We start from the raw sequence: 55,580 nt of genomic DNA, 5'->3' as shown, positions 1-55,580 counted from the left end.
GCGGCCCTCTTGAGGAGACGACGACGCTCTGGCGCAACGGCCTCCTCGTCTTCGCCCTGTGTGACAGGTGCTCGGCCAGCCACGACGTCGTCTTCTCCCCCACTCCGGCTGGCGTCGAGGTGCACGCCAGGCGCCGCAACCCCGTGGAGCTGGTGACGCAGGAGGCGCCCCGTGTGCACGGCCCCCGCTGACAGCCTCCTCCTCCTGCACGAGGCACGGGCGGTGGCAGACACTCTCCTAGGAGACGTCCTGCGACTGCCAGTGACCAAGGCCCTGGACGTCGGCACCGCCGCGGGCATGGAGCGTGCCGTGGCCCTGCTTGCCGCGCGCCTGCGCCGCGCGGTCGGGCGCGCGGACGTGGACGCCATGCGAGAGGCGGTGGCCGTCCTCGACGTGGACTGGAGGACGACGACGGCAGTCCAGCGCGGGCGCCTCGTCGCCCAGGCCCTGGAGGCCGCCGGCCGGCAGACAGCCGTCATCCCCTCTCGCATCCAGGCGCCCCTCGGCGACGCGGCCCAGGAGGTGGTTGCGTCCACTCGCAGCCATGCCCGACGCGAGCAAGGCCTCGCCCTCGCCGCCAGCTTCAACGCCGTCGACAGACGCGTGGCCCAACACATCGTCCGGACCCAGGGCAACTTCGTCAGGGACGAGTACGGGCGCCGGCTGGACGCCTTCGGTCAGGAGGCTCGACGGCTCGTGGCCGAGGGGCTGGAGGCCGGCCTCGGGCGAAGCGACATTGCCGAGTCCTTGGAGCGGGCTGCACGCGGCGCGCTCATCGAGCGGGCACCCTTCTACTGGGAGGTGGTGGCGGCCAGCTTCGTTGGTCAGGGGCGCTCCTTCGCCCAGGTGAGCAGCTACGCCGAGGCCGGCATTCGCCGCTATCGCATCGAGGCCGTCCTTGACGAAGCCACTACCCAGGTGTGTCGCTTCCTCCACGGCAAGGCGTTCTCTGTGAGCGAGGCCCTCCAGCGCTTCGAACGCGTCGAGTCGCTCGAGCGGCCGGAGGACGTGAAGCAGGAGCTGCCCTGGGTCAGGGAGCGCCTCGACGCGGACACCGGTCGCGCGTTCCTCTACGTCAACCGAGGGAGCCAGGAGACGCGCCTGGCCGAAGTGCTCCGCTCCGCCGCTGGCACCCGTGACGACGTCGGCGAGTTCCGCGCCCTCGCTTCGGACAGGCAGCTCGCGGACGCGGGCGTGGGCTTCCCGCCGTACCACAGCCTCTGCCGCACAACGACGCTCGCCGTCACTTAGTGATGTCCCCGATTTCGCGTCGCAGGCCTTTGTCTCTCCCGGAGGCGAAACGCCATGCAGTCAACCTCGACACCTACCCCCACCTCACCTCCGACGCCGGAGGGCAACACGACGACGCAGGAGTCGACCTCCACGGCCAAGGCCGAGGCGACACCCATCGTCTGGCCGCGCGACCTCAATCTCCCCACCTCGGGAGAGCTGACGTGGGGCTTCGACCCTGAGGGCCTCCAGGATGGGTGACGCCCTCACGAAGGCCCTCGCTCGGGCCCGGCACGTCCTGGAGTCCCTCCAGGGTGAGCTGGTGGAGAAGACCATCTGGGGCTCCCCGGCGGGTAAGAAGCGCCTGGCGAAGCGCCTGGTGGCCATGCTGCCCGCGCACAAGACGTACGTGGAGCCCTTCGCGGGTAGCGCCGCCGTTCTCTTCGAGAAGGCCCCCTCGGACGTCGAGGCCATCAACGACGCGGACCCCGAAATCGCCGACGCGTACCGGCTCATCCAGAAGCTGACGCCAGCGGGCCTCGCCAAGCTGAAGAAGCTGCCGTGGGTGGGCGACGAGAAGACGTTCAAGAGCCTCTTCGACTCCAAGCCGAAGGGGGACGTGGAGCGCCTGCACCGCTTCCTCTACCTGACGCACTTCTCCTACGGAAAGCTGCGCGGGCGCAGCGTCAGCCCCAACGGCATGGGCGTCGAGGCGAAGACGCTCGCCCGCATCGAGCAGTTCGCCCCGCGCCTCAAGCACGTGAAGGTGTACGGCGGGGACTACGAGCGCGTGGTGCGCAAGTACGACGGGAAGGACACCGTCCTCTTCTTGGACCCACCCTACCCTGGCTACAACGTCGACGTCGGCGAGGGCGACTTCGACGAGGAGCGCTTCTACAACACCCTCAAATCGCTGAAGGGCCGCTGGCTCATGACGTACGGCATCCGGGGCAAGCTGCCCGGGCTGCTGAAGGGCTCCGACTTCTTCGTGAAACGCATCCGCACCCCTCGCACCATCGCCGCTATGCGCGGCGTGGGCGGATCCTCCGTGCTGACACAGCTCCTCGTCTCCAACTACCAGCCCGCCGCGAAGGCGTTGGAGGGCGGCCCGGACTTCACGGTGGACGACTGGCGGCCGGAGGCGTTGCCCGACACCACCTCTTTCCGCGCGACGAAGCCACTCCTCAAGGGCGTCGAGCCTGACGACGAGCGATACGTCCTGGGTGTTGTCCTGGAGCCAGAGACGGTGGACGCCCAAGGAGACATCTACTCCGCCGTGGAGATTCGTCAGGCCGCGCACCGCTTCATGGAGGAATTCGGAGGCCTGGGCCTCATGCACCAGATGCGCGTCAACTCGCATGTCAAGGTGCTGGAGAGCTACCTGGCCCCCGTCGACTTCTCCTTGGGCGAGGTGCAGGTGCGCAAGGGCACGTGGCTTCTCGCCGTGCGCGTCCTCTCCGACGAGCTCTGGGGCCGGGTGAAGGACGGGCAACTGACGGGCTTCTCGATTGGCGGCACCGCGCGCCGTCTCCCCGAGGCCGCCCCCGCCACCGAGCCGCCCCCTTCCGACACACCTGCCGCTGACTCCCAACCGGAGGCCGCATGACGAGCACCAACCAAGGCCCCGCTTCCGTCCACCGCCTCGTCGACATGGTGGTGGAGGAGGTGTCCCTCGTGGACAGGGCCGCCAACAAGCACCGCTTCCTCCTCGTGAAGCGAGACGGAGACACCATGGACGACGCTCCCCAGGACACCTCGCAGGCCGAGGGCGCAAGCACCACCTCGGACACCGCCAAGGCCGGCGACGCAGTCCTCGCCGCCGCCCAACAGGCCCTCGAAGCGGTGACGACTCTCGTTGAGGCGCTCGCCTCCACGGACGGCATCGACGGCGTGCGCGTGGTGGAGGTGGCCCAGCACCTGCGCACGCTGGCTGACGCACTGGAGAATGAGGACGAGGACGACGAGGAGGACGTCGAGGCGCGCGCCAAGGCCGCCAATCCCGCGCCGCCTCCGCAGCCGGCTGCGGCTGCGCCTGCGCCGAGTCTCGACGCCTCCGGCGTCATGGAGGGGCTGACGAAGCTCACCGACGCCGTCCGCGCACTGGAGGGCTCCGTGAAGGAGCAGCACCAGCGGCTGGGCCGCGTGGAGAAGCAGTTCGGCCTGCCCAACAGCAGCGCCCCCGCGGAGCGCCTGCAAAAGCCCGCCGTCGAGGACGTCGGCTGGCCCCTCGACATGAACAAGCCCCTCAACCGGGAGAGCGTCGACAAGGCCCTCTCCTTCCATGACGTCTGACGTCCCCACCCGCCACCAGGAAGCCTCAACGCCGAAGGAATCCCCATGAGCCGTCTCGACAACAGCACCCTCTTGGCCAAGGCGGACCTGGCCCTCGCCGACCTCACGGCCGGCGGCGGCATCCTCCAGCCCGCCCAGGCGCAGAAGTTCATGCGCCTCCTCATCAAGCAGTCCGTCCTGCTGCAGCAGTGCACCGTCGTCCCCATGGCGGCGCCCAAGCAGCAGTTCTCCAAGCTGAAGTTCGGCAGCCGCATCCTCCGTCCCGGTCAGGAGGCCACCGCCGTCCCCGCTGCCCAGCGCGTGAAGCCGGACCTCTCCCAGGTGGAGCTGGACGCCAAGCTCTTCAAGGGCGAAGTCAGGCTCAGCGACGAAGTGCTCGAAGACAGCATCGAGCGCGGCGAGCTGCGCCAGACGCTCATGGAGATGATGGCGGACGCCATCAGCCGCGACATGGAGGAAATCCTCGTCAACGGGGACACCGCCTCCGCCGACCCCTTCTTGGCCACGTTGGACGGAGTCCTGAAGCAGGCCACCAGCAACGTCGTGGACGCGGCCGGAGCGCCCATCTCCAAGGACGTCCTCGGCGACTTGCTCAAGTCGCTGCCCTCGGAGCACCTGCGCGACAAGAGCAGCATGGGGTTCCTCTTACCAGCGTCGACGCGGACCTGGACTACCGCAGCACGCTGGCGGAGAGGGCCACGGCTGTCGGCGACAAGTTCCTCGAGGGCGACGCGCCGGTCCTCTACTCGGGCGTCCCGCTGCGCCCCATCCCTCTCTGGCCGGAGAACCTCGGCGCGACGAATGACCGCACGGCCATCCTCCTGTGCAACCCGAAGAACATCCACGTCGGCATCTGGCGGCAAATCCGCATCGAGTCGGCGCGCGACATCTCCGAGGGCACGCTGAAGGTGGTGGCCACGCTGCGCTTCGACGCGAAGTTCGCGGAGGAAGCGGGCACGGCCAAGGCCATCAACGTGCAGTTGTGAGGCCCACCATGGACAACACCTATCTCGTCCGACTCAAGGCCTACGACGCGCGCCGGGGCCACGTGCTTCGGCGCTACACGTATGCCGGCATCAAGTTTCAAGAGGAACGCGGGTGGTACCGAGTCGAGAAGCCGGTGGCGGACTACCTGCGCACGGTGCGCCAGTTGCCCGGTGACGCCTACTCGCCGCTCGCCTTCGACGTGAGCACGGAGGCCGAGGCAAAGGCCCTCGACGCGGCCGAGGCCGACGAGGCCCGCGTGAAGCGCAGCGCCAGCGATGAGCTGAAGCTGAGCGCGGCGCGGCCCGCCGGCACGCTGACGACGGAAGACTTGCCGAAGGCCAGCGAGGAGAAGGACACGCGCCGCGCCAAGCGGGAGAAGGACTGACGTGTACGCCACGGTGGCCAACATGCGCGCCGAGGGCGTCACCCCGGCCATGGCGGGCGACACCCGCCTGGCCATCCTCCTGGAAGAGGCCACGCACACCATCGACAAGGTGACGGGGTGGTACTTCGAGCCGCGCTCGGCGACGTTGCACCTCGACGGGCGCGGCGCCCCGTCCCTCTGGCTGCCGGTACCACCCATCCGCCTCTACCGCCTGGCGCTCTACGGGGAGGACGTGTCCTTCTCCAAGGAGCGCCTGGTGGTGGTGGGCGCTCCGGTAGGCCCGGGCTTCGACGGGCCTCGCCTCACCTTCCGCCACGGGCGCGTCTTCCCGCGCGGAGAGGGGAACGTCATCGTCGGCGCCCGGTGGGGCTACACCGAGGCGGACGGGACGCCGGAGGGGCGCACGCCGCCCGCCATCCGCCGCGCCTGCATGCTGCTCGTCCTGCGCAGCCTCTCGCCGCTGGCGGACGAGGCTTCCCTGGAGGAGCGCACGCGCTGGCGGGTGGTGGAGGAGCGCACGCGCGAGCAGAGCTACCGCCTCGACACTGTCCGCCCCGCGGTGCGGCCTCTCACCGGAGAGCCGGAGGTGGACACCCTCCTCGCCCCCTACGTGAAGCCCTCCTTGCCCGGAGCCGCCTGATGAGGGGCAAGCTCATCTTCCCCTTCCTCGCGGAGCTGCACCGCCTGGACACCGCCGCCATGGCGGGCCCCGGCCCGGGCCCCCATGCCAGCGGGTACGACGCGGACTTCCACGAGCCGGTGCTGGTGGACACCGACGACGACGGCCTGGCCGAAACCTTCCGTCGCGAATTTCCGCCCGTGCGTGTCCCCTGCCAGGTGGAGCCGGATGCCTTTGAGTCATTGCGCATGACTCCTTCCGGCAACAGCCCCCGGACGAGCTTCGAACTCGTCTTCCACTTCCGCGACTTGGAGCGCCTCGGACTCGTCGACGCGGCCACGGGCGACGCCCTCATCCGCCCCAGCGACAGGCTGGGCGCGCTCTACGACGTCACGGGCGCCCTCGTGCAGGCCGTGAGGACGCCTCCCGGGCTGTACGTCACCGAGGCGCGCCCCACGGGCTTCGGACTCCACCGCCGGAGGCCTCGCCGGAATCTCTTGCTCGTCACCTTCAACGACAGGCCCCAAGCCCGAGGACTCACGTGAAAGCACTGCTACTCGCCCCACTTCTCGCCACCGCCCTCCTCACCCGCTGCCGCGCGCCGGACGGCTGCGCGCCGGTGTCCACGCGCTGCGCCGGCAACGTCGCCGAAATCTGCAACGGCGACGGCAACTGGCAGGTGCTGGCCGACTGCGACGCCGTCAGCGAGCACAGCAACGCTGGCTTCACCTGCGCCTACGTCAACGAGGAGGGCGTCACCGGCCACACCTGCCTGCCCGCCACCGTGGACGCCGGCACCATGGAAGGCGGTGTCCTGTGAAAGGCTACCTCCAGTCCCTGCCTGGCGTGGGCGGCCTCTTCCAGCGCGGCGAGATTCAGCCCGCGGAGGTGTGGGCCTTCTACCAGCACATGCAGTCGCGCCTGCGCACCAAGACGGCCAACAAGGCCGACTCGCTCGAAATGCAGCTCGCTGCCGAGGCCCTGCAGCGCATGGGCATCCTCGACAGGCAGCGCTTCCTCGAGCGCTACGCCACCACTGTGGGCCGCACCCTCTACCTGCCCTTCGAGGTGGGCGTGCCCAAGTCGGGCTGGGACTTGTGGGCCCAGGTGGTGGTGTGCGTCCACGAGCACCAGCACGTCGTCCAGCATGACGAGGAGGGCCCCAGCTACGAGCTAGCCTACCTCACCAGCGCTTCCGCGCGCGCCCGCTACGAGGCCGAGGCGTACACCTGCAACCTGGAGCTGCACTTCTGGCGCTACGGCAGCGTGCCCGCCGTGCGCCCCATCGCCGAGGGCCTCAAGCACTACGGCTGCCGGCCGGAGGACGTGGAGGTCGCCGCGCACTCCCTGGCCCTCACCTCCGTGTCCGTCCGCCACGGCGCGGTGATGAGTGAGGCCACCCACGTGGCCCTTGAGTGGCTCAACTCGCACGTCCCTCACCTGCGGGCGAAGCAGGGCTGAGACTCCCATGGCCATCTCTCGCACCGGAGACTGGGCACGGGCCCGCCAACTGTTGGCGGCGGGCTCGTCGCGCCTTGAGAGGGCGACGCAGGCGGCCCTGCGCCAGGAGGCGCACGCCCTGCGCAAGGAGGTGGTGCAGGGCCTCACCCAGCAGGCACCTGGTGGAGAGCCACTCCGCCCGCCCTCGCCCCTCACGCTGGCGGCGCGCCAGCTCGCGGGCTTCAACGGGACGAAGGCCCTCCTCGTCTCCGGTGCGCTGCGCAACTCCATCTCCGTCGTCGTCGAGGGCGACGAGGCCTTCATCGGCGTCTCGCGCACCGCGAAGAGTCCCGACGGCGAGTCCCTCGTCGACGTGGCGCAGCTCCAGGAGTACGGCGGGCCGCCCGTCGTCATCCCCATGACGCCGAAGATGCGACGCTTCCTCTTCGCGCTGCTGCGCCAGGCCGGCCAAGCGCGCACCGGCGGCAGTGGGCGCGGCGTCATTGTGACGCAGACGCCCGCGCGGCCCTTCCTGCGGCCGGCCTTCGCGAAGTTTCAGCAGGGCGCCAGCCGCCGCTTCCTCGCGCGCGTGGCGAAGGAGCTGGGCCTCGGAGGGCCGGGGTAGTGGCCATCCCCACGCTCACTTCCGTGACGCCCTCCTCGGGGCCCACCAGCGGCGGAGACATTCTCCGCCTCGCCGGTACGGGCTTCGCCGCGCGGGTGGCCGTGCGCCTGGGTGGACTGCGCGCGGAGGTCCTCTCGGCGCGTGAAGAGGCGGGCACCCACTTCGCGGACGTGCGGACGCCGCCCCATGAGGTGGGCACCGTCGACGTGGAGCTGCACAACCTCTCCGCTGACGGGCACCCCATTCCAGGTGAGGCCGCGCTGCTTCCGGGCACGTACCGCTACCTGCGCCCGCGCGTCGCGAAGGAGGCGGACCTCACCCGCCTCGTTCGCTCCCTGCTGCGTGAGCTCAAGCGCCAGGTGGTGGCCAACGTCAGCGCCAGCGTCTCCGTCGACTACGACGACACGGTGGCCGACGGCCTCAACGTCATCGCCATGGCCTCGCTGCCCTCCGTGGTGCTGTCAGGCCCCACGCTGCGCGAGAGTCGTCGCTACTCCACCAACGTGCTGCACGAGGACGTCGTGCAGGGCCCCTCCGGCGCGGAGCTGGTGCGCAGGCGCCCCGCGTACACGGTGGATTTGGCCTTCACCCTCACGGTGGCCTCCAACCGCACCGCCGAACTCTTCAACCTCATGGCCGCCGTGGCCACCTTCCTCAACCGCAACCGCTGGCTCTCCATGGCCCGCGACGCGGAAGACGCTTCGCGCGGCGCCGTGCGCTGGGAGCTGGACGCGGACGGCGAGGTGCGCACGCAGCTCGGCAGCCGCGACGACGTGCGCGCCTTCACGTGGGGCCTCGTGGTGCGCGGCTTCGACGTGGACGAGGGCCTGCCCCTCGACATCGGCAAGGCCGTCGCCGGCACTCACCTCGAAACGGACTCTCTCTCCGGAGGCACCTCATGAGCGTCACCCTCACCAATGCCCTGGGCAGGCTCGTCACCTTCCTCTTGCCCCACGAGTCGTACTGCCTGGCGCGCGGCGCGTGTGCATGCGGCGTGCAGCCTGGCCGTGGTGGCCGGCGCCTGCCCTCCTCCCTCACCCTGGCCACGGACGTCACGCTGGAGGGCGTCCACGAGGCGGCCCTCTGCGTGCCCGCCGTGGCCGCTGCCATCCGCCGGGGCGAAGTCACCCTAAAGCGGCAGGCCCCCTCCGCCCCACCGTCCTCTCCATCCCTCCTCCCAGCGCCGGAAGCGTCGGCGCGCGCGTCCCGCAAGAAGCGAGGTGCCTCGTGAGTCGTGAGTTGCTGTCGTCGAAAATCGTGGTTGAGGAGGAGGAGCCGCGCGTCCGTGGCATTCCCTCCGCGCCCACCTCCGTGGCCGGCGCGGTCGGCCTGGCGGAGCGCGGCCCCATCGGCCAGGCGGTGCTTTGCACCTCCTTCGAGGAGTACCAGGCCACCTTCGGCGGCTTCACACCGGACTCCGATTTGGCCCTGGCCGCCATGGGCTTCTTCGAGAATGGCGGCAGCCACTTCTGGGCGGTGCGCACCGTCCACTACGAGGACGCCTCCAACCCCGAGTCTCACACGGCCACGCGCGCGGCGGCGGCGCTCACCACGGGCGGTGGGCCCACGCCCGCGGCCGTGCGCGGCACCCTGCGGCCCCCCTTCACCCTGGCCGATGGCCAGCGCCTGGAGGTGTCCGTCAACGGCGCCGAGGCGGTGGACGTCGTCTTCTCTGGCGCGGCGGCTTCCGTCTCCGCCGGGCGCCCGGGGCCGTATGCCCTCACCGCAGGGCAGGCCCTCCGTGTGCGCGTCGACGACGGCCGGGACGTCTTCATTGCCTTCAGCGAGGAGGACTTCGAAGACGTCACCCAGGCCACCGCGCAGGAGGTGGCCGCCGTCCTCAACGCGGGACTCATTGGCGGGCGAGCCACCGTGGCGGACGGTGTGCTGAGAATCGCCAGCGACACCCAGGGCGCCTCCAGTCGTCTGGAGGTGGGCGACGAGGTGGCCGGCACCGTCTTCGGCTTCCCCGGCGGCCCGCAGGTGGGGAGTGGCAACGTCCAGAGTCTGCGCGCGGTCGAGCTGGCCGAGGTGCGCGCCCTCGTGGAGGCAGCGGTGACGGGTGTCCGCGTGGCGCCGTCCTCCCTGGGGACGCTGCAACTCCGCACCCTGTCCACGGGGCCTGGCGCCTCCTTGCGTGTGCAGGGCGATGCGGGCTCCGGCCTCGGCCTCGACGCGCTACCGCACACGGGCGACGCCTCCGGCGCCACCGACGTCCTCCACCTGGAGGCCAAGGACGCGGGCGCCTACGCCAACCGCCTCGAGGTGGAGGTGCGTCCCTCCACCAACGGTGCCCTCGACACCTTCGACGTCCTCGTCATCGAGGACGGCGCCTACCGCGAGTCCTTCCCCAACCTCTCCTCGGCCCGGGGCGACGCGCGCTACGTCGAGCGCGTCCTCAATGACGAGCGCACCGGCAGCAGCTACGTCCAGGCCTTCATGGTGCAACCGGACGCGGTTCCGGACGTGCAGACGGTGGCCCTCTCGGGCGGTACCGACGGCCTCGTCGGCCTGGACGACGCCGACTTCATCGGCTCTGAGGCGGGTAGGACGGGCCTCTACGCGCTCGACGAGGTGCAAGACGTCTCCCTCCTCTTGGTGCCCGGACGCGCCACGCCCGCCGTCCACAACGCCATGGTGCGCTACTGCGAGGTGGCGCGCGACGGCCTCGTCTTCGCCGTCCTCGACTCGCCCGCGGGCTACAGCGCCACGGACATCGTCTCCTACGTGTCGCAGGAGGCCGCCCTCGAAGGACTCTCTGAGCACGCAGCCCTCTACTGGCCGCGCGTGAAGGTGCTCAACCCCGCCCGCAGCGTCTTCGGCAACGTGGAGCAGCTCGTCGTCCCGCCCTCCGGCATCATCGCTGGCGTCTTCGCCCGCAACGACGGCGCGCGCCCCGGCGGCGTGTACGACGCGCCCGCGGGCATCGAGGCCGGGCGCATGTTCGGCGTCCTCGGCTTCGAGTCCAAGGAGACGTTGGAAGAGAAGAAGCGGGACGTCGTCTACCCCCGCCGCATCAATCCCCTCACCACCGGGCCTGGCCTGCCGCGCTTCATCGATGGCTCGCGCACGCTGAAGGCCAGCGGCAACTTCCCCTACGTCGCCGAGCGGCGCGGGGTGTCCTTCATCGAGCGCAGCCTCAAGTCCGGTTTGCAGTTCGCGAGGCACCGCAACAACACGGAGGGGCTGCGCGCCCAGGTGCGGCGCTCCATCGCCGCCTTCCTCCTCGCGCAGATGAAGAACGGGGCCTTCCGCAGCCAGGAGCCAGCCACGGCCTTCTTCGTTGACGTCTCGGACGCCCTCAACCCGCCGTCCGTCATCTTCGCCGGCAAGCTGGTGGCGCGCATCGGGCTCGCCACCAACAAGCCGGCCGAGTTCATCGTCCTGCAGGTTTCTCAGGACACCCGCGCCCTCGAAGCCGAGTTGGCTTCGGGAGAGTAGCCATGCCTAAAGGGACTCCATGGAGCGGCCTTTGGCGAGGCAGGGAGTTGATCAAGGATTGGCTCGCGAAGCAGCAGGCTCCACTCTGCGCGTGCGGATGTGGAGAACCAATTGTCCTGAAGCCTGCCCATCGACATGCAGGCATCCCCCAGTTCATCCTCGGGCACCATGCGCGCGCGAGACGGGGCAATTACAAGGGTGTCGATTTGTGGGTCGCAGCAAATACAGGCCAGCATCGCTGTCAGTGTGGTTGCGGCAAACCAATCACACTAAATCCTCGACACCACGCGACTGGAATTCCTCGTTACCTCAAGAACCACCACCCCAAGCCGCAACTGGGGTTCGGCCCTGAGCATCCGCTCTTCATCAAGGACCGCTCCAAAGCGAAACGCCCGTGGCAATTCCCTGCATGGGTAAAGAAGCTTGCAATCGAACTCTACAACTATCGCTGTGCCTGGTGTGGAGCATTCGAACTCGTCGAGTGCGACCACATCACCCCTGCGTCTCTGGGCGGAGCCCCCACGGTCGAGAACGCACAGCCTCTATGTCCCACCTGTCACAGGTGGAAATCCGGCATTGAGCCAACTTCTCGGCTTGGGAAAACGCCCCAATCTCGAAGCAGAAAGCGAAGAGGAGAACCACTGTGACCGTCATCGGAAGCCCGAGGTCGTTCCATAAGCGCTTCAAGTTTTTGGTCGAGATTGACTCGGTCGCGTCTGCCGGTTTCCAGAAGTGCAGCGAGTTGTCCGTCGAGGTCGCCAACGTCCAGTACTTCGAGGGCGGCAGCCTCATCCCCAACAAGTCCCCGGGACGCCTCACCTTCTCGGACGTCACCCTGGAGAGAGGCGCCACTCAGGACCATGAACTCTTCGACTGGTTCCAGGACGTCGTGCACACCACCAGCGGCCTGGGCCTGCCGGACAGCCTCTACAAGCGCAACCTCGACATCGTCCAGCAAGACAGGGACGGCACCACGCTGCGCCGGTGGAGCCTCTCGAGCGCCTGGCCGGTAAAGTTCGTCGCGGGTGAGTGGGACAATGAGAGTGACGAGAATGTCATCGAAAGCGTTGTCCTCACCTACGATTTCTTCGAGCTTTCCACTTCGTAATCACCCGCGCTTCTTCTTGGGCTTCGGCACCTTGAAGAAGCTCGGAAACTGCTCAGACATGAACTCGTCGAGCCCCTCATCCACGCCCTCCAAATCCATCTGCACGTCACCGCCCCGGACCTTCTTCGGGCGCAACGTCAGTGCCACTTGCGAATCCACTTCAACCAGCTCATCCGGAGCGCAGTCGGCAATCCACCCATCCAGGGTGAGGACAGCCTCCATCCTGGTGCGCGCGTAGACGAAGCTGACCGTTCGGTCAGGCCACTGGACGGCAAATAGCCGGGGAGAGTCCGCAGGTTCGGACTGTGCCGCGGGCGGCTCCGGATGCAGGTTGGAGTAGACGGCGCTGACGCCCATCTCAAGCAACTTGTCTTCTTTCTGCTGGCTGAGCCTCTTCGGCAGCACCGCTCCGAGGTCGGTGAAGACGCTGCGCAGGACGTCGAGCGCTTCCGCACGTGTCTTCGCCTTCAACTCCGGCGTCACAGGGCTATCCCTTCGGTACCCCTCTTCAACGGCCCAGTCCATCATGTCCCCAAGCGTCTTCAGCGCCCCCCATGCCTCAAGGCAGGCGATAAGACGACGGGCCTTCTCCGGGTGGTCACGAAGCCAACGAGCGAACTCCAACGGGATGATATCGGCGGGCATGAGACGGACTCTACCCTGCCCTTCCAGCCACCCGTCCTCCTTTGATGTCCCCGATTTGCCGCCCGAGGCCTTTGTCCTTTCCGGAGGAAGGACATGGCGAACATCATCTCATGCCCCTCGGGGCTGACGGGCCGCATCCGCGGCATGAAGGTGCGCGAGGAGCGCGTCCTCGCGGACCGCAAGCTGGCGAAGAGCGGCGGCCAGGTGGACGAGCTGCTCTCGTCGTGCTGGGAGGAGTTGGTGGAAGCAGGACCCTACGCCTTCCCTGATGGGAAGGTGGACTGGGGCCGGGTGCTGCAGGGGGACCGCTTCTACGCGCTCCTCCAGGTGCGCGTCCTCACCTACGGCCCCGAGTACGCCTTCGCCGTCCCCTGCCAGAATGCTGCCTGCCGGGCCCGCATCGACTGGGAGCTGGACTTGACGCAACTGCCGGTGCGCGCCCTCTCGGACACGAGCCGCGCGGCCTTCATTGCCGGCAACCGCTTCGAGACGACGCTGCCGGACTCTGGCACGCGCGTGCGCTTCAAGCTGCTGACGGGGGAGGACGAGCGGCGGCTGCCGCAGCTCCAGCGTGCGGCGCCCGAGAAACTGCTGTCCTCCGTCCTCGCCTACCGGGTGCAGGATGTCGACGGCGTGGAAGCGCGCGACAAGCGCCGCTTCCTTGAAGACTTGAGCCTGCGCGACGCCGACTTCCTCGTCGACGAGTTTGACGCCGTCGACTGCGGCGTGGACACCACCCTCGAAGTCGAGTGCCCCGAGTGCCTCATGCGCCAGGAGGTGGAGCTCCCTTTCGACCGGGGCTTCTTCCTTCCGGGGACGCAACGGACGACGAGGCGCCGGGAGCGCTCCACCTCTTCCCCGGTGTGACGCTGGAGACGTGGCGCGAGGGCCTCTTCCAACTGTGCTGGCACCAGCACGGAGGCAGCGGCCTCGCAGCCCCCCTCAGTGACGCCCTGGAGCTGCCCACCTCGGACAGGGACTGGCTGCTCGAACGCATCGGCCAGCAGCGCGCCCAGGAAGCCAAGGCGCTGGAGAAGGCCGCGAAGCGGAGGTAACGCATGCTCAACAACCTCGGCCTCGGCTTCGTCCTCACGGCACGGGACTTGGCCTCCGGAGTCTTCTCCCAGGTGGAGGTCAACTTCACGCGCATGGACAGGCGCGTGGGGTTGGGCACCGCGCGCATTGAGGGTGCCTTCCAGCGGCTCGGCGTCGCCATGTCCCTCTTCACGGCGGGCGCCGTCACCCTGGGCGCGTCGCTGTCCCTGGCCAACACCGCCGGCCAATTCGAGCAGGCCGTGGCGGGCGTGGGCGCCGTCTCTGGCGCCTCGGCTGAAGTGCTTGGGCAACTCCGTGACGCGGCCATCAAGGCAAGCCTCGCCACGCAATTCACCCCCACCGAGTCCGTGCTGGGCCTGCGCGAGCTCACCCAGGCCGGCTTCACAGCCGCGGAGGCCATGAAGCTGCTGCTGCCGGTGTTGGACCTGGCGGGTGGCTCGCTGGGAGAGCTGACGCCCCAGGGCGCAGCGGGCTTGGCCAGCCAAGCAATGAAGGCCTTCGGCATCTCCACCGACAAGGCCGCTATCTCCGTCGACCAGATGCTCCAGGCCGTCAACGTCTTCGCCTTGAGCGCGAACGAACTACCCCTGGCCCTCGGCACCGCCGCGCGTGGTGCGCAGGCCCTCAATCAGTCCCTGCCCGAGACGCTCATCGCGTTGGGGTTGGTCAAGAATGTCGTCCCCGGCGTGGAGCGCGCCTCCACCGCCGTGGCCGTGGCCATGGAGCGCATGGCGGATCCACAAGTGCAGAAGCACCTGCGTGGACTGGGCGTTGCTGTCACCGACTCCAAGGGCAACTTCCTCTCCTTCCTTGGCATCCTCGACAAGCTGTCGCCCGCCCTTGAGCGCATGACGGCGGCGCAGCGCTCCGCGTTCCTGTTGAAGGCGTTCGGCCGCGAAGCGCTCGGTGGCGTGAATGCCATCCTCACGCAGTTCTCCAACGGCATCCGCAAGGACACCGGCGAAGTCGTCCGAGGCGCCGATGCCCTCAAGTACCTGCGCGACCAGTTCGAGAATGCGGGCGGCACGGCCACGAAGTTCCGCGAGCAGATGCTGGACACCTTCGAGGGGCAGAAGACGCTGTTGTCCGGGAACCTGGAGACGCTGGCCATCGTTCTCGGAGAGCCCTTCAGCCAGGTGCTGAAGCCCCTCGTCACCCTTTTCGCCAGCGCGGTGCAGCAGGTGCTGGGTGTCTTCCAGGCGTTGCCCGGACCGGTGAAGCGCGCCTTCGCAGCCTTCGCGCTCGGAGCTGGTGCCCTGGCTACCCTCGTCGGCACAGTCATCGCCGCGAAGGTGGGCCTGGCGCTGATGGTGGTGGGCCTCAAGGTGCTGGGCCTCACGCTGGGTGGCCTTCTCGCCACGGTGCTTCCGGCCGTGGGCGCTGTCGTCCTCCTGGGCGTCGCCGCAGCCGGCCTCGCCTACGCCTTCCGTCACAACCTCGGTGGCCTGGGCGACTTCGTCCGGCGTGTGCAGGAGCAGGTGACGCTCGCCTTCCGCGGCCTCGTCCAGCTCTTCGAGGACGGAGGCTTCTCCGCCTCGGTGCGAGAGGAGCTGGGCCGCGCGGAGAACGCCGGCCTGAAGGACTTCCTCATCAACGTCTACCTGTGGGCGCACCGCATCCACAGCTTCTTCTCTGGTATCGCCGACGGCTTCTCCGCTGGCCTGGAGGCCGCGCGCCCCACCCTTGACGCCTTCCAGGCGACGCTGGGGCGGGTGGGCGCGGCGCTGGGCTTCCTCTCCGAGAGGGATGACGCGGCCACGGCCGCCGCGAAGTTCGCCGCCTTCGGCGAGGCGGGGGCCACCGTGGGACGCGCCCTCGCCCGCGTCTTCGACTTCGTCGTCATGGGCATGACGGCCGGTGCCGAGGTGGCCGAAGGGCTGGCGGGGCAGTGGGGCTACATGAAGGCCGGTGTCGACGTCCTTCTGGGCAGCCTGGCGCACCTGGGCCGCGTCCTCGGTGGGGCGCTCTCTGGCCTCCTGGGCACCAGCTCCGCCGCGAGGGACGGCAGCAGCATCTGGGTGGCCATGGGGCAGGCCATCGGGTTTGCCATCGGCAACATCACCACCGTCGTGGGCGTGCTGGTGTCCGCAGTCTCCCTCGTGGTGTCCGTGGTGGGAGGCGTCCTCAACGCAGCCCTGGCGGCCTTCTCCGGCATCGTCGACATCTTCTGGGGCGTGGTGTTGACGCTGGGCGGGGCACTCACCGGCAACTGGGCCGAGGCGTGGACAGGGCTGCGGCTCATCGTCTTCGGCACGGTCGACGCCATCTCCGGCGTCCTCTTGGAGCTGGTGGGCGCCATCCTCGGTGTCGTGGACGCGGTGGCGAGCCTCTTCGGCACGGACACGGGGCTCCAGCAAGCCCTGCGGACGGCTCGGCTGGGCCTCCACCGGGACTTGTCCGTCGCCTTCGGCCTTGAGGAAGCCACCGGCAGCGCTGCCGCACCCGCGTCCGTCGTCACCACGGCCTCGCCCACCGCGCCAGTGGACTGGCCCCTGGAGTCCTCGTCCATGCCGGCGGTGGCGGCCCTCCAAGCCTCGCTGCCCCAGCCCGAGGTGCTCTCCTCGCAGCCAGCCTCGACTCCCGCCGCGCCCGTCCTCGTGAGTGTCCAGGTGGACGGCGAGGTGCTTGCCCAGGCCACGGCGCGCGCTGAGAGGGACGCCGCCTCCCGCAGCTTCTCCCCCATGGCGTCTTACTGAGAGGCAGGCCCCACGTGTCCTTCGCCGCCGGCCTTGCCCGTCCTCCGCGCTGCCTCCTCGTGAATGTCCTCACCGGCGAGGCCATGGAGTGCCTCTTCAACCCCACCCAGCTCACAGAGAAGCTCCAGGTGAATTGGAACCGCCTGGCGGTGCCTGGCCTCTCCCACCAGGTGCTCCAGTTTCAGGGCACCTCCAACCGGCAACTGGCAGGCGTGGAGTTCTACCTCGACGCCTTCTTCGCCACGCAGCAGGCCGACGCCTCCAACATCATGGCGTTCCGCGGCTTCCTGCGTGCCCTCACCGTGCCCCCGGCGGGCACCGAGGGTGTGCTGGCGACGGCACCGCCGCGTGTCCTCGTCCTCTGGCCCGGCCTCCTCACCGTCGAGTGCGTCGTCGCCAGCGTGGAGTTCCAGTACCGCCAGCTCGCCGTCGACGGCCGCGTCCTCGTCTACACCGCCACCGTCACCTTCGAGGAGGTGCTGGATACCCGCGTCACCTCCGAGCAGCTCCGTCAGGAGGTGCCGTAGTGGCTCCTCACGCCGGCAGCCGCTACTCCTTCTCCCTCGGCCTGCGGGATGAGGCCGGCCACCTCTTCCTCAGCGAGAGGGTGCCTTACGGCTTCCAGCCGCACGCGGACACGCGCGTCCACCTCATCGCCGAGGGCGACTCCCTCTGGGGCCTCGCCGGCCGCTACTTCGCGCCTCTCCCGCGCGCCTGCGGCTTCTGGTGGGCCATCGCCGACTTCCAGCCGGAGCCCATCATCGACGCGACGCTGGAGCTGGAAGCCGGGCGGCGCGTCTACATCCCCTCGCTGCGTGTCCTCACCGACGTCATCCTCAGCGAGCAGCGACGGAGGGCCAGCGAATGACGCGGCCCCTCGACAGGAGCGCGCCTGGCGTGCGCCTCACCCTGCTGGCACACGAGAAGGCCCGCAGCGGTGAGCCCCTCTCCCTTGAGGGCCGTGTCCTCGGCCTCACCTTCGAGGACTCCGCGAAGAAGGCCGACAAGCTGTCCCTCCAACTGGACAACTTCGACCTGGCGCTCTTCGACAGGGCCGAGCTCGTGGGCGGCGCGGTGCTGGAAGTGTCCTGGGGCTACCCGGGCCTCATGGCGCCGCCTCGGCGCGTCGTCATCAAGAAGCTGAAAGGCTTCCAACTCCTCACCGTCGAGGGCCAGGCGCTCTCCGCCCTCATGCACCGCGAGGCGAAGGCGCGCACCTGGAAGGGCAAGACGCGCGCCCAGGTGGTGCGCGAGGTGGCCGCCGAGTACGGCTACGAGGAGGACTCCGTCCACGTCGAGGACACCGGAGAAACCTTCGACACCATCCACCAGGCCGGGGAGACAGACGCGCGCTTTCTGCGGCGCCTGGCCGCCCGGGAGGAGTTCGAGTTCCACGTCGACGACAAGGGCCTCACCTTCGGCCCGCGCAACCAGGCCGCCGCGCCTGCCCAGGTGCTGTGGTGGTACGCCGACGCGGGCCGGGGCGACATCCTCTCCGTCAACGTCGAGTCGGAGCTGGGCCGCCGCGTGGGCAAGGTGGACGTGCGTGGCCGGGACGCCATGGCCAAGGCGAACATCGAGGCCGAGTCGAGCAGTGGCACGGTGGAGCGCACCACCCTCGCGGACTTCCTCGAGGTGGTGGACAAGCGCACGGGCACCACGTCGCTGCAGCTCCGCAACAGCACCACCAGCGTCCAGCCCACCTCCGCCTCGACACCTGCTCAAGCCCAGCGCGAGTCCGAGGCCCGCTTCCGACGCGCCGAAGCCGGCACGGTGAAGCTGTCCCTCCAGGTGGTGGGCAACCCCGCCTTGCGCGCCAAGTCCGTGGTGGAGGTGCGCGGCATCTCCAGCTTCCTCTCCGGGAAGTATTACGTCACCGAGGCGAAGCACGTCCTCTCCTCCTCCGGCTACACCACGGAGTTGAAGCTGTCGCGCGACGGCACCGGCCGCCGGCAGCAAGCCAGCCCCGAGAAGCAAGGCCAGCCCCAGGGCGGCCAGCCCAACACCAGCGCGCCCGAGACGACGGGGGCACTGAAGGAAGTCGAGGCCTTCGAGAGGGACACCGGCACCCGGTACATCGAGTACCGCCGCGACGGGCAGCCCATCGGTGTCGAGGACCCGGAAGCCGGAATGAGTCTCCCCAGGTAGCGAGCCCACCATGAGCACCTTCGACGACGACATCCTCGCCCATGACACACGCCTCCTCGGCATGTACGTGGGCTACGTCACCAGCCGCGACGACGAGGCGCAGCTCGGCCGCGTCCGCGTGTGCATCCCCGGTGTCCTCGAGCCCGAGTCCGCCTGGGCCTGGCCCCTGGGTACCTCCGGCGGTGGCGCCAAGGACACGGGCTTCTTCGCGGTGCCGCACGTGGGCGCGGAGGTGGCCGTCTTCTTCAACCAGGGGGACGTCGACGCGCCCTACTACCTCAGCGCGCACTGGGGGCGGCCCGGCGGCCAGAGTGAAGTGCCGGAAGAAGCCCAGGTGTCTCCGCCCGACAACCGCGTCCTCGCCACGCCCACGTTCCGCGTCGAGTTGGACGAGTCCGCGGGGAAGAAGAAGCTGAAGCTCACCAACCGGAAGACGGGCGACTGCCTCACCTTCGACGCGGAGGAGAACACCGTCACCCTGGAGGCCACCACCGCCCTCACCCTGCGCGCAGTCGGCGCCATCTCCCTGGAGGCGGCCCAAGTCACCATCGCCGGGCGTGTGGTGCGCCCCATTGCCGAGCCCATTTGAGGAAGCCCATGGCACTGCCCATCTGCATCCACATCCCCCCGCTGCCCGAGGCGCCAACCCTCACCCTGCCTGGCGGCGCCACCTTGCAGCACCATCAGCTCCTGCAGGCCGTCCAGCCGGCGCTCGCGCCGCTCACGCCCCTCTTCGACATCATCGGCGCGGTGCTCGCTGTCTTCGAAGTCGTGAAGGCGATACCGGATGCGCTGGGGCCGCCGCCGGACCCGTCAGCCATCGCCGCGGCCCTGCCGAACCTGGCCGAGAAGGTGTCCAAGCTGCTCCGCCTAGTCCCCCAGCTCTCGGTGCCAGTCGCGGCGGTGGGCGTCATCGACATCGTCCTGGGCGAGCTGGGCCATGCCCGTGGCCAGCTCCTCCACCTGCAACTGCGCCTGTCGAGCGTCGGGCAGGCCCGGCTGCGCGCCTCCCAGCTTGGAGACGCGGGCCTCCTGGCTGTGGCCGGCTGCGCGGAGGCCAACGTCGCGCAGGAGGCCGTCAACGTCGGCAAGGCCCTGGCCGCCCTCTCTCAGCTCATGGCCCTCCTCAACGTCCTCCTCGGCCTGGTGGGCGGCCCCCAGGTGCCGGACTTCTCCAGCCTCGAAGGCCCGCTCGATGGCGCCATCGCACCACTCGACGCCATCGTCCGCACGCTGCAGCAGGTGCGCGCGGCCATCCCCCTTCCGTGAGGACACCATGAGTCGAGTGCTCCAGAATCTCCTCGTCCCCTTCGGCCGAGACAAGAAGCGGGACTTCGCCTCCGGCACCGGGGCCGAGCTGCTCGCCTCGAAGGTGCGGCAGGTGCTGCTGACGGAAGGCACCACGCCCCACTCCACCGGCGAGCTCCCCTGGCGCACCAGCTTCGGCGCGGGCCTCTCGCGCCTTCGCCACCAGCGCAACGATACGGTGCTGGCGGAGCTGGCGCGCGTGTACGTCCGTGACGCGCTCGCGCGCTGGCTGCCTGGCGTCCAGCTCGTGCAGATCCGCGTCGAGCAGGACGCAGCCATACTGACGCTTCGTGTGCGCGTGCGCGAGGGCGACACGGCAGCGGATTTCGACGTTCCCCTCCAGCGGGGACCTTGAGCCGCGAGTAGCAGCGTTGCATCCACCTCACGCCGGGAACTCCGCTCACGTCCTGTTACAGATTCGTCAAACACGATTCGTGCTCTACAGGCACGAGGGCGATCTGCCCCTTGTCATGAATGTCCCAGCGCAGCTTCGGACGCCCGTTCTTGGTCTCCCTCACGAAGGAGGCATATGCGAGGACAATCCGGTCTTCCTCCCACGCGGAGCGGAACTTCGGCACCACACTGTGCTTCACCCAGAAAGCTGCTGGGGAGCGGTCACGCGTGCGGACGTTGAGCCAATTCATCGCATTGCCATGGCTGACGCTATGTAAACGGCCCCACCACAGCATTGGTTCGCTTCCCTCGTCCGCACCGTCAATCAGATGGATGGGACGGATGAAGTCGCGAAGTCGCCCACCTGTCGCAAAGGGATTCTCGAGCAAGGCGGGCAGGCTGTCCGCTATCTGCTGAACACTGACCCGGGCACTCGAGCGTGAGCGTGCGACTCCTGAAGCGACGCGTGGCCGCGCCATTTTGCGTTCATGGTCGAGAGAAGAGCCCATCTCTCCACCCCGTCCACGCGGGGCTTCGCGGGCTGGCAGCCAAACGGGCACCAGCGTCGTCTCTGGCCCGGAAACAAAGGACGGGCGTCCTGATGGAGTGGCGCCGCGCTCCGTAGCGCTGGCCTTCGATGGGCGCTCGGAACATGGAACATGGTCATAGCCAGGGTAATGCGACAGGCGCGCTACGCGGCCACCGAGTGTCCTCTCCCCGTCGGTGGGCGACCTGTAAACCGGCACGCCACACCGGCCGCAGAAGCAATGGTCGACGTGCTTGGTGCCGATGTCCTCAATCAGGAGGCGAGTTCCTCGAAGCATCACCTCGTCAGGCGGGTGGTGTCGGAAGTCGAACGTCGGGCAGAACCACGCTGCATCCATGCTGGAAGGACTCCTCACGTCGATGGGAATTCGCACACCAGTTGATGTGCCCCATCCTACCTGTGGCCGGAGCGCCAGGTACTGAAGCGCTTGGGCCTCGTACGAGGACGACGAGGCAGCTTCCAACGCCAAGCACCGTCCCCATGTCCCCGAAAAAAGTGGGCTGCAGGCCTTTGTCTCCCGGTGGAGGCCTTCGCCGACGTGCCACTTCTGCCCGCGTCCACTGACTACACCCATCGCGACTTCGACGCCCTGCGCGCGCGCCTCGTGGCTCTCGTGAAGAGTGTCTTCCCGGACTGGACGGACTTCGACGTCGCCAGCTTCGGCAACCTGCTCCTGGAGATGTACGCCTTCGTCGGCGACGTCCTCGGCTTCTACCAGGGCCACCTCGCCCGCGAGTCGCGCCTCGTTTCGGCCACCCAGCGCCGCAACGTCATCGCCCTGGCGCGCATGCTGGGCTACCGGCTTCACGGTGCCCAGGCGGCCACGGCCGAGGTGGAGCTGCGCCTGGCCCAGCCTCCTGCAGCCCCCGTCACCTTCCCCGCCGGTACCGTCGTCCGCACCCAGGAGGTGACGGAGGCCGTCCGCTTCCAGCTCCTCTCGTCCGTCACCATTCCGGCCGGCGCCAACCCGCCGCGCGTCCTGGCCGTGGCCGAGCACTCGAAGACGCACACCCAGCTCTTCGACGCCCGCGGCCTCGCCGACTTCGAGGCGCACCTGGACTTCGCCCCCTACCTCGACGGCTCCGCCCGGGTGTCCACCGCCCAGGGTGCCTTCACCGAGGTGGACACCTTCCTCAACTCCCGCGCCAACGACGCTCACTTCCTCGTCTCGGTTGACCAGGGAGACAAGGCCACCGTCCGCTTCGGCACCGGCACCAACGGCCTGCCGCCCGCCGGCACCGTGGCGGTGGTGTACAAGACGGGTGGCGGCGCCGCCGGCAACGTGGACGCGGGGCGACTCGTCGTCCTGGAGGGCAGCTTCCGCGACGCCCACGGCCACGCGGTGCAGGTGTCCGTCCACAACCCCGCCCCCTCCTCGGGCGGCGCGGACAGGCAGACGGTGGCCTCCGCGAAGCTGCTCGCCCCCGAGAGTCTCCGGGCCCTGACGCGCACCGTCTCCCGCGAGGACTTCGAAATCAACGCCCGGCGCCTGCCCAGCGTGGCGCGTGCCCTCATGCTGACGTCCAACGAGGACGCCTCCGTTGGCGAGAACGCCGGCATCCTCTACGTGGTGCCCCAGGGCGGCGGAGTCCCCACGCCAGCCCTCAAGGCCCAGGTGCTGCGGCAAGTCACCGAAGTCTACCCCTGCACCCTCACCTTCCATGTCAGCGTCCAGGAGCCGGTGTACCGGCGCGTGGACGTCTCCGCGCGCCTCTTCCTGCGCCAGGGCGCTTCGGCCCAAGACGTCGCCTCGCGCGTTCGCCAGGCGCTCGCCGCGCACTTCCGCGTCAGCGAGCCGGACGGCACACCCAACCCGCGCATCGACTTCGGCTTCAACCTCAAGGACGCCCAGGGATTCCCGGCCGGAGAGGTGGCCTGGTCCGACGTCTTCAACGTCATCCGCGACGTGCCCGGAGTGCGGAAGCTGGGCGACGCGCGCATGGACCTGACACTCAACGGCCTGCCCGCGGACGTGAAGCTGACGGTGCGGGAGCTGCCGGTGCTGGGCAGCGTCACCCTGCAGGACGGGGACACCGGAGGGCTCCTCTGACATGGCCCTCCTCAACCCCAGCTTCGAGGACGCGGGCGCCCGGCCCGGCGAGGCCGCGCACTGGACGCTGACGGCGGTGACGCACCTTGAAGCCCTCGCGGGCTTCGGTGTGCCGGAGGAGTCCTGCGAGGACTTCGAGCGCTGGTACGTGTGGCACGCCGCCCTCTCCGACGTCCCTGTGGCCCTCGCCTTCTTCTCCGGCCAGCGCGACGGCTTCGAGGCCTTCTCCCGGGGCTGGGGCAACGACGGCTTCCTCTTCGAGCTGCCGCCCGCGCAACTCGTCCCGCACCGCTTCGAGGGGGACGTCGTCGAGACGTGGGGCCAGGCCCCCTTCCTCACCGACTGGGCGGACGTCACCTCCGTGCCGGGCCTCTTCAACGACTCGCCGCGCGAGGACTTCGAGCAGCGCTGGCACACCAACGAGGCCTACGCCTGGCGCTGGGAGGACGTGACGGCGCGCGTGGCCCTCTTCAACACCACGCAGCCCTCCGAGGACTTCGACACCGGGTGGCCTCTGGCCGCCACGCAGTGAGGACACCATGGCACTCGCAGACTGGACTTACCTCAATGGCGGCCTGGACATCGCCACCGTGGACAGGGGCGTGACGGCGGGCATTGCCCGTCCCCCGGGCGGCGGCAACTTCCTCTTCGCCTTCAACTCGTTGTCGGCCGCGCAGGGCTCCGTCGCCCTCTTCGCCAACCTGCCCGACTTCGCCCCCATGGCCAAGGGAGGCAGCGTCCGCGGCTGCCTCCAGCGCGGGCCGGGCGGCGGTCCCACCGGCTTCTCCCCCTTCCTCTTCCTCTGCGGACAGGGCACTTCCGTCAACGACTCCGCCTACCTCCTGGGCCTCTCCGATGACGAGCCGCACCGGGTGGTGCTCCGCAAGGGCGCGGTGGCCACGGGCCTGCCCGATGCGGACGGTCCCGGCGTCCTGCTGAAGTCCTCGGCCAGCTTCACGCAGGGCACCTGGCTGCACCTGCGGCTGGACGTCGTCGTCAACGCCAACGGCGACGTCGTCCTCAAGGCCTTCCAGAATGACTTGGCCGCGCACCCGCTCGGCACGCCTCCCGACTGGCAGCCCGTGCTGGGCATGGCCGACTTCATCGACGACGCCCTCGGCATCAACTCCGGCAGCCAGCCCCTCACCTCCGGCCGGGGCGGTTTCGGCTTCGCCGTGCGGGACGTCACCCGCCGGGCCTACTTCGACTCGCTTGAGCTCTCCCGGCAGGTGTGAAGCCATGGCCCTCACCGCCTTCACCAGTCGCCGGGGCCTGGGGCAGGGTCGCATCCGGCCCCAGCGGGCTACGCCCGCCTCTGGCGAGTACCTCTTCGTCCTGGGCGACGAGGAGCCTGGACGCCGCTTCGAGCTGGGCCCCGGAGACTTCGCCGAGGTGACGCAAGCGGTGGACGTCACGGGCGTGGCGCTCGTCCGCTGTGCCTTGCGCCTCCGTGTGCCGCCAGGCGTCCCGGCGGGCCTGGCCTGGGAAGCGTCCCTCGTCGTGGGAGGGGTGAAGTACGCCCGCTGCCTCGGGCGCCCCGGCCGCGAGCGCCTCGTCGGGGACATGGCCGCCAACGTCTCGAAGCTCTCCGGCGTCCACACGGTGGGCGTCCGCCTGGAGCTCATCTCCCCGTGAGGAAGCCCCATGGCCACGGTTGAGCTGCCCGCCCTCTACGTCGACACCGTCTCCCTCTTCGCCGAGACGCGCCGCCCCCTCCTCCTCAACCGCGCTCCGGGCCCCGAGGAGGCGGATGTCCCCGTCGATGCCGCGCTGGAGCTGGAGCTGGTGGACGTCGGCGCGGACGGAATTGCCCGGGCGACCACGCGCGTCTGGGTGGACGACGTCCTCGCCTTCGAGGGCGGGGCCAGCGTCGAGGTGGCGCCTGCCTTCGCGGGGCCACTCGCGGAGGTGAGGCAGACGGCGGACACCCTGCGTGTGGTGCTCCACCCGGCGGTGCCGCTGGCCAGCCAGGCCACCGTCTCCGTGCGCGTCGTCTCCGCCACGGCCGGCGGCGAGCACCTCCTTGACGAGACGTACACCTTCACCGTGGAAGACAGGACGGCCCCGCGCCTCGTGGGCGCGCAGGCCGTGGGGCCCAAGTCGGTGCGCCTCGCCTTCGACGAGGACGTGCGGGTGCCGCCCACGGCGCGCTTCACCTTCACGCCTCGTGGCGCCCCCGCAGTCCCTGTGGCCGCCCTCGAGGCCGCTGCCGACGGCCCCCTCGTCCACCTCGTCCTCGACACGGAGCTGACGCCGGACGTGGTTTACGAAGTGCGTGTAGAGGCCGTGACGGACACGCACGACAACCCTGTGCTCGCCCCCTACCACCGCGCCATCCTCACGGGCTTCCGTCCAGCTCGGCCGCCCTCCCGGAGCTTCCAGCTCTGGGACATGCTGCCGGGCCACAACCGCCGCGACGACGTGACGGGGGACTTGCGCCGCTTCATCTCCTGTCTCCAGGAGGTGACCGACCTGCTCCTCGCGGACCTGGACGCCTTCCCCGACGTCTTCGACTTGGAGCGCGCTCCGGAGGCCTTCCTCGACGCCATCCTCCTGGACTTGGGCAACCCCTTCGCCTTCGAGCTGGACGTCCTCGCCCGGCGCCAGCTGGCCTCCGTCCTCGTGGACATGTATCGCCAGAAGGGCACCGCGCTGGGCCTGCGCAACGCCATCCGCTTCTTCTTGGGGATCGAGGTGAGGGCCATCTCCCCATTCGCCTCGGACACCCTCGTGCTGGGCGAGTCCGAGCTGGGCGTGGACTGGGTGCTGGGGCCCTCGGAGCGCTTCGCCCGCTACGCCTTCAACGTCGAGGTGGAGCGCCTCCTCTCGCCCGCGGAGCGCCAGCGCCTGCGCACCCTCGTCGAGTACCTCAAGCCCGCCCACACCCACTTCGTGGACATGGTGGAGCCCCTGCCGCCCATTCTCCCCGAGCATTGGGAGCTAGGACTCAGCGAGCTGGGCGAGACGACGACGCTGCACTGAAGGCCCTGCGGCATGTCCCCGATTTTTCGCGCCATGCCTTTGCCTTCCTCTGGAGGGCGCAGGCATGAGCAACCGGCTGGACCTCTTCAGCTAACCACAGCAGAGACAGAGTCCTGTGAACAAGATCATGACGGATGGGACACCAGACAACCGAGAACTAAAAACAATCAAAGACACCCTCACTTGCCCATAAGGCGCTCATACGACTTTTGACGCTCCGCCCAGAGCACGTTGGAATCCAGCCTAAGCAACGGCATTGTGAGAGTTGTGCGACCAAGCTCTATCGTAGCTTCCTCCCAGCCCGTGGCGGCTCGACGCTGAATGTCGTCAGCAACTTCCTGCACGGTCGCGGCGAATGCCGTGACTGGGTTTGAACTGGACGTGGCAAGAAGCCTTTCCACAACTGCTGCCACAATGGACGGATTAACAACTGCAACGGACCCTAGCCGTTCCCATATCTTCGCAGTACCGAACGATGCCCGACAGAGAACTACATCCACCAAATTCACGCCACGAACAGGGCGACCGATTGCCTTCTCAACAATCGCATCAATCCGAGCAGGCGGAAGCTTGCGGAGTGCGCTTAGTTGACGAAGAGCCTCCTTTACTCGGCCTTCAGTCGCCGCGACCATGCGTGCACCTTGTGGAGCAATTGCCGCTTTGGCCTGAATGTGGAGAGCGCTATTCTCCCTCTCGCTATACACAAGGAGGTCGATGTCGCCTCCACCCCAGTCGATTTCCTGCGCCAGGAAGACATCCGGAAGGCGGGATAGGGGCCGCTTGGCAATTTCGATGAGGGCCGGCTCAAGATGGCCGGAAACCTGCTCATCAAAGACCTGAGTATGCGCCCTATTCAAGACATACAGCACGTTCCGACTAGACAGCATCGACCGAAGGGCATCTGGATTAAAATGGAGAGAATCGGCGAGCTGAGCAATCGGCGGAAAGAAACCATCTCCTACTTGTCTTGCACGCTTCTCCGCAGGGGAGAATGAGTAGAACTGCATTAGATGGTCAATCTCGCCTCCGGAGAGGCCCGTAAGAGCAAGTACCAGCCCCTCAAGAAAATTCCGCCGAAGCAGTGGCGCTGTCCACTCCATGCTTTCAAAGAACAGTTCGCGCTGACGCCGGCCACTTGAGGAGCGAGCTCGGTGCGCAAATGCATCAGCTAGCTGAAGGCAAAGCTCACTAATGCCCGCCCAGGCTGATCGGAAGCGGTTGAACTTCTCGAGCGACACCCCAAATGCCGCGTTGCAACCTTCGTCCGTCAGTATTGGAATTTCACGAATCCCGAGCCGGAACTCCTCATAGAGCTGCTTTGCGATAACCGTGACAGTCGTGACGAGGTCTCCCGCATGGCTGAACTTTTGCTTAACGAAGCGATTCACGACGTCGACCAGTTGAGCTTCGAATTTCAGTCTTGGCCGGAGATAGTACGGCATGGAGATTTCGGTGAGTGCGATATCTCGGGCTTCATAGTAGCGAAAACTATCACTTGCGTGTGTCAACCTAAATCCGGACGCAACATCTCCGCTTACCGAATAGTAACCTCGATGCACCTCGGGCATCAGCTCACTGAAGTGCGCATATGCCAGAAGAAATCCCAGCTCCGCTAGGTATTGTGGCGTGATCGGGCTTAGCGCATTTGCCAAATTAAGTCCCAACGGCTCCACAGGACAGTCGATAAGCAGCGGAAGCAGATATGACAGTCTATTAACTATCGCGGACCCAACATCTTCGTTTTCTCGACTCTCTGGCGAGGTCCGTGGCCCATGAAAGCGGTTATCCACAACGCCGTAGAGAGCCGAGACTACTGTCCGAAATGGTAGTTTCAGGAGCGGCAAGGCCTTGACGTCCTTGTCCAGCTCAGCTTCCAACTCGCGGAGTGCCGTCTGAGAGTCCATGCTTCCGAATGTTACTTGGGTCCCGTATGAAGCGCAGAGCGCGATTCTCGCTTAGTGCGAGCAAGACCAGCGCCGTCTGCAGCGGCCAGGATCTTCGTCTCCTTGCCCCGTTCGGACTTCCCGACGCAGTCCCCCGTTTCGCCGAGGCGAGGAACGCGTCGACGAGTCCCTCCTCCAGGTCCAAATCACCCCACCCCTTGAACGCCTCGCTACGGCACGAATGACGGCTGGGGGGGGCCGCTCATTCCCCCGGCGCCTCCGCACAGCTCGCGCACACCCACTTCGTGGACCTGGTGGAGCCTCTGCCGCCCATTCTCCCCGAGCACTGGGAGCTGGGACTCAGCGAGCTGGGCGAGACGACGACGCTGCACTGAATCTCGCTCAGCATGTCCCCGATTTCTCGCGCCCGGCCTTTGTCTTCCTCTGGAGGGCACAGGCATGAGCAACCGGCTGGATTTTTTCTTCAGGCAGCGCGTGACGGAGGCCGAGCTGGACTTGGCCTTCTCGCAGTTGGAGCAGTCGGACAGAAACCTCGCCTCGGACTTGGGCGTCCACGGCGTCATCTCCGGGGCCGTGCCCGCGCCCCACTCTCCCGTGGCCAACCTCTCTGTCGACTTGACGGCCCCGGGCCGCGCCTACGACAACCTCGGGCAGCGCATCTTCTTCGGCACCGGGCAGACGGTGGACTGCGCGGTGGACTTGTCGGGCATCCCCACCGACGTCTCCACCTCGGGCAGCGAGCGGTGGCTGGGCCTCTTCCTGCGCTTCACCCGCCTGCTGTCGGAGCCGCGCACGGACGGCAACTCCCAGCAGGTGTACTTCCGCCGCGACGAGTCCTTCGAGTTGGTGGTGCGCCAGGCGCCGGAGGGCCCCGTCGGCCAGGCGCCCAAACCCGCACTCCAGCCCGACGAGCTACTGCTGTGTGACGTCCGGCGCCGCCCCGGGCAGACGCAGATTCTCGCCGCGGACTTGGACACCTCTCGCCGGCAGGCCTTCATCTTCGCGAGGGGCTCCTCGGTGGCCGTAGAGAGCGGCACCTGGGACGTCCTGAGCCCCAGCGCCCAGACGGTGCAGGCGACGCTGGACGCGGTGGACGCCGAGCTGGCCGGGCACTTCTCCGGCGCCGCCCGGCGACACGAAGCCAGCACCGTGGACTACGCGCCCCATGGCTTCGTCGCCTCCACCACGGTGCAGCAGGCCGTGGACGAAGTCGTGGACAAGCTCTCCTCGGCAGTCAGCGGGACGCCGGGCGCCTCCCGCGTGGGCGCGGACGCGGTGCCCGGCACGCCCAACCTCCTGCCGGCTGGCACCGTGGACGCGCAGCTCTCCTCACTGCTGGGCTTCCTCAACGCCCACCAGGGCGCGGCCACCGGGGCCCACCACGCCAGCGCCATCGCCGCGACACCCCATGGCTACGTTGCCGCCACCAGCGTCCAGGCTCAACTCCAGGAGGTCGTCACCCGCCTCGGAGAGACGACGGCCGGAAGCCCTGGTGCGTCTCGCGTCGGAGGAGACGTGCTGACCGGGACGCCCCACTCCCTCGCCGCCGGAAATCTGCGGCAGCAGGTGGCCGCGCTGCTGGGCTTCCTCAATGGCCACGTCACCCAGGGCGCGGGGGCCCACGCCGCCTCCGCCGTCTCCGTCCTGGACACGGGCCACCTGCTGACTTCGGGCACCGTCGAGGCGGCCCTCGCTGAAATCCTCGCGGCCTTCAGCGGTGGGCACTACCGCGGCAACGAGACAGCGGCGGGCCAGCACAAGGCCATCATCCAGCCCGTCCTGGGCACGGGCCGCGTCCTCCTCCTCGACTCCCAGGGCGCGGGCGGCGCCGCCGCGCGACTGCGCCTCTATGCCGACAGCGACTCGGTGTGGTTCACCCTCAACGCCGCGTGGGACGGCAGCGCGTGGGCCCGAGACACCATCGCAGCGGCTGTGGCCGGCTTCCGCATCTCGCGCAACGAGGTGGAGTTCCTCCATGACGCCAGCCTCACCGCCACCTTCACCGCGTGGACGCGCACCTTGCGGCTCCCGCTGAGCAGCACCACCAGCAACACCTCCTTCGAGTTGGCCGGCAGCGTGCGAGAGGTGGGCAGGCTCGGCCTCCAGTTCAGCAACAGCGACACCGTCGCCCACGACAACCTGGCTGGCGGCGGCTCGGTGACGTTCCGCAGTCGCTTTCCCACCGCGCCCTCCTCCATCACCCTGAGTCCCTTCGCCTCCGCCGGAGGCTTCGTCGGCAATCCCACCGTCATGGTGCCGGACAGGGACGGCTTCGCCTTCTACACCCACCAAACCATCCCCGCGCTCGGAGCCACGTACTGGTTCGGCGCGTACACATCTGTCGCGTGAGGACGCGCCATGGCCATTCATGAAGTCACCACCGAGGACGTGCTTCAGCGGTGCGCCCGGTGCGGTAGCGGCAACCGCCTCTCCATCGACTCCCTGGAAGTGGGCGTCGCGCGCCGGGAGGACGTGGACGACAGTCTCGTCCAACTTCCGCCCTGCCCCACCTGCCGCTCCACCGAGGTCCTCATCCGCGCGTCCGTGGGCGAGCCGGAGCATCCGGCGCCGGGAAGCTTCGGGCACTTGCACCGACTCCTCGTCGGCCACGTCCACGCAGAACTCGTCCAGCGCGAACGCCTACACAGGGGGCTCAAGCCCAAGGGGGGCAGTGCCAGCAAGGTGATGGTGCGGCCCCTGTCGCAAGAGACGCGCGAGCGCTGGTTTCCCCAGGGCCTTCGAATCGAGGGGCCTCCCGACGAGCAGCCCCACGAACCGGAAGAGTCCAGTCAATAGACATACACTGCCAGCAAAACAGAAACCCAGATGCGCCCGCCACATCCCGAGCGCTGCGAATCTCCTGCTCCTCGACTTGCTATGTCTCCCCAAGAGAGCGTGTATGTCTTCGCGCTCCCCACCGAGCGCCAGGGAGACACCCATGATTATCGGCACTGACACGACCTACCTCGGCAACGAAATCCCCGGCCTCCGGGGGCAGAAGGTCCGCATCTTCGCGGTGCTGCGCGGCAGCCTCCGCCCCGACGCCAACCCGGACGCGGACGACTACTACGTCTGCGACGACACGACGCTGGCCCGCCTCGGTGGCGTCACGGCCGAGGACTGCATCGATGCAGCCCCTATCCTCTCGGACGGCACCACCCCCTTCGTGCATGTCGACCCGCGCGCCATCGACTTGGAGTGCTTCGCGCACCTGCTCAACCCCAGCGCACAATGACTTGTCTTCCACTCGAAATAGAGCGCGTATGCCTCACGCGCGCCAGTCCAAAGCGCCCCCGGAGAACGACTCCATGACACCCCATAAGCCTTTCTCTCGAGACAACGCGAAGCCGACCCACGCACCCGAGGCAACCCTCGAGAGGATTGCCCGAGAAACGCTGGACATCGAGACGCTGGAGACACGCGACAGCGACAGCCTCGACTTCCACGACGTGCCGGTGTGGCGGTTGAAGGACGCCCTCGAAGCGGCGTACCGGGCCGGCCTGAGCGCCGCCAACAGCCCCCGCAGCAAGTAGCGCCTCCCCTTCCCCTCACGCCCCGCCCAGCGGGGCCCCTGTGCATGAGGGCCTCTGGGCCGCCCTCGTGGACAGCCGACGTGTACCCACGGCCCGACAAGGGAAGCACCACCATGCCCCGTCACACCGCCAAGACGAAGAAGCTGGAGTCACTGAGTCTGACGGAGCTGCGCGCCCGCTACCGTGAAGTCGTGGGCGAGGAGACGCGCAGCCCCAACAAGAAGCACCTCATCCGCCGCATCGAGGAGGCCCTTGCGGCCAAGAAGCAGCCCAGCCCCGCCCGCCGAGGGGCGGCCACCGCCCCCAGCACGCCGCCTCCGCCGCCCGTTGCCCAGGCCACGCCCTCCTCCGAGGAGGCTCCCCCACCGTCCCGCAGGCGCGGGCGATTCAGTACCATGTCGCTGCAGGAGTTGCAGGCGGAGTACCGCAAGGTCGTCGGCCGGCCTACGGGCAGCAGCAACGTTTCCTACCTCCAGTGGAAGATTCGAGAGGCGGAAGCCGGGCGCGTCTCGGTGGGCCCTCGCGCCGAGCGAGAGGCGAAGGTGCGCGAGGACGGCAAGCGCGTCATCCCCCTCTCCTTCGATGCCGAGGCTCTGGAGTCCTTGGACAAGGCCTGGCGCGACGCGGGCCTGCCAAGCCGGACGCGCTTCTTCATGCGCGCGGTGCACCGCGAACTCACGGCCATGGGCGCCACCGAGGCCGCCGCGCGCTTCGCCCCCGAAGAGGCGTGAGGCACCATCGCCACCCAGCCTCAGGACCTCGCGGCCCTCGTGACGGAGGCTCTGCACAAGGCGCATGCAGGTGCCCGTGTGGGGGTGAAGCTGGCTCTTCAAAGCAACCTGAGGTCGAGGTCGCCTTCCTTGCAGGGACTTCCTCGCGTCAGCACAACACGGCCCTCATGCTGCTGGCCGCTCGCGTGGAGCGACGCACGCCCCAGAATGGCTACCGGCTCACGGCGTCGGCGGTCCTCGACGACGGAGCTCGGGGCCGCGCCTACTGGTGCTGCTCGACGTCGGCGGCCCTCGGCTCACGCGTGAGGAAACCGAGCGCGGGCTGCAGGTCCTCCGCAACGCCCTTCGCTGACATTCGCAGGTGGGCAGCCGCGTCGGCTGCCGCCCGGCCCCACGCCAGCCCACAGACACACCGCTGACGCACTCCTCAACCCGACGTGCCCTCCCACGCCCTCGCCCCCGTAGCCCATGGAGTCCATATGCCGCACACGCCTGGAGACATCGAGGACCTCTTCTTCCTGCACCACCGGATTGTCGACGACACAGCCATGAGCGTCGACGCCCGCGCCGGCTACCTGACGGCCGTCGTTCGCACGGACAAACGCATTTCCAGTCGCCTGGACGGCCAACCCAACGAAGCACTCGTCGCGCTCTTCCGTGAGCGGCTGGCGGCCGAAGACAGCCAGCGCGTCACCGGCCACGCGCTTCCGGCCCAGAGTCTCAAGGAGGCCGCGCAGGAGATGAGCCGCGCAGAGCAGGGCGCAGCAAGGAACGAATAGGACGCCCCTTCAACCCACCCCACCACCCCCACAGGAACACCCACCATGAGCGCCTCGGCCATTCCTTTTCACGTCTTCCCAGTCAAGGTGATTGATTTCAGCGGCGCCAGGATGAGCCTGGCCCTCACCAAGAACCAAGCCGGCACGGCCCAGCCCCAACTGGACATCCTCCTTCCGGCCGGCGCCACCCACCGGCAGTTACGCGCGCTGCTTCATGCCTTCTCGGCCAACCTCGAGCTGAACACCCCGGCCAACGAGCGGTGGCTCATTCACAACGACTGCTGCGTGGGGCCGAACCATGGCCGCATTTACCTGGAGCTGGCTGAAGGCGACGAATCGGAGGCCCTGCGCGGGATGATGCTCCTCGACACGCTGAGGGGCTGAGCGGGGGGACGCCCTCTGCGCCGGGGCACTTCGCGGACATCGCTCCTCTCGGCCGGCCCGAATCACATACACATTGAAATAGCCTGCATGAGCCGGCTCAAAACCCCGCGATTTCTCGCAAGCATTCCAGACACCGGAATTCACGCACCCACGAACCAATGTGGACTTGCCTCATTCGCGCACCAGAGCGTGTATGCGTTTCGCGACGGGCGCCCAGTCCCCGCGCGAATGCGAGAGGCAAACCCATGAAGACGCTCCGGTTTGGAATTGAGATTGAGACGGTTGGCGCCGACCGCCAGCAACTGACCCACGCGATTCGAGATGCGGTGGGCGGGCACATCTCCAGCGACTTCCGTGGCTGCCGGGTGACGGACTCACGGGGCCGCATCTGGAGGGTGGTGCCCGACGCCTCCCTCAGCGGGGGCATGTACAGCGGCGAAATCGTTTCCCCGGTCCTCACCTACGAGGACATGGAGACGCTGCAGGCGGTGGTGCGCGCCGCCCGCGAGGCCGGTGCCTACGCCGACACCTCCACCGGTATCCACATCCACGTCGACGGCAGCCGCTTCGACGCGCAGAGCGTCACCAACCTCGTGAAGATGGTGCATAAGCAGGAGCGCCTCCTGGAGACGGCCCTCGGGGTGAGCGCCACACGACTGGCCCGGTACTGCAAGCCCATCGACGCAGCCTTCCTCCAGCGCCTGGAGGCCCGCCGCCCGCGCACCCTGCAGGACGTCAACGCGGCTTGGTACGGGCGCCGCATCAACATGCCCGACCGCTACGACCAGAGCCGCTACCATGGCCTCAACCTCAACAGCCTCTTCTTCCGGGGCACCATCGAATTCCGGTACTTCAACGGCTCGGTGCACGCGGGCGAGGTGAAGGCCTACGTCCAACTGGTGCTGGCCCTCGCCGCCCGCGCCCTGGCCTCCAAGGCCGCGTCCAGCAAGCGCCGCGACTTCAACCCCGCCACTGCCAAGTACGACTTCCGGGTGTTCCTCCTGCACCTGGGCCTGATTGGCGAGGAGTTCAAGACGGCCCGCCTCCACCTCCTCAAGAAGCTGGAGGGCAGCGCCGCATGGAAGGGCCAGCGCCGCGACCGGCGCGGCTCGGGTGGAGGGGAGGACGGCTCGCCCGGCAGCGAGGGCTCGCAGGGCGACGCAGGGGCCGCCCCGGGCAACACGCCCACCGAAGCCCGCGCCGCCGCGTGACGGGGCCGTAGCGGGCGCCACGAAGCCCTGGTGCCCGCCTGCGCTGGCGCCAGAGCCCGAGGAAGGAGCCCGGCCACCGGGCCCGCACCATCCTGCGGTCCTCGCGCTCCTCCCTCAGACAGCGCTTGCTTCGATGGCGAACCAGAGCGTGTATGTCTTTCGCGAAGGGCGGGTGCCCCTCGCCAACACAAGAGACGCACCGATGAAAGCATACGGAATCAACCGGAAGGACCGGAGCAACTGCCGATGGGGCTGCTGCCCATCGCACGGCAGGTACCCCACCAAAAGCTACTGCGGACGTCTTTCTCGCAAGGTCCACGTCCGCGGCACCCGGCTCGCACACAGGCGCGCCCGTGCCCTTGAAGCGGTGGAGATCCTCAAACTGGCCAAGGAGGCAGCGTCTCCTCGGGATGACGCTTCGGACTAGGCATGAAGAGGCAACTCTCCGAGGAGCAACTCCTCGTGCTTGGGCTTGAATCAGAACCAACAACGGCGGGCTGCGCCCGCCTCGAATGCGAGAACCGCATGCTCTACTTCGCCTACGGCTCCAACCTCGACAGGGCCCAGATGCGCGGACGCTGCCCCGGCGCCACCGTCGAAGCCCGGGCCACCCTTCCCGGCCACACCCTGGTGTTTGGCGGATACAGCCGCCGCTGGGGAGGCGCCGTCGCCAGCCTCCAGCGCGTGCGCGGCGCCCGCGTCGAGGGGGTGCTGTACCGCCTCACCCCCGAGGACTTGCGCGCCCTCGACGCCTTCGAGGGGCACCCCTTCGCATACCAGCGCGCCACCCGACTGGTGACGGACAGAGCTGGCCACCGCCGTCGTGCGCTGGTGTACCTGCAGCCCGAGGCAAGCTTCGAATCCTGGCCACCCGCCGCCCGCTACTTCCTCGTCCTCTGGCACGCCTACGGGCGCTTGGGCTTCAACCGCGCCGCCCTCTCGGGCGCCCTGGGAGGTGCGGCGTGAAGCGCGACTCAACCTCAACGCGTGTCTTCGTCTACGGCACGCTGCTTTCTGGCGAGCCGAATCACCGGCTCCTGAGCGGCGCACGCCTCGTCGGCCCTGCGCGGACGCTTCCCCGCTTTACCCTCTACGACTACGGGTTCTTCCCCACCCTCGCCTCCGGGGGCAAGCACGCTGTCGAAGGGGAAGTGTACGAAGTCGACGCTCTCATGCTGGCGGCGCTCGACAGGCTCGAGGGCCACCCTCACTTCTACCAACGCAGTCCCATTACCCTCGACTGCGGCTCACACGTCGAGGCATACCTGTTTCCCAAGGCGCGGCTTGCGGGGTGTCTCATCATCGCATCCGGCAGCTGGCGCGCACAGCTGAAGGAGAGGAAGCCATGGTAATCACCATCCGTGACGAGCGCGTCTTCCAGGGCACGCCCGTCCAAATCGTCCGCGCCATGCAGGACATCGCCTTCGGCGTGGAGCGCCTGTCCCTGTCCGAGTACATCGACTGGGTGGTGGCCAATGCCCTGCGCATCGAGTCCATCGCGCTGCGCGTGCAGGGCACTACCGACGAAGAGAAGGCCGCGTCCCTCGTGGACGAGATGCTGCGCGAGGGAATGGCGACGCGAGGGTGAGCCAAGCTGGCATGGCATGCCTTTCACGGCATGCCCATACGGCCCAGCAGGATGTTGAGAAACCCTTCCTGGGAATCGACACCCCGCACCGTCGCATGGTCATGCCGGCAGGAAACGACGAGGGAATCCACTACGTTCGCCTCGTCCGTCAGAGGTTCGACAGCCCTAGACCGTCCTGACTGGGACGAGGCGACCTCTCTGCCGGGAGACGTCAGCCCTCCTGGCGTCGCCCTATTGGGACAGGAGGAGTTGGTGCCCGAGCGAGGAACTCGTGAGCCCCTGCCTAAGGATATATGGGCGCCCCTGGGGCTGGCGTCGTCACGGCGCACAGCGTCATGCCGTGACGACGGGATCCGCGTTTACAGACTCTTCAGGAACTCCACCAAATCTTCGCGCTGCGTCGCATCCGAGACGTAGATGGAGTGTGGGGCTTTGTCTCCCCGTGCCGGGTCCAGCAACGACGTGAGCCCCACAACGGAACTGTCATGAAGGAAGCGGTCCTTCCTCGCCAGGTCGAATAGGAGCGGCATGGCGGAGCCACGTACCGCTCCACGACGACTGGCATCCACGACGACCGTCTTGTCGTCAAAGATGGAGTTCGGGTCATTCTGAATGGGGTCGAATGCGATGGGACGTACTCCCGCTTCCGCCGGGCGCGTTTCAATCACCACCGGACTGTAGCCTGGGAAGATGGTTTGCATCGGCACGATGAAGGCCGGGACTCGCCGGTTCTGGTCGACGTTGTGGCAGTTGGTGCAAAGCGCGGTGAACTGCTCCTTACCGCGTGAGGCCTTGGCTGCGTCGACCTTCGGCGGCGGTGGCGCCTGGAGGCTGTCGGTATAGGCGTTCAGGTTCCGCAGCGCGTCCTCATCCACGCGCAGGCCAACGGGGGCCTCTTCCGTTCCCACCTTGTCCGCCGACACCATCGTCACGTTGAGGAAGGGGAAACCCTCGCCTACCACGCCTCCCTTTCCCTTGACCTGCGTGTCTTTGAGGATAGTGAGGTACGAGTCCGCCAACTCGTTACCCGCATCCACGCCGAGCAGGGCCCTGAGGAACGCGCGGCCCTCCGGCGTCACGAGACTCGTCGGATCCAGCAAGACCGTGTAGACGAGGTTGTCGAAGTTCTCGAGGCGGGCGATGTCACCGGGAGTGCCCCATGGCGCCGCGAGGTCCGTCCTGAAGAAAGGAGCGATGTGCTGCTGTGCCCCCGTGCCGTCCGGGGCATCATCGAAAGTCCCTAGAGGATAAAAGGCCGGGTTGCCCGTGAGGGCATCGGCGTCCGCCTCTGTGGAAGTCGCGGTCAGCCCCATCTCCGGAGGCGCCCGGCCGATGGACTTATTCCCGAAGGCCGCGAGCTTCACCTGGAGGAGGGGGAAGAACGCGCGAGTGTTGGCGGAGAGCGCGAAGATGCCGCCGACGTTGAGATTGTGCGGAGTGAGTCCGTCGACTTGCTTGCCGATGGAGCCTCCTCCGAGGTTATTCGGAGACTTCACCACCGAGCCGTCAGTAATGGCATGGCACAAAGCGCAGCTCACGCCAACCTTATCGCCGCTTGCAACATCCAACTTGCCATCTCCATTTGTATCTTTAACCACCACTCCAATTACCGCATTTGCATTGATGAGCGCGAGAGTCGTGGCTGGGTCATTGAGCAAAGGGCCGCTGGTTCCTTGACTTGCCAACTCGTTTGCAACGGCTGTCTTCGTTGCGGCGTCGAGCGCATCCACATTGACGCTCAAGCCCGCCTGCAGGGCCTGCACAGGAGTAAGCTTCGCCGCCACAATACCGGCCGGCAGCCGCGCCGCGTCCGTCCAGAAACCCTCATTACCGAAGGTCTCGAAGCGAAAAACTTTCTCACCAAGCGCCTTGTCGCCTCCCGTCAAACGCGGAAAGTCAGGCCCCTGGTCCGCAGGGCCGCTCTTCGTCTGATTTTGACTGGTCGAATCATTGCCGTCCCTACTGCTTTTCGAGCATGACACCTGCGAGGCGGCCATGGCCGCAGCAAGGACTATCCACCCAGCATATCTACTTGTCTTGCCCATTCTACCCCCCATATCGATGCGCTCCGACGCGCACAGCCATTGAGCCAGAGCAAGGACGTGAAGCACGCTCATTTCGATTCACGTCCTGGCCCCCGTCTTCGCATCAACATTCGAGCTGTTCGCAAACACTCAAAAGGCCAGCAACCACAGCACCATAGGGCGAAGCGAGGAGGGATTGGTTTGTACGTCCATCGTCCGGATATTGGCCCACGCGAGGCCGCGACTGGCGCAGTGAATTGCCACGGCATTCACCTGCCCACGCCGTAAGCGGAGGGCGGCCTGTGACAACTTGCCCCACGAGTCGACCATGCGTTGCCGATAGCGTGACGCTCCTCGATGGTGGTTCCAGCACCTGCGAGCCGACCTGAAGGGACTGGTGATGTAGATGCTGTTGCAGGCCGCGCCGGCACAGGCACCCGTGCTCCGCCCAGTCGGAGCGGGCCATGGCCACCACGGAGACAACAGGGACGACCCAGAGCGCATCGGGAAGGTGGCACATCAACGTGCCAGCGTTTCACGGCGCACGTAACGGACTCCGCCACCGGCAAGCCGATGAAGCAGGGAGACTTTGCGCGAGGAACACTGGATGCCGACCAGAGTTCACAGCCTCTCCGCCCCCCCACGCTACCGCCCTGGGGGAAGGCGTGTTCGAGGTGACGGTGTCATGGGCCGGGGTAATGGATCGCAGCAGGTTCACCCAAGCTGTTCGTAGCAGGGGCGGACGGCGCCTCCAGCTCGGGGCGCCGACGCCTGCCGGAAAGCCGGAAGCAAGTCACCTCACATCGGAAGCCGAGCGCGCCTGAAGCGCCCTTGCCCGCGCCAGGCCCCTCCTGCTCCAGGACGGGCGCCTCTCCCTAAGCAGTGGCGTCAGGGCCGTCCATCCGGTCCGACGGGGGCCAGGCGCCCGTCCCCCGCGACGCGCAGCACATGGGCGGGCGCGGACGTACCCGCCCGGCCACAGAAGACTTCATCGAGTCGCTGGTCTGTCGTCCCCACCACGAGGTTCCCCTCTTTATCCAGCCCGTGTGCCAGCGGCGCTCCTGGGAGTTCCACCCAAGGCGTGGCGCGCCACCGCCCCTCGGACGCCTCGACACGCACCAGACGCCCGTCTCCGCCAAACAGGTGTGCGAGTCCCTCCACCACCACGAGGGTGCCGTGCACCCACACGGCCTGCAGGGGGTTGGCGTGTGGCTCCTCCAGCACCGTCACCCGCCCGGCCTCGTGCACTTCCAGCGTGCCGCCAAACTCCCCGAAGTCCCGGCCGACGAGGCAGGCCTCACCCATCGCTTCGAGGACGGACGCGAAGTCCACGTCAGGTACGGCTGCGCATGGCCCCTCTCGCGAGGGCGTCTTCGGCTTCTCCCAGTACAACTGGATGGACGTGGGGCCCTGGCACATCTGCCAGTCCAGGCCGCGCCCTGGAAGCACACTGGCGGGCTCGGAAGGGTCCGCAGGCCGCACCTCCTGGCCTGCGAGGGACTGCAGCGCCCACCTCGCGTGGCTCCGCGCCACAGGGGAAGCATGCGTCGTCAGCACCTGCTGAAACAGGGGCTCCAACTCGTGCGCATAGGCCCGGAAGGTGTAGCTGCCCAGCGCCCGGACTGCCGCGGCCTGGACTTCGCTGTGCGGCTCGTACACCGCCTGGCGCAGGGCCTTGAGGGCGGCTGGGTCGCCCAGGCGTCCAAGGGCCTCCGCCGCCCGCGCGCGCTCCCACCTTTCCTTCCCCGTGGCCAGCAGCCGCAGCAGCGGCTCCGTCGCGGCTGGCCGCGCCACCGGCCCCAGGGACGCGAGGCTCGTGAGGGCCCGAGCGCGGCACTCCGGCACGGCGAGCTGCTGGAGCACGGAGGACACCGCAGCGGGGCTGTCGAAGGCCACCAGCGCCTGCAGCGCCACGGGCGTGAGGCGCACGTCCGCCCGCTGTAGCGCCTGGAGCACCTCGGGCGCGGCCTCCGCCCCTTGGCGCTCGTAGGCCGCCAACACCGACGCCACGTAGGCCGCTCGCGGGGTACACGCGTCGAAGATGGCCTCGCAGCCTGGCGCTGGTGCTGCCGGGCAGGACGTCCCTGGCGGGCGCCGGAGGGTGGGCTCCGCCAGCTCTCGCGCGAGGAGCGTCCGCAGGCGCGGGACGAAATTCTCCGTGAGCGTGGAGGCGCGCCGGGCGAGCACGTAGCGCACCCGCACCAGCTCCTCCCAGCTCGACTCTGGATTCTCCAGCACCTCCACCAGCACCGGGGCCAATGCAGGCCCGAGATGCTCCAGCGTCGACATGGGCGACTCCAGGAGGTGACGCAGAATGGCGGGCGCTGCTCGCTCGTCATCGAGCGAAGAGAGCGCGCTCAGTGCCTTCCCATCGGGCTCCCGCTCATAGGCGTCGAGGAGCGCGGGCACGGCCTTGCTGGCCTTCTTTTCCAATGCCCCCAGAGCCCATGCCGCACCGCCGCGGACACGACGGTCCGCATGGCGAAGCAACGGAATCAGCCGAGGGACGACATCCTCCCCCTCTCGCCCTAGCTTCCAAGCAGCACACTCCTGCTCCGGCGGCAGCCATCGCGCCCCGGTGTCTGGGCCGTGGACATCCTGCAGGAGCGCAAGGCACGCGTCGGCCCCCTTGCAGCAGCCCTCCCACGTCATGACGTCGTCCCGCCTCCATGTCTGCCGGGCACACCCCAGCGACAGCGCCATCACCGCGCACACGAGCCCAGCCAGCCAGCGGGGACGCCCCGACTTCACCTCTCTCCCCATGTCATCGCCTCTCCTTCTCCCTTCGCTGTGAAGGGACTCCGAACCCAAAGCTTCAGCCAGGCGCGCCGCGAAGGAGCACTGCGCTCAAGGTGCCTTCACGACGCGGGTGCCTGCCACCCAGTCGTGAAGGCATCGCCGCTCCTCCCCTACGATGAAGAGCGCATCCACGAGGCCGAACCAGACGCAGTAGCCGCAGAGCGCCATCGGGAGCGCGTTCCTCAGCAGGGCGATCCGCCACACTTCCGCCGGAAGGCCGTCCCGTCGGATGACTCGAATCCCCAAGAGCCTCTTTCCGAGGCTCGCGCCCGTGTCTCGAATCAAAGCCGCCTGCACGAACAACACGAGAAGCGCCGGGATGTACACGGCTGGAGCCTTCGTCGGCGCCTCGTCCGGCAGCGCCAGGCACCGGAGGACGCCCAGGAGCAGGGACGGGAGGACGAGCGCGGCGGCGTCAACAAGGTTTGCCGCGAGCCGGGCCCTGCGCGGCGCCAGCTCCGGAGCTACATGGAGGCACCGAAGGCACAGGCCCGCACTGGACGAGGCGCAGAAGGCACAGATGAAGGTGCCGCAACGAGTACAGGCCAGGGCGGCGGAGAAGCCAGGATGCTCGGAGCATGGGGACTCCGAAATCGATTCAAGGGCCTCGCGGAAGTCGGACATGGAGGGCCACAGCACAGCTAGGCCCGCCCCAAGGCAGCAAGTTCCTTCGACTAGAAATTCCGGCTTGCACCCACAAATGCAACCCAATAGGTCCATTACACTCGACCTACACAGAAGCCCTCACGCCACCTGCTGGTTTCCTCGACGCTGATCCCGCCGCCTGGAAGGGCGCCCCCTCAAGGAACGAGTCCCGGAGCGCACGACTTCAGGGCGGCGGCTCCAAGGAGGTGCCCAGGGTCCAGCGGATGGTGTACCTCCTATCGCGCTCGTCCCGGTAGGCTAGGTTGAGAGCACCTACCGAGAACGGAGCTTGCCATGCCAGCGCCGCCCCCGACGCTGCATCCTCAGAGAACGACGCCAGCAGTGCCGCGGGACAGTCCTACCGCCCAACCAGAGCGGAGGCCCGCTGGTCTCATGGCGAGCGGCAGACTCCATCTCTCCTTGTCCAAGGCGAGCTTCGCGGAGTTCGAGCGCACGTTCCTGGCACACCAGCTGTCCTGGCTGCGCGCGGCCAAAACGCCGAAGGAGCGCCTCACCCTCAAGAGGAGGACGGCCGAGGACATCCTGCTGGGCGCCTACGGGCGCGACTGCACGTGGAAGGAATTCAGCCGTGCGCTCCGCCGCACCGCGAAGCTCGGCTACGACACCGTCGGAAGGCGAGCACACGTGGCCTGCCTCTTCGCAATGACGGCGAATCAGTTTCCCGACCAAGCAGACAGGGCCCGCCGCAAGCTGGATGAGGCGGAGCGCCGCGTGCGCCTTCTGCGCAGGGACCACCCCACGCGGATGGAGTTCCTCGAGGAGATCTCGCACATTCGACGCATGGCCCGATGGAAGGCCCCTGCTCGACGGACGAGATAAACAGCCCTCTCCGCTGTTCGACCAGGAGGGGGCGAATGCGCATGTGCAGCAAGCAGGGCCGCCCCTACGACGCCGGCCGCACCCATCGCCACGCGGAGCGCTTCGAGACGTACTGCCAGCGGGCGAGGGACAGCCAGGGCCCATGGCGCTGGCGTTTGAGGTACCCACGCGCCTGGCGCTCCACTGCGCCGAGGCCAGCCTCGGGCGAGATCGCCGGGACAGCCACAGGGCCACGCAGGTAGACGGTTCGCACCGGCAGGCCCTCCTGGGCCTCGCGTTGACCTGCCTCTTCGATTCCGAGCCGTGAGCCCTCGGCCTCCAAGAGCAAACCGAAGATGACGGCGTAGCGCGCGGCCTCCCGCGCCCAGGCAGCGTGCGGCGGCGTGTGGCCCTCGTCGATGACCGGGGAGCGCTCCCGACGAGGGCCCTCCTCCAAGTCCTCGCCCGTCCACCGGGGCCGCCAGGACGCGAGGACGGAACATCCATCGCCGAGCTGCCCCAGCAGGTACATGGTGCCGTCCAGGGTGTACCCGGACAGAGAGAGGGTATCGCCGAAGAGGCGGTCGCCCTCGTCTGGGTGCCTCACTTCCACCAGCCAGGGCTGGCGCAACAGGGCGGGCGGCGTGTCGGGGAGCGAGTGGAGATCAGCTCATTCAAACACGTCTATCGGCGTTTGAGCCTGAGGAGCTGCAGTCTCCGCTGGAGGGGTTTTGCTCCGATTCTGAGCGATGCATGAACTGCCAGACCTTCGAGCGTCCATAGGCCTGCGCATCACCACAGAGTGAAGCTTCCGGTGGGACGAACCGTCGCTTAGGGCTGTACGTTCTCTTTGAAGTGCTTACCGTTTTCCCCCTTGATGTTCCCCGCCGGGTTGTATTCGCAGACTAGGTAATAACCTCTCGGACACTTCCTGCTGTAACAACCAAACTCCTTCGTGCCCTTCCATACCATTTGTGTGAAGTGCGCAGTTTTCATGTCGAAATCCTCCTTCCCGGCCTTGTAAATATTTACCTCATCGTACCAGGCATTGAACGCATCATTAACGTCCTCGTAGCCCTCGGCGATGTTCTCCCCCCAGTCGGCGGTGCTATGCTTGAAGTCGCATACCTTCGTGTGCTCCTCCGCAAAGTCCGCCATCTCATCGTTCCACACCAGCGGTTCCGCGCCATGCTTCTTTCGGTACTCATTGTGAGCCTCGATGGCCTTCGTCTTGTCATCACGAGTGTCCTTTCGCGATGATGCCGGGGGCTCCTTCTTCTTCGTCGTCGGCGGCGTCTCCTGCTTCAACGTCGGCGCCGCCGCAAAGGCGTGTGCTAAGCAGAGCACTAGGAACGCGGCGAAGAAGAGCAAGGAATTCCGCTTCACGAGATGCTCCCTGGGTTGAACGGGCATGCGCACTCTACCCCCCTGTGCCTACCCGAAACTCGGTCGCTGCATCACGAGCACACCAAGTCCACGAGCGGCATTGCGTCAAGACGAGTGAGCGAGGCGCGCAAGCATCGCGCGTACCCGCTCGGCGAGGAGGTCCGAAATCATCGTCAGGCTCATGGCCACGCCAGCTCGATATGGAGAAGCAGGTCCGCGGGCATCTCCTCCTTCGCGGCTCGTGCCTTGCGGAAGGCTTCGGCCAACACGCCGCTACCCGGGTCCTCGCGCGCCTGGCCGTCCAGCCAGTAGCGGCTCTCCGTCTTCACACGCAGGTGGCTCTGCACCCAGCCGACGAGCATCGGCATCTGATCCTCGACGTTGGCGCGTGGCAGCTTCGCACCGCGCGCCAGCACCGTGCTGAGGATGGACGGCACTCGCGCGGACAGCCCGCGCATAGGCGAGCTGCTTGTCGCTGACGGCCTGGAGGGGCGGTACCTCCGGCCCCTCCACGATGAGGACTACGTGCGGCAGCATGACGTCGACGCAGCCCGCCTCGAGCTGGTCCGCGAGCGCGTCAGCCGCATCACGTCGCTGGGCCGCACTCGCGGCTGTGGATCCCAAGAACTCAGTCGCTTCGTCGTGGATGCGTCAAGAGTGCGCCATGCAACGCGTCAATCCAAGTGAGCAGTTTTCCAGGATGCATCGATTGCATTGACAGCCATGGGCCCTTCCCTAAGCTGGCGCCGTACAGCCTCATTTAGAGGGAGCATCCGGCATGGGAAGAGACGCTATGGCGATCCTGAAGGATGTAAAACCACTAGCTCGCGAATATTACGAAGCAACCGGCAAGCCCCTCGGCGTCACGGGCGAAATTGCAGAGTACGAAGCCGCAAATATCCTTGGCCTTCAGTTAACGATAGCCCGAGAACACGGCATGGACGCAAAGAAGAACGGCTTCACTTTTCAAATCAAAGGTCGTCGAGCTACAGAAGGCCAAACAGGGCGCTTCTCCAATGGCCCCTGGGACTATGCCCTGCTTGTCCTTCTCGACGACTGCTTTGACGCTGACAGCATCTACTTAGCCGAACGAGCATTGGTGATTGCGGCCCTCGATGCGCCCGGCTCCAAAGGCCGCAATGAAGGACGTTCACTTGCAATCGCGAAGTTTAAGGCGATTGCGGGCAAAGCGCCGATCTGGAGCAAGCATATCCCGGAACATCTACGTCAGCATTGGAAGCCTCCTGCGTGCCTTAAATAGGCTGCGCCTAGCGCAAACTGAATCACCGGATCAAAGGTGGGCCGAGGCCAGTTCAGTAGCGCGTCACGACGAGTGAGCGAGGCGCGCACGGGGCCAGCGAGGTGCGGCACGGCGAGCCAGGGGCTGTCCCCCCCGAGACAACGGCCACGTCTCCTCAAGAACTGTGTGCGCTCGTGATGAAGGAGGGCAAAACTGCAACGGCAGAGCACGCCCACTCGGCTACCCTTTTTCACCCAGCCATTCGGCGAATTTAGCAGTGCCGAGCGCCTCATAGGCGACGAGGTCCTTCTTGTGCGTGCTGAGGCGGACCAGCGCTCGACGGAAATGTTCCGAGGGCAGCATTGATTCGACTGCGCTCTCCGAAATCTTGAAATCACGTGCGAGAAGCTCGCGCAACTGCACGCTAACCCAACGCTGTGACTGCGCCTCCCACCAGTAGTTCGGATCCGGCCACAGCCTCACGTTGGAGACCCCAGAACGAAAGCCACCATAGGTATCTATGACGCAACCTGAGTCCCGCACGGCCCTGTACGCAGCGCTGGCCGCAGCACGCGCCTTTTTGAGGAGCAGGTCCGGATCCTCCGTAGCGCGCCCAGTCCAATCACCAAGGAGTTGGCGTTCGTGCCGCACCCCCGGTTGCGCCCCCCGCAGTTTTGGAGCGTCGCATTCCACCAACCTCCCCCGCGGCTGTGCGCCCATCTCACGCTCGAGGACAAGCTCGACTTCATCTCGTACCCCGTCGGGCCGACACACGTCGACGATGCAGTGGGCGAGAATCTCAACTGAGGGGGAGATTCTCACTGGACGCGAGATTGGTCGTGGGGCGCTCATCCTGACGCTCCCGGCAGACCTTGAACCCGTCGCGGCGTTCCGCGAAGCCAGGTCGTGAACCTCCTCCTGTTTCCGACCGCGCTGAGCCTCGGCCTCGTGAGCGCGCTGAGCCGCAGCCTCACGAGCGCGCTGAGCCTCGGCGTCGCGAGCACGCTGCTCGTTCCATTCGCGGGCACGCTGCGCCTGACGCTGTTCTTCCACTTCGCGTGCGCGCTGCCTCCGCTCCTCAGCCTGCCTCGCGCAGGCAGCTTCATAGTCCTTCGCCGCCTGACAGCCCTCACAAAGCTGCCGACTCACAGGCAGTACCGCCTGCTTCAACGGTAGGGGCGAGGAGAAGCGCCACGTTGGCGCGGTCTCAGTACCCAGCAATGCCCAGGCATCCACCTCAACCATCTGCGCCCCAGCCACCGTGAGGGCACCAATCTTCCTTGGTGAGCAAGGGTGAGCAGCCCGGACTTCGAACGACAGGAGCGGAACGCCTGCGCGCAGGAGGACCGCATCCGGCTTCAGGGTGCGTCGAGGGTCCAGCCAGTGCTCAATGCGGATGGCATCGCCTGGTTCGGTGAGCACGGCCTCGTGCGATAGGCCTGCCGCGCATCGCAGGCACGGCTGCTCCACGACGAGCGCCCCACCCTTCTCGCACAGCTCCTGGAGCTGCGCGCGGAGGTGGAGCTTCGCGGCAAAGTGCAGACCTCCCTCGCCTTTGGCGCCCCAACAGGGGCGCTGCTTGGCAGTTCCTCGCTGGTGCCGGAAGAAGGCGCGTACCGGGATGCTGCCGACGCGCGTGAATGCGGAGACCGGCTCCAGGGGTTGACCGCAGTCCTCGCTCGGACAGAACGCCGCGCCCTCGGATTGTCCCTTGAGGCTTAGCGCATCCACCACCTGGATCTGCCCGCCCCCCTTGCGTACGGCAACGGTAAGCATGAACTCCCCCGACCAGTTCGTTTGAGCGGCGCGACCATCTCTGGGAACAAGCCCCCGAAAGCGTCGCACGACTCGCCCACAAGCGCCGAAGGAGCCCCCGAACGAGCTCCAAGCCCAGGAGGGGCTGCATCACTGCGCCTGCTTGCCAGCTCTCCAACTGACCGCGAGCTGCCGAGATTTATTCATCCTCGGAACGCCTACGGGCCCCGCCTGGGATTCGAGTTCGGACGCGGGCCCTGTCCCCACTCCACACAAGGGTGCCTCATCTGGTGGCTGTAGCGGCGGCAGTGCCGGACCGAGCGAGGCCCCGGCAGTCAGACTCGGCTGGCCCTACGCCCCCCCCCGCGGCGGCCGTGGACGCGGGCCAGACCAGGCACGCAAGGCACTCGCGACACTTCGCATGCGGTATAGCCCTGGCGCCGTCACCCGCACCGTGGCCGTGCCGCTGCCCTGGCGGCTGAGGTCCGCCGCCCCACGCGACCATCGCACGCGCCACTCAGCGCCCGCGGGCTGGAGCTCAGCGACGCCGCCCCTCCGCTCGTGAACGGAGACCTCCACCGTCAGCTCCCGCCGGCCGTCGGCCTCCTGCTCCACATCCTGCGTCAGCCGCATCCGCATGGAGGGCCTCCTCCCACAGCAGTAGGCGTCGGGAGCGTGGCCGGGGCAATCCCCCAGGGGAGGTAGGCGTCAGCGGTGGACATAGCCCCAGGGCATTCACAGCTCCGCCGCTCCTCCAGCGGATGATTGCGCCTCCCGAAAACTCGGCCGCTGCGTCACCGCCACGACTGACGGGAATTTCGCGGCGCGGTTGCTGCCGTACCTCAGGAACGATGCAGACGGTCCCACGCACTCAGGAGGGCCAAGGGACGCCTTCGCAGGAGCCTATGGGCTCTCTGCCTCCACCCCTGCATTCAGGGGCACGGCTCCTCATTTCGACGCAGCACCAGGACACTCAAGTCGAGATGGGAGGACACAAACTTGGCCGCACGAGCATTCCATGGCGTCACAACAGACCTAAACCCAACCTCGTTACCCACATCGAAATACTTCCCAGCCAATCTAAAATCCTGCGCTGTCACCATAGAATTCGACAACGCAACCCGCCCCCACCTGCCAATCCGAGTTCGGGTCCGCATGACAAAAAATCCATTCTGTTTCAGTGCGTATGCCGCGCCCAGAATCAATCCTCGGCGTCTCTTCGTGTAGGTTTTAGCTGACGCGAGCTGGCCAGCATCCACATTGCGGAAAAGGTTCTGATAGAGCAAGCGTTCTACAACCATATCGAACGAGCCAGGAGACCTCTCGCTGAACGTAGTTGCATCTCCTTTAATCAAAGTAAGACGACGACGGACAGCCCCACTCAACCGCTGTACTCTCCGCTGTGATTCCTCAACCGCTGCACGGCTTCTCTCCACTGCTACTACCTCCCAACCGTGACTGGCTAAGAAAATTGCCTCTGTACCATGCCCCGCGCCGAGTTCGAGTGCGCGGCCAGGCTTGAGCATTGACAGAAAGACGGCGAGTTCGCCCGTCGGCCAATCGATCCGAGTGTCATATCCAAGGTAGCTCATGGTCTAAGTATGCACGATTGGCTGCCTCTGCCCCACAGACAGTAACTACATCCCGCGCGCGTCATCCGGAGCGAGCAGGCTGCGGAAGACGTCGCCTTCATGCGTCGAAGCCGTGCGGAATCAACAAGAGCGAAGCATCGCGCTGAGGTTCTGGAACCTCTCTCCGCCGATCCAATCCTCCGGGCACTTCCACATCGAGATGAAACGCGAGGGCCCGTCCTTTGCGCGCTGCGCCGTCGAGCCCCCAGGCCGCTGGGTCACTCCTCCTGAGTGCTCTCGCGCGGCGGCAGCTCGTCGTACCCAAGCTTCTTGAGGATCGACTGCGCCATGGCTTGGTCGTAGCCCGTGCCACCGAGGCACTGGTTTCGAATCTCGTGCGCCAAGGCGCGCTTCACTTTCACGTCCAGATGGGACGTCTTGAGCGCCTTCAACAGAACGTCCAGTTCCGCTGGCTTCCACTCGCTTGCTGGCATCTGTTCCTCTGCGTTTGGGAAGGAGCCAGTCTACACGATCTACGACTGATCGCGCTTTGCATTGAGAGGCCCGTGCCCGTCCCGAATCCGGTCGCTGGGACATCAACGCATCAAGGCCGCGCTGCGTCAAAACAGTGAACCAGGCGCACAGTGGGCCTCGGCTGCTCGGCGCGCCCTCCAACCACGTCTGGTCGCGGGTCCTCCCCCTGCGCCCAACGCCAGGGCCGTTGGAGTCCACCCCGAGAGACCGCCGACTGACCTATCCCAGCATTCCGCAGCGTCCGGGCAGCCGCGCGCGGATAGGAGCGGCCAACCTCGCTCCAAGAGAGCTGTCACGACTGGACCGCCAGCAAGCAGGTAGAGTTCCCGCAGAGAACTGCGTGTCCAGCTAGCGCACCCGACGCGCCAGTACGCCTATAGCTGATGCCATTCTCAGGGTGTGGTGTAGACTCGTGGGTACTCTGGAGAGGAACGGGCCGTGCTGCAACAGATCCAACTACAGAACTTCAAGAGCTTTGTCGAAGAGACCGTCTCCTTCGTCGGATTCAACCTGCTGGTGGGCGCGAACGCATCAGGCAAGAGCAACCTGTTCGATGCATTGAAGTTCCTTCAGGGAGTCGCACTCGACCAGAGCGTGTCGGACGTCCTCCGTGGGCGTACCGAAGGCGAACGAGAGATGTGGCCGGGAATCCGCGGCGCAGTGAAGGAGGCGGCACGAGGGACGAGCACGAGCTTCACCATCTCCACTGTCTGGAAGCTGGACGACGAGATTGTCCACCACAGCCTCACCTGCCGCACGAGCGATGAGCCGTGCGTCGAGCGCGAGTCGCTTCGCACAGAAGGGTACGAACCGTACCTCTTTGACACCCACGCCCCTGCACTGGGGGCCGGCGGAGGATTAGCTCCAGGTGGCGCACTCAACGTCGGCATCAAACGGCAAGGTTCCGGAGGGCGGGCGCTGTCGCACACCTACACTTCAGCACGAAGCTTGCTGGGGCAGATCCGCCCGGAAGCAGCTATGCACCCGAAGGTGCTTGAGACTTGCGAAAAGCTCAAAACCGCGATGAGAAGCTCGGTATTTCTCGACATCCTACCATCAAGGATGCGCTCTTACGTGCCGCGGCGTTCGACGTCACTCGGCATCAATGGACAGAACATCTCGGCCGTCCTTCATCGACTCTGCCAGAACGAGGACACCAAGACTGCGCTCCTTGATTGGCTGTCAGAGCTCACCTCTCCTGCAGTGGCGAACATTGACTTCAGTGTTACCGAAGAGGACTACGTTCTCTTTCGGTTGGTCGAAAAGGACGGAACCAAGATTTCGGCACTCAGCCTGTCCGACGGCACGCTTCGATTTCTTGGCGAACTCGTAGCTGTCATAACCCAGACGTCAGGCTCGCTCCTCCTCATCGAAGAGATCGAGAATGGACTCCACCCGTCACGCGCCCACCTTCTGGTGGAGAAGATTGAGAGCGAGACGAGTGCCAACGACCGGCAGGTCATCGCCACCACCCACTCTCCACCGCTGCTCGATGCACTCTCTGAAGGCGGGCTGAACGGGGTCAGCGTGTTCGGGAGAGCTGAAGACGACCAAAGAACGGTTGTACGCCGCGCAGTTGCTCTTCCCCACTTCCGAGAGGTCCTCAAACGCAGGGGATTTGAATACCTCATGACGACGAAGTGGATGGAGCGTGCGCTGTGAAAGTTCTCATCGTCGTTGAAGATCCCACGCTCGACCAGTACATCGCCAAACCGATCATCGAGCACCTATTCTCCGATCTCGGCCGCAAAGCGCGGGTCGACGTACTCACCGACCCCCATTTGCGAGGCATCGATGAAGCGCTCGATTCAAAAATCCTCGGCGATATCGTCGCCGACAATCCAATGGAGGAGCTTTTCATCCTGTTGGTGGACCGCGACTGCAACCGTTTTAAAAGTGAGCAGCGCGCTGCGGACCGCGAGAAAGAACTTTCGGGGAAGCTCATCTTTGGACTGGCAGTTCAGGAGCTAGAAGTGTGGATGCTCGCCCTGCATCGCGCGGAGGTGGAAACCGGATTCAGCGAAGTTCGTGAGCATTGCGATCCGAAGGAGGCGTTTGCCGAACCCTTCCTCCAGAAGAAGGGCTGGTCCACTGAGCTTGGCCGCGGACGAAAGCGGGCTATGCGCGCGATTGGAAGTCAGTGGAACGGCTTATTGACTGTTTGCCCGGAGCTGAAAGATCTCCGGGATAAGATTAAGAGCGTCCTTGCCGCGAACCCTGCCTGATGTGAAGTTTCGCGAACCATTCGGGCGCTTCTGGCTTCTGGCTGTTCAGCGAAGCAGCAAGCGCGTAGCGCCCGGAGATTGAACTCGCCACATGGAGTCCGAAGCACCTCGGAGTTGGACGGCCTCGCGCAATCGCCTACGACCTCTCGACGGACATCCACCGGGCCGACCTATTTGGGGCTCCCGCGCACCAACTACAGGCGCGGCAAACCCCACAAGGCCACCACACCCAAGGGATGGATGCCTCTGCGGATATGCCCAGTCCGAGATTCGTTCGCCGCATCACGAACTCGTCGAGGCGCGCGCAGGGGCCGGTGAATCCCTATGACGGCAACGAGTGTGGCGGAGCACTGTGGACGCGGTATCGGAGCGCGCCAAGCTGTCGCTGCGCACGGCCTAGCTCGATAGCGCCTACGGAGGTTTCTCGAGCAGGCCGTGGACTCGACGGGCCACGGGAGCCCCAGAACAGAGCCTCTCTCATCCCAGGTTCCGCGCGCGCCTCGAAACATGCGACTTTCACCCACCTTAGCGCGTCGCCCGCGAGCCCACGCGCGTCCCCGCCACGCACTCCTTGTGAAGCGGGCGCCAAGAGGATCAAGACCATGGACGGGAGGTCACCCACCGTGTAGTTTGCGGACATTCATTCGGCCCCCGATTGAAGGGCTCGCCCAGCCCCCTCTTTGAAACCGCTGGATATTACTCGCCTTTCGGCACTCAGAGAGTTTGAGTCCTCTCAGAGAAAAGCCGAGAACGAGTTCGCGCAGGGCTTCATTCGGGGAGCTACTTGAAGGGCCCTACCAACCGGTAGGGCCCTTTTTGTTTAACAAGGGCCTCGCGATGATATCGCGGGGCCTTCGTGCTTAAGCCCTTGAATCACAAGGGATTCTGGCTCGCGGTGACGAAGAGGGCGCTCTCGGCGCTCTATCCCGCAGAGCGAGATGCCCCCTCTCCTCCGCCGCCGATTGGGCTCTCTGGACCGCTCTTTCACCCGTTCCGGGGAGAGAAAGGCCGAGAGTGGTTAACAGTTCTGTTAACCACCGCGGGCGACCGATTCTAATAATCCAGAGCTTTCGATGTCGTACCTTCCAGGGTTACTTCGCTTCCCTGGCTCCAAGACGGTCCGAAGCCTTTTGAGGCCAGACCGGCCCTTCGCTTCTGTTAACCGAGAGAGCGAAACGCCCCCAGTCCTTACTGGGTACTCCTGATTTCGTCGCGCGCGCAAACTCTCCGAGACGACGCTCAGAAGCTCTTGGCCGAGTCATCGGCCGACACAGCCCCCTGCTCTGCATCACTGCTCATGCCCGCTCGGGCCTCCTGGGCAGAGAAGGCAGCACCGAGGATTCACCCGCGTTCGCCCTCCCTTGCACCGAGCCCTCCAGTTTGCCCGCGCAAAGTTCGGTGAGATTTAGCGCTCGTAGGATCGAACCGGGCTGAGGATGGTCCTTGTCTGCGACCACCCCAGGCCTGACTATCATTATGAGCTGTTAGTCCGTCTCGCTCGTCAGTCCGCCAGGTCGATGGTGTCACCGTACATTTGCTTTTGTCGGGCAGTCTCTGCCTTCGCGTTTGTGAGATAGCTCACCAGGTCGCTCAGGACAACAGCCGCAAACGCAGGTAGGCCCGACGTAGTATGAAAGAACTGATGGGTTAGGCCGTGATACTGGCGATGGTGCACATTGTCATCATCGAGATACGAGAGAATCCTAAAGTCCTCACGCCACCTTTCCCCCATCTCCCACACGACAACAAGCTTAACATCATTCACACTCTTAACGCCGGTCTGAAAATCCTCAACCAGCGCATTGAGACAGTATTTATATTCAAGCACCGCGACAGCAGCCTTGATCTCATCAGCTCCAGCAAAAAGCTCAGCATCAACACCAAGAGGATTCGTTTCGGAACGAATGTATCGCTCAACGGGAGGCTGCATCAAAACGCGAAACAGGCCGTCATATTGCTCAAACTGACTTGAGGCCAGCAACTGCATCCCGCGGACCAAGCCGGAGGAAAGCATCTGGTTGAACAGAGCAACGACGTCTTGCTCTACCTGCGGGAGAGACCTGATCGGGAGTTCCTCCGTCGGCGCAAAAAGACCTGTGCCCTTGATCGTGAGCGGAAACTTCTTCTCGTGCTCCTTCTGGTCGTCAATCCACTGCTCAAGCTTCATCTGAGCCTGCAAGGCTGGAACGCCAGTGCTCTTTCGGACCATCTTGTCGAAGAACTTTCTGAATGCGGTAACTGCAGACACGGCCAGCTTCCCAGCCAGTTGCGTATGCTCTGGCTGAAATCCCTTTCGACCAAGATCGGGTTCGGCATTATCAAAATGCACAATCACATGGGCAATATTCTGAAACCCAATATTGTTTGTCATAGGAATCGGAATTGGCATCCCCTGCGGCATGTTCCGTGTCGCAAGCTGGAGCCCTCCTCGCAGTAGACGGAGACCCTTGCGAAGCTTCAATTGAGCATCATTGAATGCATCCCATAGCTCCGTGGAGAATCCTACGTAGCAGTAAAGTCTCAGTCCGAGTTCCGAGATCAGCGCTTTCTCGTCTTCATCTAGCCGGGGTTTTAGTGGGCTCTGGTCCTTGAGGATGTCTTCGCCACTCCACTCACCCCAGATTCCGTTTTGCTGTGAGAACTTGGCTGGAATTTTCGACACATCAAGATTCTTGGCTGCCCGTTTATTTCTGTCCTCCAGATACTCTCTGAGGTCAGCAGCCTTCCCGAGAACCTTGTGAGGGTAAATATAGTCCGGCTTGTCGAGCGTCTCTGTCGACGAGTTTCCAGCAGAGTCTATGACGTGGATCTGGATTTTGACTTTGGGCGATTCCTCACCCAAATAGACTCCCCCAAGTGGAGTTGTAACCCGAAGAACCGACAGCCACTGGCTGGCCGTGTTCGCTCCTAGCCAGTTTAGATCTTTGGGCCTAATATTGGGTCCATTCAGCCGGACTTGCATGAAACTGCCATGCTCGATGCCATCAAAGATTGAGTCCCATGCCTTGACTGGAGCAACCTTGGGCCGAGGAATAGTCGCTGTTTTATCATCAACCCAAGTGCGACCGCCCTCTAAAACGCCATAATGGGTTACATTGTTTCGAGTCGTAGCTGCAGCTAGGTAATTGAAGCCATAGGCCAGGAAGGTGGCACCAACCCCCTTGCTGCCTCGGTTGGTTGAGCCGTCCTTAAAGGAAAGGTTCGGCTTCATAAACTGCCGAAACTGCTGAAGGTCCATTCCGCAGCCATTATCAACGACGGTTACACTCGGCTGCTTCATATTGATATTGATGCGTATTTCCGGATGGTAGGCGACCTTGTCGGCCAACTCACGTCTGCGTCTATCAACCGCGTCGAGAGCATTCTGGATAAGCTCAGCGAAAAGGTCATAATAACCTGTGTAGCTTTTAAGGATGTTGTGAATTTCACGCCGCTGGGCTGCTACGACAAGTCCGGGATCGCTCTCAGTTGCAAGCGGATCCCACGATTCATTCAAATCCAGAGTAGAAGCCTTTTCGATTGCGGCGGCGTGATTAGTCAAGAACTCCTCCGAGTTTCGTTCACTTACCACATTGGGGACATAGAGCACCACGGAGCAACGAGGAGATAAAGCGGCAGAGCAGCCACGGGCGTGGATGTCCACAGTGCCCTACATTTCTGCGACGCAGACGTGACCGCAGGAGTGGCTGTACCTTGTGCCTACCCAAAATTCAGTCGCTGCGTCATGAGTGCGTCAAGGCTGCGTCAAAACGCGCGTCATGACGTGAGCGATGCGCATGACGAGCCGCTGGGTCCTCTCTTCCAGTTGATAGAGGTCGGAATTACGCCCGGCGCAGACGCCTCAACACCTCTCTCTGCCTGCGTGTGGACACTCCCCCCTTCCTGCGAACGCAGGTAGGCTGAGTGCAGCACGTGCGGGTCTATGAGGGTGTTGTTGGAAGGACCGAGACTCTACGCAGCGCGGCGCTCGTACCGGTGGTGGAGCCCGAAGACTTCCCGTAGCTCTATCACCTTGGCTCCGCGCTCCGGCCCCTGCACCTCACGCGTCTCGGGCGCATCTTTCCCGAGCGACAGGTGCGTCCGGCTCACATTGTAGTAGCGCTGGTACTCGCGCAGCAGGCGCCGAGCGTGGGCTTCGTTCAGGACGACGACATGGTCCAGCAGCTCTCTACGTATCGAGCCGATGACTCTCTCCGCATAGGGATTCTGCCACGGACACCGTGCGGCACTCGGCACCTCGCGAATCCCCAAATGGGTAAGCGTGGCGCGAACGCCCTCGGAGTAGAGCTTGTCCCTATCTCGGTGCAAGTACCTCGGAGCACTGGCCCAGGGAAAGGCCTCTCGCAACTGCTGCTTCGTCCATTCTTCCGTCGCCTCAATGGTCAGGTGAAAACCGGCCAAAGAGGGTCCCGTCAAAACCGGCCAAAGAGAGAGGGCCGAGACAGGAGGACTCCTACCCTGCGGACTCGGCGGACCGCAACTCCAAGGCCCCCTTGGTGC

At 66.2% G+C, this 55,580-nt stretch carries 60 protein-coding genes and 2 pseudogenes (1 of these 62 running past the window's edge); 47 read left to right on the top strand and 15 right to left on the bottom strand.

Annotated elements, in window-relative coordinates; all coding sequences use genetic code 11:
* The 17 genes from LZ198_RS35990 to LZ198_RS35915 all read left to right on the top strand — a co-directional run.
* Positions 1-191 carry the 3' portion of a hypothetical protein gene (locus LZ198_RS35990; protein WP_253976663.1) on the top strand. It extends 13 nt beyond the left edge of the window, so 191 of the gene's 204 nt are visible here — the last part of the coding sequence; its start codon lies off the left edge, out of view; it ends in the stop codon at positions 189-191.
* The gene (locus LZ198_RS35985; protein WP_253976662.1) at positions 172-1,251 is read left to right on the top strand and encodes a head morphogenesis protein; all 1,080 of its coding nucleotides are present in this window, start codon (positions 172-174) and stop codon (positions 1,249-1,251) included. The genes LZ198_RS35990 and LZ198_RS35985 overlap by 20 nt, the downstream gene beginning before the upstream one ends.
* Positions 1,252-1,305: 54 nt before the next feature.
* Positions 1,306-1,491: a hypothetical protein gene (locus LZ198_RS35980; RefSeq protein ID WP_253976661.1), complete on the top strand. Its 186-nt coding sequence runs from the start codon at positions 1,306-1,308 to the stop codon at positions 1,489-1,491.
* The gene (locus tag LZ198_RS35975; protein WP_253976660.1) at positions 1,484-2,836 is read left to right on the top strand and encodes an XkdF-like putative serine protease domain-containing protein; all 1,353 of its coding nucleotides are present in this window, start codon (positions 1,484-1,486) and stop codon (positions 2,834-2,836) included. The genes LZ198_RS35980 and LZ198_RS35975 overlap by 8 nt, the downstream gene beginning before the upstream one ends.
* Positions 2,833-3,522, top strand: a complete 690-nt coding sequence (locus LZ198_RS35970) for a hypothetical protein (protein ID WP_253976659.1) — start codon at positions 2,833-2,835, stop codon at positions 3,520-3,522. Before LZ198_RS35975 ends, LZ198_RS35970 begins: the two co-directional genes overlap by 4 nt.
* Positions 3,523-3,567: 45 nt before the next feature.
* The gene (locus tag LZ198_RS35965; protein ID WP_253976658.1) at positions 3,568-4,428 is read left to right on the top strand and encodes a phage major capsid protein; all 861 of its coding nucleotides are present in this window, start codon (positions 3,568-3,570) and stop codon (positions 4,426-4,428) included.
* 88 nt (positions 4,429-4,516) lie between these two features.
* Positions 4,517-4,894 carry a hypothetical protein gene (locus LZ198_RS35960; protein WP_253976657.1) on the top strand — a complete coding sequence of 126 codons (378 nt, stop codon included), beginning with the start codon at positions 4,517-4,519 and terminating at the stop codon, positions 4,892-4,894.
* Position 4,895: 1 nt separating this feature from the next.
* Entirely contained in the window at positions 4,896-5,534 is a 639-nt protein-coding gene (locus LZ198_RS35955; RefSeq protein ID WP_253976656.1) for a hypothetical protein, read from the top strand.
* Positions 5,534-6,058 (top strand): hypothetical protein, encoded by a 525-nt coding sequence (locus LZ198_RS35950; RefSeq protein ID WP_253976655.1) that lies wholly within the window; start codon positions 5,534-5,536, stop codon positions 6,056-6,058. Before LZ198_RS35955 ends, LZ198_RS35950 begins: the two co-directional genes overlap by 1 nt.
* Positions 6,055-6,333 (top strand): hypothetical protein, encoded by a 279-nt coding sequence (locus LZ198_RS35945; protein ID WP_253976654.1) that lies wholly within the window; start codon positions 6,055-6,057, stop codon positions 6,331-6,333. The genes LZ198_RS35950 and LZ198_RS35945 overlap by 4 nt, the downstream gene beginning before the upstream one ends.
* Positions 6,330-6,974: a hypothetical protein gene (locus tag LZ198_RS35940; protein ID WP_253976653.1), complete on the top strand. Its 645-nt coding sequence runs from the start codon at positions 6,330-6,332 to the stop codon at positions 6,972-6,974. Before LZ198_RS35945 ends, LZ198_RS35940 begins: the two co-directional genes overlap by 4 nt.
* A gap of 7 nt (positions 6,975-6,981) precedes the next feature.
* Positions 6,982-7,578: a phage virion morphogenesis protein gene (locus LZ198_RS35935; RefSeq protein WP_253976652.1), complete on the top strand. Its 597-nt coding sequence runs from the start codon at positions 6,982-6,984 to the stop codon at positions 7,576-7,578.
* Complete coding sequence (locus LZ198_RS35930; protein WP_253976651.1) at positions 7,578-8,480, top strand: IPT/TIG domain-containing protein; 903 nt, start codon at positions 7,578-7,580, stop codon at positions 8,478-8,480. Before LZ198_RS35935 ends, LZ198_RS35930 begins: the two co-directional genes overlap by 1 nt.
* Positions 8,477-8,809 carry a hypothetical protein gene (locus LZ198_RS35925; RefSeq protein ID WP_253976650.1) on the top strand — a complete coding sequence of 111 codons (333 nt, stop codon included), beginning with the start codon at positions 8,477-8,479 and terminating at the stop codon, positions 8,807-8,809. The genes LZ198_RS35930 and LZ198_RS35925 overlap by 4 nt, the downstream gene beginning before the upstream one ends.
* Positions 8,806-11,019 carry a phage tail protein gene (locus LZ198_RS35920; RefSeq protein WP_253976649.1) on the top strand — a complete coding sequence of 738 codons (2,214 nt, stop codon included), beginning with the start codon at positions 8,806-8,808 and terminating at the stop codon, positions 11,017-11,019. The genes LZ198_RS35925 and LZ198_RS35920 overlap by 4 nt, the downstream gene beginning before the upstream one ends.
* A gap of 2 nt (positions 11,020-11,021) precedes the next feature.
* Positions 11,022-11,666 (top strand): HNH endonuclease, encoded by a 645-nt coding sequence (locus LZ198_RS43735; RefSeq protein ID WP_407667494.1) that lies wholly within the window; start codon positions 11,022-11,024, stop codon positions 11,664-11,666.
* On the top strand, positions 11,663-12,127 hold the full coding sequence (locus tag LZ198_RS35915) for a phage tail protein (protein ID WP_253976648.1): 465 nt from the start codon (positions 11,663-11,665) through the stop codon (positions 12,125-12,127). Before LZ198_RS43735 ends, LZ198_RS35915 begins: the two co-directional genes overlap by 4 nt.
* On the opposite strand, the gene LZ198_RS35910 is transcribed toward LZ198_RS35915, so the two are convergent.
* Positions 12,128-12,772 carry a hypothetical protein gene (locus tag LZ198_RS35910; RefSeq protein ID WP_253976647.1) on the bottom strand — a complete coding sequence of 215 codons (645 nt, stop codon included), beginning with the start codon at positions 12,770-12,772 and terminating at the stop codon, positions 12,128-12,130.
* A 93-nt stretch (positions 12,773-12,865) separates the two neighbouring features.
* Here LZ198_RS35910 and LZ198_RS35905 point away from each other — a divergent pair, with 93 nt between their 5' ends.
* The 9 genes from LZ198_RS35905 to LZ198_RS35865 are packed head-to-tail and all read left to right on the top strand — an operon-like array spanning position 12,866 to position 20,335.
* Positions 12,866-13,639, top strand: a complete 774-nt coding sequence (locus LZ198_RS35905; RefSeq protein ID WP_253976646.1) for a T4 family baseplate hub assembly chaperone — start codon at positions 12,866-12,868, stop codon at positions 13,637-13,639.
* Positions 13,636-13,827, top strand: a complete 192-nt coding sequence (locus LZ198_RS35900) for a hypothetical protein (RefSeq protein WP_253976645.1) — start codon at positions 13,636-13,638, stop codon at positions 13,825-13,827. Before LZ198_RS35905 ends, LZ198_RS35900 begins: the two co-directional genes overlap by 4 nt.
* Positions 13,828-13,830: 3 nt before the next feature.
* Positions 13,831-16,524, top strand: a complete 2,694-nt coding sequence (locus LZ198_RS35895; protein ID WP_253976644.1) for a phage tail tape measure protein — start codon at positions 13,831-13,833, stop codon at positions 16,522-16,524.
* A 14-nt stretch (positions 16,525-16,538) separates the two neighbouring features.
* A complete protein-coding gene (locus LZ198_RS35890) occupies positions 16,539-17,051 on the top strand; it encodes a CIS tube protein (protein ID WP_253976643.1) in 513 nt (170 codons plus the stop codon).
* On the top strand, positions 17,051-17,392 hold the full coding sequence (locus LZ198_RS35885; protein WP_253976642.1) for a hypothetical protein: 342 nt from the start codon (positions 17,051-17,053) through the stop codon (positions 17,390-17,392). The genes LZ198_RS35890 and LZ198_RS35885 overlap by 1 nt, the downstream gene beginning before the upstream one ends.
* The gene (locus tag LZ198_RS35880) at positions 17,389-18,672 is read left to right on the top strand and encodes a phage late control D family protein (RefSeq protein ID WP_253976641.1); all 1,284 of its coding nucleotides are present in this window, start codon (positions 17,389-17,391) and stop codon (positions 18,670-18,672) included. The genes LZ198_RS35885 and LZ198_RS35880 overlap by 4 nt, the downstream gene beginning before the upstream one ends.
* A 10-nt stretch (positions 18,673-18,682) precedes the next feature.
* Entirely contained in the window at positions 18,683-19,261 is a 579-nt protein-coding gene (locus LZ198_RS35875; protein ID WP_253976640.1) for a phage baseplate assembly protein V, read from the top strand.
* An 8-nt stretch (positions 19,262-19,269) separates the two neighbouring features.
* Complete coding sequence (locus tag LZ198_RS35870; protein ID WP_253976639.1) at positions 19,270-19,941, top strand: hypothetical protein; 672 nt, start codon at positions 19,270-19,272, stop codon at positions 19,939-19,941.
* A 7-nt stretch (positions 19,942-19,948) separates the two neighbouring features.
* Positions 19,949-20,335 carry a GPW/gp25 family protein gene (locus LZ198_RS35865; protein ID WP_253976638.1) on the top strand — a complete coding sequence of 129 codons (387 nt, stop codon included), beginning with the start codon at positions 19,949-19,951 and terminating at the stop codon, positions 20,333-20,335.
* 55 nt (positions 20,336-20,390) lie between these two features.
* Here the strand turns inward: LZ198_RS35865 and LZ198_RS35860 are convergent, their stop codons facing one another.
* Positions 20,391-20,882: a hypothetical protein gene (locus tag LZ198_RS35860; RefSeq protein WP_253976637.1), complete on the bottom strand. Its 492-nt coding sequence runs from the start codon at positions 20,880-20,882 to the stop codon at positions 20,391-20,393.
* A gap of 558 nt (positions 20,883-21,440) precedes the next feature.
* On the opposite strand from LZ198_RS35860, the gene LZ198_RS35855 reads away from it, so the two are divergent.
* The 5 genes from LZ198_RS35855 to LZ198_RS35835 are packed head-to-tail and all read left to right on the top strand — an operon-like array spanning position 21,441 to position 25,952.
* Positions 21,441-22,970 carry a baseplate J/gp47 family protein gene (locus LZ198_RS35855; protein ID WP_253976636.1) on the top strand — a complete coding sequence of 510 codons (1,530 nt, stop codon included), beginning with the start codon at positions 21,441-21,443 and terminating at the stop codon, positions 22,968-22,970.
* A gap of 1 nt (position 22,971) precedes the next feature.
* Positions 22,972-23,502 (top strand): hypothetical protein, encoded by a 531-nt coding sequence (locus LZ198_RS35850; protein ID WP_095957588.1) that lies wholly within the window; start codon positions 22,972-22,974, stop codon positions 23,500-23,502.
* 7 nt (positions 23,503-23,509) lie between these two features.
* Entirely contained in the window at positions 23,510-24,205 is a 696-nt protein-coding gene (locus LZ198_RS35845) for a hypothetical protein (RefSeq protein WP_253976635.1), read from the top strand.
* Positions 24,206-24,209: 4 nt separating this feature from the next.
* On the top strand, positions 24,210-24,605 hold the full coding sequence (locus LZ198_RS35840; protein ID WP_253976634.1) for a hypothetical protein: 396 nt from the start codon (positions 24,210-24,212) through the stop codon (positions 24,603-24,605).
* Positions 24,606-24,614: 9 nt separating this feature from the next.
* Positions 24,615-25,952 carry a phage tail protein gene (locus tag LZ198_RS35835; RefSeq protein ID WP_253976633.1) on the top strand — a complete coding sequence of 446 codons (1,338 nt, stop codon included), beginning with the start codon at positions 24,615-24,617 and terminating at the stop codon, positions 25,950-25,952.
* Between the two features lie 179 nt (positions 25,953-26,131).
* On the opposite strand, the gene LZ198_RS35830 is transcribed toward LZ198_RS35835, so the two are convergent.
* Positions 26,132-27,856 carry a hypothetical protein gene (locus LZ198_RS35830; protein ID WP_253976632.1) on the bottom strand — a complete coding sequence of 575 codons (1,725 nt, stop codon included), beginning with the start codon at positions 27,854-27,856 and terminating at the stop codon, positions 26,132-26,134.
* Positions 27,857-28,125: 269 nt separating this feature from the next.
* Here LZ198_RS35830 and LZ198_RS43730 point away from each other — a divergent pair.
* The 12 genes and pseudogenes from LZ198_RS43730 to LZ198_RS35775 form a co-directional block, all read left to right on the top strand.
* A pseudogene (locus tag LZ198_RS43730) lies at positions 28,126-28,230 on the top strand (phage tail protein); the annotation flags it as partial.
* Between the two features lie 64 nt (positions 28,231-28,294).
* Positions 28,295-30,205 carry a hypothetical protein gene (locus LZ198_RS35825; RefSeq protein ID WP_253976631.1) on the top strand — a complete coding sequence of 637 codons (1,911 nt, stop codon included), beginning with the start codon at positions 28,295-28,297 and terminating at the stop codon, positions 30,203-30,205.
* A 9-nt stretch (positions 30,206-30,214) separates the two neighbouring features.
* Positions 30,215-30,652 (top strand): hypothetical protein, encoded by a 438-nt coding sequence (locus tag LZ198_RS35820; protein WP_253976630.1) that lies wholly within the window; start codon positions 30,215-30,217, stop codon positions 30,650-30,652.
* Positions 30,653-30,794: 142 nt separating this feature from the next.
* On the top strand, positions 30,795-31,091 hold the full coding sequence (locus tag LZ198_RS35815; protein ID WP_253976629.1) for a hypothetical protein: 297 nt from the start codon (positions 30,795-30,797) through the stop codon (positions 31,089-31,091).
* A gap of 73 nt (positions 31,092-31,164) precedes the next feature.
* Positions 31,165-31,389, top strand: coding sequence for a DUF6900 domain-containing protein (locus tag LZ198_RS35810; protein WP_253976628.1), 225 nt, complete (start codon positions 31,165-31,167; stop codon positions 31,387-31,389).
* A gap of 113 nt (positions 31,390-31,502) precedes the next feature.
* On the top strand, positions 31,503-32,120 hold the full coding sequence (locus LZ198_RS35805) for a DUF2924 domain-containing protein (RefSeq protein WP_253976627.1): 618 nt from the start codon (positions 31,503-31,505) through the stop codon (positions 32,118-32,120).
* Positions 32,121-32,599: 479 nt separating this feature from the next.
* Entirely contained in the window at positions 32,600-32,899 is a 300-nt protein-coding gene (locus LZ198_RS35800; protein ID WP_253976626.1) for a hypothetical protein, read from the top strand.
* Between the two features lie 45 nt (positions 32,900-32,944).
* Positions 32,945-33,283 (top strand): hypothetical protein, encoded by a 339-nt coding sequence (locus LZ198_RS35795; protein ID WP_253976625.1) that lies wholly within the window; start codon positions 32,945-32,947, stop codon positions 33,281-33,283.
* Positions 33,284-33,528: 245 nt separating this feature from the next.
* Positions 33,529-34,494, top strand: coding sequence for an amidoligase family protein (locus LZ198_RS35790; RefSeq protein ID WP_253976624.1), 966 nt, complete (start codon positions 33,529-33,531; stop codon positions 34,492-34,494).
* Positions 34,495-35,019: 525 nt separating this feature from the next.
* Positions 35,020-35,460 carry a gamma-glutamylcyclotransferase family protein gene (locus LZ198_RS35785; RefSeq protein WP_253976623.1) on the top strand — a complete coding sequence of 147 codons (441 nt, stop codon included), beginning with the start codon at positions 35,020-35,022 and terminating at the stop codon, positions 35,458-35,460.
* On the top strand, positions 35,457-35,846 hold the full coding sequence (locus LZ198_RS35780) for a gamma-glutamylcyclotransferase family protein (protein WP_253976622.1): 390 nt from the start codon (positions 35,457-35,459) through the stop codon (positions 35,844-35,846). The genes LZ198_RS35785 and LZ198_RS35780 overlap by 4 nt, the downstream gene beginning before the upstream one ends.
* Before the next feature lie 5 nt (positions 35,847-35,851).
* The gene (locus LZ198_RS35775; protein WP_323383250.1) at positions 35,852-36,082 is read left to right on the top strand and encodes a hypothetical protein; all 231 of its coding nucleotides are present in this window, start codon (positions 35,852-35,854) and stop codon (positions 36,080-36,082) included.
* Between the two features lie 359 nt (positions 36,083-36,441).
* On the opposite strand, the gene LZ198_RS35770 is transcribed toward LZ198_RS35775, so the two are convergent.
* The 4 genes and pseudogenes from LZ198_RS35770 to LZ198_RS35755 all read right to left on the bottom strand — a co-directional run bounded on the left by LZ198_RS35770 (position 36,442) and on the right by LZ198_RS35755 (position 41,529).
* Positions 36,442-38,079 carry a hypothetical protein gene (locus LZ198_RS35770; protein WP_253976620.1) on the bottom strand — a complete coding sequence of 546 codons (1,638 nt, stop codon included), beginning with the start codon at positions 38,077-38,079 and terminating at the stop codon, positions 36,442-36,444.
* A gap of 915 nt (positions 38,080-38,994) precedes the next feature.
* Entirely contained in the window at positions 38,995-40,395 is a 1,401-nt protein-coding gene (locus LZ198_RS35765) for a HEAT repeat domain-containing protein (protein WP_253976674.1), read from the bottom strand.
* 78 nt (positions 40,396-40,473) lie between these two features.
* Positions 40,474-40,758 (bottom strand): annotated as a pseudogene (locus LZ198_RS35760) (HEAT repeat domain-containing protein); the annotation flags it as partial.
* 195 nt (positions 40,759-40,953) lie between these two features.
* Positions 40,954-41,529 (bottom strand): RDD family protein, encoded by a 576-nt coding sequence (locus tag LZ198_RS35755; RefSeq protein ID WP_253976619.1) that lies wholly within the window; start codon positions 41,527-41,529, stop codon positions 40,954-40,956.
* 414 nt (positions 41,530-41,943) lie between these two features.
* Between LZ198_RS35755 and LZ198_RS35750 the strand changes: the two genes are divergently transcribed.
* Positions 41,944-42,390, top strand: a complete 447-nt coding sequence (locus LZ198_RS35750) for a hypothetical protein (RefSeq protein ID WP_253976618.1) — start codon at positions 41,944-41,946, stop codon at positions 42,388-42,390.
* Between the two features lie 64 nt (positions 42,391-42,454).
* On the opposite strand, the gene LZ198_RS35745 is transcribed toward LZ198_RS35750, so the two are convergent.
* The 3 genes from LZ198_RS35745 to LZ198_RS35735 form a co-directional block, all read right to left on the bottom strand.
* Positions 42,455-42,976, bottom strand: coding sequence for a hypothetical protein (locus LZ198_RS35745; protein ID WP_253976617.1), 522 nt, complete (start codon positions 42,974-42,976; stop codon positions 42,455-42,457).
* 224 nt (positions 42,977-43,200) lie between these two features.
* Positions 43,201-43,755 (bottom strand): CAP domain-containing protein, encoded by a 555-nt coding sequence (locus tag LZ198_RS35740; protein ID WP_253976616.1) that lies wholly within the window; start codon positions 43,753-43,755, stop codon positions 43,201-43,203.
* Positions 43,756-43,934: 179 nt separating this feature from the next.
* On the bottom strand, positions 43,935-44,213 hold the full coding sequence (locus LZ198_RS35735; RefSeq protein WP_253976615.1) for a hypothetical protein: 279 nt from the start codon (positions 44,211-44,213) through the stop codon (positions 43,935-43,937).
* Between the two features lie 335 nt (positions 44,214-44,548).
* Between LZ198_RS35735 and LZ198_RS35730 the strand changes: the two genes are divergently transcribed.
* Positions 44,549-45,016 carry a DUF6998 domain-containing protein gene (locus LZ198_RS35730; RefSeq protein ID WP_253976614.1) on the top strand — a complete coding sequence of 156 codons (468 nt, stop codon included), beginning with the start codon at positions 44,549-44,551 and terminating at the stop codon, positions 45,014-45,016.
* Positions 45,017-45,235: 219 nt separating this feature from the next.
* On the opposite strand, the gene LZ198_RS35725 is transcribed toward LZ198_RS35730, so the two are convergent.
* The 3 genes from LZ198_RS35725 to LZ198_RS35715 form a co-directional block, all read right to left on the bottom strand.
* Entirely contained in the window at positions 45,236-46,771 is a 1,536-nt protein-coding gene (locus LZ198_RS35725) for a hypothetical protein (protein ID WP_253976613.1), read from the bottom strand.
* Between the two features lie 911 nt (positions 46,772-47,682).
* The gene (locus tag LZ198_RS35720) at positions 47,683-48,276 is read right to left on the bottom strand and encodes a class I SAM-dependent methyltransferase (protein ID WP_253976673.1); all 594 of its coding nucleotides are present in this window, start codon (positions 48,274-48,276) and stop codon (positions 47,683-47,685) included.
* A 323-nt stretch (positions 48,277-48,599) separates the two neighbouring features.
* The gene (locus LZ198_RS35715) at positions 48,600-48,773 is read right to left on the bottom strand and encodes a hypothetical protein (RefSeq protein ID WP_253976612.1); all 174 of its coding nucleotides are present in this window, start codon (positions 48,771-48,773) and stop codon (positions 48,600-48,602) included.
* 520 nt (positions 48,774-49,293) lie between these two features.
* Between LZ198_RS35715 and LZ198_RS35710 the strand changes: the two genes are divergently transcribed.
* Together LZ198_RS35710 and LZ198_RS35705 are read left to right on the top strand one after the other, a co-directional pair.
* Complete coding sequence (locus tag LZ198_RS35710) at positions 49,294-50,517, top strand: AAA family ATPase (protein ID WP_253976611.1); 1,224 nt, start codon at positions 49,294-49,296, stop codon at positions 50,515-50,517.
* Positions 50,514-51,080: a hypothetical protein gene (locus tag LZ198_RS35705; protein ID WP_253976610.1), complete on the top strand. Its 567-nt coding sequence runs from the start codon at positions 50,514-50,516 to the stop codon at positions 51,078-51,080. Before LZ198_RS35710 ends, LZ198_RS35705 begins: the two co-directional genes overlap by 4 nt.
* A 1,501-nt stretch (positions 51,081-52,581) precedes the next feature.
* Here LZ198_RS35705 and LZ198_RS35700 read toward each other — a convergent pair.
* Together LZ198_RS35700 and LZ198_RS35695 are read right to left on the bottom strand one after the other, a co-directional pair.
* Positions 52,582-54,672, bottom strand: a complete 2,091-nt coding sequence (locus LZ198_RS35700; protein ID WP_253976609.1) for an ATP-binding protein — start codon at positions 54,670-54,672, stop codon at positions 52,582-52,584.
* A gap of 359 nt (positions 54,673-55,031) precedes the next feature.
* Positions 55,032-55,316 carry a transposase gene (locus LZ198_RS35695; protein WP_253976672.1) on the bottom strand — a complete coding sequence of 95 codons (285 nt, stop codon included), beginning with the start codon at positions 55,314-55,316 and terminating at the stop codon, positions 55,032-55,034.
* Positions 55,317-55,580: the final 264 nt, after the last annotated feature.

This window comes from Myxococcus dinghuensis (assembly GCF_024198235.1).
GTDB classification, from domain to species: Bacteria; Myxococcota; Myxococcia; order Myxococcales; family Myxococcaceae; genus Myxococcus; species Myxococcus dinghuensis.
This window is presented reverse-complemented; position numbering and strand designations above follow the sequence as displayed.

Coding starts and splice junctions, on each gene's coding strand:
- LZ198_RS35750 (WP_253976618.1), top strand. CDS start 41,944: ATGGCGAGCGGCAGACTCCATCTCTCCTTGTCCAAGGCGAGCTTCGCG.
- LZ198_RS35905 (WP_253976646.1), top strand. CDS start 12,866: ATGGCGAACATCATCTCATGCCCCTCGGGGCTGACGGGCCGCATCCGC.
- LZ198_RS35805 (WP_253976627.1), top strand. CDS start 31,503: ATGCCCCGTCACACCGCCAAGACGAAGAAGCTGGAGTCACTGAGTCTG.
- LZ198_RS35720 (WP_253976673.1), bottom strand. CDS start 48,276: ATGCTCAAGCCTGGCCGCGCACTCGAACTCGGCGCGGGGCATGGTACA.
- LZ198_RS35865 (WP_253976638.1), top strand. CDS start 19,949: ATGAGTCGAGTGCTCCAGAATCTCCTCGTCCCCTTCGGCCGAGACAAG.
- LZ198_RS35965 (WP_253976658.1), top strand. CDS start 3,568: ATGAGCCGTCTCGACAACAGCACCCTCTTGGCCAAGGCGGACCTGGCC.
- LZ198_RS35960 (WP_253976657.1), top strand. CDS start 4,517: ATGGACAACACCTATCTCGTCCGACTCAAGGCCTACGACGCGCGCCGG.
- LZ198_RS35755 (WP_253976619.1), bottom strand. CDS start 41,529: ATGTCCGACTTCCGCGAGGCCCTTGAATCGATTTCGGAGTCCCCATGC.
- LZ198_RS35830 (WP_253976632.1), bottom strand. CDS start 27,856: ATGGACTCTCAGACGGCACTCCGCGAGTTGGAAGCTGAGCTGGACAAG.
- LZ198_RS35820 (WP_253976630.1), top strand. CDS start 30,215: ATGGCCATTCATGAAGTCACCACCGAGGACGTGCTTCAGCGGTGCGCC.
- LZ198_RS35725 (WP_253976613.1), bottom strand. CDS start 46,771: ATGCTTACCGTTGCCGTACGCAAGGGGGGCGGGCAGATCCAGGTGGTG.
- LZ198_RS35975 (WP_253976660.1), top strand. CDS start 1,484: ATGGGTGACGCCCTCACGAAGGCCCTCGCTCGGGCCCGGCACGTCCTG.
- LZ198_RS35735 (WP_253976615.1), bottom strand. CDS start 44,213: ATGCGCGGGCTGTCCGCGCGAGTGCCGTCCATCCTCAGCACGGTGCTG.
- LZ198_RS35880 (WP_253976641.1), top strand. CDS start 17,389: ATGACGCGGCCCCTCGACAGGAGCGCGCCTGGCGTGCGCCTCACCCTG.
- LZ198_RS35980 (WP_253976661.1), top strand. CDS start 1,306: ATGCAGTCAACCTCGACACCTACCCCCACCTCACCTCCGACGCCGGAG.
- LZ198_RS35730 (WP_253976614.1), top strand. CDS start 44,549: ATGGCGATCCTGAAGGATGTAAAACCACTAGCTCGCGAATATTACGAA.
- LZ198_RS35895 (WP_253976644.1), top strand. CDS start 13,831: ATGCTCAACAACCTCGGCCTCGGCTTCGTCCTCACGGCACGGGACTTG.
- LZ198_RS35925 (WP_253976650.1), top strand. CDS start 8,477: ATGAGCGTCACCCTCACCAATGCCCTGGGCAGGCTCGTCACCTTCCTC.
- LZ198_RS35765 (WP_253976674.1), bottom strand. CDS start 40,395: ATGTCGACGCTGGAGCATCTCGGGCCTGCATTGGCCCCGGTGCTGGTG.
- LZ198_RS35795 (WP_253976625.1), top strand. CDS start 32,945: ATGAGCGCCTCGGCCATTCCTTTTCACGTCTTCCCAGTCAAGGTGATT.
- LZ198_RS35845 (WP_253976635.1), top strand. CDS start 23,510: ATGGCACTCGCAGACTGGACTTACCTCAATGGCGGCCTGGACATCGCC.
- LZ198_RS35815 (WP_253976629.1), top strand. CDS start 30,795: ATGATTATCGGCACTGACACGACCTACCTCGGCAACGAAATCCCCGGC.
- LZ198_RS35910 (WP_253976647.1), bottom strand. CDS start 12,772: ATGCCCGCCGATATCATCCCGTTGGAGTTCGCTCGTTGGCTTCGTGAC.
- LZ198_RS35950 (WP_253976655.1), top strand. CDS start 5,534: ATGAGGGGCAAGCTCATCTTCCCCTTCCTCGCGGAGCTGCACCGCCTG.
- LZ198_RS35835 (WP_253976633.1), top strand. CDS start 24,615: ATGGCCACGGTTGAGCTGCCCGCCCTCTACGTCGACACCGTCTCCCTC.
- LZ198_RS35850 (WP_095957588.1), top strand. CDS start 22,972: ATGGCCCTCCTCAACCCCAGCTTCGAGGACGCGGGCGCCCGGCCCGGC.
- LZ198_RS35875 (WP_253976640.1), top strand. CDS start 18,683: ATGAGCACCTTCGACGACGACATCCTCGCCCATGACACACGCCTCCTC.
- LZ198_RS35790 (WP_253976624.1), top strand. CDS start 33,529: ATGAAGACGCTCCGGTTTGGAATTGAGATTGAGACGGTTGGCGCCGAC.
- LZ198_RS35825 (WP_253976631.1), top strand. CDS start 28,295: ATGAGCAACCGGCTGGATTTTTTCTTCAGGCAGCGCGTGACGGAGGCC.
- LZ198_RS35860 (WP_253976637.1), bottom strand. CDS start 20,882: ATGGGCTCTTCTCTCGACCATGAACGCAAAATGGCGCGGCCACGCGTC.
- LZ198_RS43735 (WP_407667494.1), top strand. CDS start 11,022: ATGCCTAAAGGGACTCCATGGAGCGGCCTTTGGCGAGGCAGGGAGTTG.
- LZ198_RS35810 (WP_253976628.1), top strand. CDS start 31,165: ATGACACCCCATAAGCCTTTCTCTCGAGACAACGCGAAGCCGACCCAC.
- LZ198_RS35870 (WP_253976639.1), top strand. CDS start 19,270: ATGGCACTGCCCATCTGCATCCACATCCCCCCGCTGCCCGAGGCGCCA.
- LZ198_RS35840 (WP_253976634.1), top strand. CDS start 24,210: ATGGCCCTCACCGCCTTCACCAGTCGCCGGGGCCTGGGGCAGGGTCGC.
- LZ198_RS35970 (WP_253976659.1), top strand. CDS start 2,833: ATGACGAGCACCAACCAAGGCCCCGCTTCCGTCCACCGCCTCGTCGAC.
- LZ198_RS35785 (WP_253976623.1), top strand. CDS start 35,020: ATGCTCTACTTCGCCTACGGCTCCAACCTCGACAGGGCCCAGATGCGC.
- LZ198_RS35800 (WP_253976626.1), top strand. CDS start 32,600: ATGCCGCACACGCCTGGAGACATCGAGGACCTCTTCTTCCTGCACCAC.
- LZ198_RS35770 (WP_253976620.1), bottom strand. CDS start 38,079: ATGGCCGCCTCGCAGGTGTCATGCTCGAAAAGCAGTAGGGACGGCAAT.
- LZ198_RS35935 (WP_253976652.1), top strand. CDS start 6,982: ATGGCCATCTCTCGCACCGGAGACTGGGCACGGGCCCGCCAACTGTTG.